This window comes from Citricoccus sp. CH26A, from assembly GCF_000224415.1.
Classification (GTDB): domain Bacteria; phylum Actinomycetota; class Actinomycetes; order Actinomycetales; family Micrococcaceae; genus Citricoccus.
Genome location: NZ_AFXQ01000009.1, coordinates 1 through 56,770, shown reverse-complemented (window position 1 = coordinate 56,770; position 56,770 = coordinate 1). Strand labels below are relative to the sequence as shown.

Below are 56,770 nucleotides of genomic sequence, written 5' to 3'. Positions count from 1 at the left end.
CAGATCTGGATCGGTGCGGGCGCTCACCGCAAGGGCGCAGAACGCGCGGCCCGGCTCGGTGACGCCTGGATCGTGCCTCCGCACGCCTCCCCTGAGAAGCTCGAGACAGTCCTGGGGCACTACCGGGCCGAGCGCGATCGTCTCGGCCTCGGTCCGGCCGCGGAGTTCGTGGTCCGCCGCGAGCTGGTCCTGGACCCCGATGCCGACCGTGCCCGGGAGATCGGCCTCGGTGCCCGCAACGCGCTGAGCCGGAAATACGCCCGCTACAACGCCCCGGACCAGACCGGCAACTACGCCCACCTGGCCTCCGACCAGGCAGCGACCCAGACCGCGGACGCCTCCTACCTGTTCGCCGACCCGGCGTCCGTCATCGCCTCGCTGAAGGAGCTGGAGGCCCAGGGCCTGACCTACATCGTGCTGCGCATGCAGTGGTACGAGCTGGGCCAGGAACAGGTGCTCCGCACCCTGGAACTGTTCAAGGACCAGGTCCTGCCGGCGTTCCGCTGAGCGGTGACCGTGGAATCGAGTGGCAATGACGACGCATCCCGTGCTCCAGGACAAGGTGGCCCTCGTGACGGGCGGCGGAGCGGGCCTGGGCGAGGCCACGGCACGGCTCTTCGCCGCGTCCGGCGCCAGCGTGGCCGTCGCCGACGTCGACGTGGGGTCGGGAGAGCGGGTCGTGGCCCACATCGAGGCCTCCGGAGGGACCGCCCTGTTCGTCCGGACGGACGTGTCCCGGCCGGAGGACGTCGAGTCGATGGTTGAGGCGGTCGTCGAGGGCTTCGGCCGGCTGGACATCGCCGTGAACAACGCCGCGGTGACCCCCGACCTGCGGCCGCTCGACGAGCTCGACGTGGACGACTGGGATCGCCTCATGGACGTCAATCTCCGAGGCGTTGCACTGTCCCTGAAGTACGAACTGAGGCAGCTGATACGCCAGGGCCAGGGAGGTTCCGTCGTCAATATCTCGTCCGTGCGAGGGTTCCGTGGCCGGCCACGTTCCGCCGCCTATGTGGCCGCCAAGCACGGGATCGTCGGGCTCACGAAGGTGGCAGCGATGGAGAACGGGGCCCGGGGCATCCGGGTGAACTGCGTGGCCCCGGGCGCCATGGACACCCCCATGCTGCGGGCGGCCCTCGCCCGCCGCGGCCAGGCGGAGGCCGACGTCGCCCCGGACCTGAGCCTGCTGCACCGGATCGGCACGGCCGAAGAGGTGGCCCAGGCGTCGCTCTGGCTCGCCTCCGACTGCTCCTCCTACGTCACCGGAAGCACCATCCACGCCGATGCCGGCTACACCGCCAGGTGACGCCCCCGTCTCGGCAGACCACGACCACCCATCCCTGGAGATGACATGACCAGCACCACCGCCAGCGCAGTCCACGTCCCCGCCCGTCAGGCCGACCGCCTGTACCACGACCTGCTGTCCAGCGACGAGACCATGGAGATCCGGAGCCGGGTCCGTCGTTTCGCCGACTCGGTCATCGCACCCGCCGCCCACCGGATCGCCACCGGCGACGAGGTCGAGGACGGGTTCCCCACGGACGTGTTCGAGGCGATGGCCCAGGAGGAGCTGTTCCGTATCGCCTTCCGGGCCGAGGCGGGAGGGCTGGGACTGCAGCGACCGGCGTCGGCCACCGTGGCCGCCATCGAAGAGATGGCCTATCACTCGAATTCCGTCGCCGCGATCTACGACGTCCACTGCGTCCTGGCCGGGACCGCACTCACGCAGGGCACATCCCGGCAGCAGGACGAATGGCTCCGGCCCTTGGTCCGCGGTGAACTCATCGGCGCCTTCGCCACCAGTGAACCGGGCTCCTCGAGCGACCTCAGTCCACAGTCCGTCCAGACCGTCGCCACTCGGACCTCCTCCGGCTGGCGACTCCAGGGCCGGAAGCGCTGGATCACCAACGCCCCGGTCGCGGACATCATCCTCGTGCTGGCCAGGACCGCGGACCGGCTGTCCATGTTCATCGTGCCGGCCACCACTACGGGGGTCACCGTGGGGCGTGCGGACCGCAAGATCGGCAACAAGGGCCAGCTCACGGCAGACGTGATCCTGGATGACGTCGACCTGCCGGACCACGCCCTGCTCGGCACTGAGGGTGGTGGCCTGAAGATCGCCCTGTCGATGCTGACGTACGGGCGCATCGCCATCTCCGCCGCCGGCGTCGGGATGGCGCAGGCAGCGTTCGATCACATGACCGAGCGCCTGAGCACCAGAGAGGCGTTCGGGGCCCCCCTCGGCCGGTTACAGCACTGGCAGTTCCTGATGGCCGAACGGGCCATCCAGCTGGAGTCCGCTCGATCCCTGTACATCAAGGCCGCCCTCCGGATGGACGAGGGCGTCACGGTCCCGGAACCGGAGGCGGCCATGGCCAAGGTGGCCGGCACGTCCCTGGCCGTCGACATCGCCCGTGAAGCCGTCCAGCTCTTCGGCGGGATGGGTTACACGCAGGAACTGGGAGCGGACGGAACGACCGGACCGGTCGAGGCCATATACCGGGACAGCAAGGTGACGGAGATCTACGAGGGTGCCAACGAGATCCAGAAGTGGATCATCGCCAGGCAGCTGCTGGGACGTGAGGTCGCCGGCTGACGGCTGGCCCGCCACCTACCCGGTGACGCAACCGAGGTTCGGACTGGAGAGAGAACGGAAACGAGAAATGATGCAGCACAAGAAGCAGGAGAAGATCGTCATCGTCGACGGCGCCCGGACCCCGGTGGGCCGGTTCGGCGGAAGCCTGAAGGCCGTACCGGCGCACGAATTGGGAGCCATCGCGACGACGGCGGCACTGTCACGCAGTGGCGTCCAGGCCGCGGATGTCGGCGAGGTCACGATGGGCTGCGTGGGCCAAGTGGGGGCGGACGCCTACAACGCACGACGCGTCGCACTGGCCGCCGGGATCCAGCCCGACAGCACCGCGATGACGGTGAACCGTCTCTGCGGCAGCGGGCTCCAGGCACTCTGGTCGGCTGCCCAGCAATTACAGTGGGGTGCCACCGACGTCGCCGTCGCTGGCGGTGATGAATCGATGTCCCGGATGCCGTTCCTGGACTACGAGGCACGCGCCAATGCGCGGCTGGGCAACCGCACGACACTCGACGGGACCCTGGCGATGCTGACCGACCCCTTCAGCAACAAGCACATGGGGGTCACCGCGGAGAACGTGGCCGACAAGTACGGCATCAGCCGCGCCGACCAGGATGACTTCGCGTTCGAGAGCCAGCGTCGAGCGGCAACCGCCGCCGCCCGACAGGCGTTCGCCGAGGAGATCGTCCCTGTGGAGGTCCCGGGCAAGCGGCCTGTGACGGTCACCGAGGACGAACACCCCCGCGCCGACACCACCCTCGAGAGCCTGCAGGCCCTTCGCCCGGCGTTCAGCAAGGACGGAACGGTCACCGCCGGCAATTCCTCCGGCATCAACGACGGCGCCGCGGCCATGGTGCTCATGCGAGAATCCACCCTCCGGGACCGCGGATTATCCGCCATGGCCACGCTCGAACACGTCACGGTGGCGGGACTGGACCCTGCGCTCATGGGGTACGCCCCGACCCTGGCCCTGCAGAAACTCTTCGCCGAGACCGGGTTGAAGCCCGCCGACGTCGGGATCGTCGAACTCAACGAGGCGTTCGCCGCCCAAGCCCTGGCCGTCATCCGCGACGCCGGGCTGGATCCCGACAGCACGAATCCGTATGGCGGAGCCATCGCCATGGGACATCCGATCGGCGCCACTGGCGCCATCCTTGCCCTGCGCGTCGCGAAGGACCTGCAACGCCGAGGGCTGGAGTACGGCATCGCGACCTTGTGTATCGGTGGAGGGCAGGCCATCGCCGCCCTCTTCCGGCGATGGGAGGCCTGAGGGGCTCGGACGGCCCCCAGCGCACCGGGCCCGAGAGCTGCGGGCTGGTCACCTCCATCATGCGACCAGCCCACGGACTCCCCAGGGACATTTCATCGACACGAGGTGCCAGGTGCCGCTGGCCGCGGGCACTCGAATCCCAAGCCCCTCTCCGGCGGGATCGTCGGAGATGTCCTTCGGGGTCGACGACACCGTGAAACGATGCATCCCTCGCAGTGCGCTCGGCAATAAGAAGCCGAGGTGGCCCATCCCTTGCCCGACGATTCAAACGCAATAGAATGCATTGTGATGTGGCCCACATTCGTGAAGGCCGATCAATCGTGAAACCCTCCCATTTCATTTCCCTCCCGCTAGGAGAATCCATGAAGGCTGCAGTCCTGGACAGAGTCGGCGGCAAGTACGAGATCCGCGACGTCAAGCTCGATGCCCCTAAGGGACAGGAGGTCCTGGTCGACATCAAGGCCAGCGGCCTCTGCCACTCCGACGAGCACATCCGCTCTCACGACTTCGGCTTTCCCATGCCGACCGTCCTCGGGCACGAGATCGCCGGAATCGTCCGCGAGGTCGGACCGGACGTCACTGGCCTGGCTGTGGGCGACCATGTGACCGGATCCCTGGTCAGCTTCTGCGGGAGCTGCGGCGAGTGCATGAAGGGCGCCCCGTTCCGTTGCCTCAACCAGAACACCTCCACCGCCCGCGACGCGGACGACACCCAGAGGATTGCCGCCGAGGACGGTAGTCCGATTACCCAGTTCATGGGTCTGGCAGGGTTCGCCGAACAGGCGCTTTCGCACGAGAACAACCTCGTCAAGATCAACAAGGAGATTCCCTTCGACCGAGCCTGCCTCCTCGGCTGCGGCGTGGTCACGGGCATCGGCACCGCCATCAATACCGCGGGTGTCCGCCCCGGCGACTACGTGGCGGTCTTCGGTTGCGGCGGCGTGGGCCTCAACGGCGTGCAGGGCGCCAAGATCGCCGGAGCCCGCCGGATCATCGCCATCGACCTACAGCCCGAAAAGCTCGAGCTGGCCCGGAAGTTCGGCGCAACCGACACCATCAACCCGAAGGACGATGACGTCATCGAGCGGGTCATGGAGATCACCGGTGGCTACGGGGTGCACCACGCCTTCGAGATGATCGGCGTGCTGGCGACCATGAGGCAGGCTTTCGAGATCCTCGGGATGGACGGCACCGCCTACGTGGTGGGCATGCAGCAGCCGGAAAGCACGCTCGACCTGGCGCTCTACCACGACGTCCTCATGAAGCGGAAGTCCGTCAAGGGCGTCTTCATGGGATCCACCAATCCGCAGATCGACATCCCGATGTACGCCGACCTCTACGTCCAGGGACGCCTGAACCTGGACGACCTCGTCTCGAAGCGCATCAGGCTCGAGGAGATCAACGAGGCGTACAAGGAGCTCGAGGGCGGCAAGGTGGCCCGAGCGGTCATCACCTTCGACTGACCTCCACGCTCGGCGAGGGGGACACCCCTGTGCGTGTCCCCCTCGCTCGACTGTCCCACGCTCTGGGCTCCGGTCTCCAAGGGCGCCGGGCTCCTGCTGGGGAGGAACCTCACGCTCAAGCTCTCGGATGACGCGACCCGGGTGAATGCGGGCGCCCGGCGACCGCGGAGCCCAGATGACGCGCGACCGCCTGGCGCAGCGGCCGTGAATGATTGCCATCATTCGCACGTATTTGTTACGTTCGTCGCATCAACTGGCACGGGGCAAGGGAGCGTTTCATGGACTATCAGCTTGATGGCGCGGTCATGATCATCACCGGAGGGGCAGGCGGCATCGGAGCGACCACGGCCAGGCTCGCCATCGAGGCAGGGTGCCGTGTCGTCATCGCAGATATCAACAGCACTGCTGCCGAGGCGACGGTCTCGGACTTGACGTCGGCGGGCGGTGAGGCGGTCTACGTGGAGTGCGACCTGACCGATCCCCTGGCCATCGAACGGCTCGTCGCCGAGACCGTCGAGGTCTTCGGAGGCATCGACGTCCTGTTCAACAACGCCGGCGTGGCCGATGCGATGCTGACCGACAAGCTGGCCATCGACGAGCTGCCGATCGAGGTTTGGGACCGCGTCTTCGACATTAATGTCAAGGCGATGTTCCTGCTGTGCCGTGCCGCCTACCCGCACCTCAAGAAGAGCGACCGTGCCGCCATCGTCAACGTCGGCTCGGTGGGATCCATCTCCGCCTTTCCGCACACCCTCGCCTACGGTGCCTCCAAGGGGGCGGTCGCCCTGCTGACGAAGAACCTCGCGCTCGAGCTGTCCGACGACGCGATCCGGGTGAATGCGATCTGCCCGGCAACCACGGAGACCCAGATGACGAAGGACTACCTGGAGGCGCAGGGCGACCCCGAGCTCGCTGCCCGCCACATGGCGGCCAGCCACCTGGCCGGTCGCTTGGGCCAGCCGCAGGACATCGCCAACGTCACGATGTTCCTTGCCAGTCCCCTGTCCTCATTCGTGACCGGTGCCGTCTGGCTGGCCGACGGCGGGCAGCTCGCGTGGCGCGGCCAGAAGGAAGTGGTGAGCGCCTAGACAATATGCAGTGAGGCCCCATGCGGGGGTGAGGACTGGAACCTCGCCTTCGAACAGGCTGCGTGGGTTGCCAGTCCGGGCGGGTCACCCCCGAGCGGATCGCCGCCGGCCGGGTCATCGCCGGGACGCGGCCCAGGTTTCGATGCCCTCCGGGTAATCCGCGGGAGCGGGCTCCAGGCCGGGCCACCGCATGCGGTCCGGACCGACCAGCCCGGGACCGTGTTCGTCGGCCGGGACGGCGTACATGAACTGCACCCGACGACGGGAGAACCGCCAGCGCCCGTCCTCACGGACGTAGGCGTCGTCGTAGCGATAGGCGGCGATGATGGTCGTCCGCCGCGTCACCAGCTCGGCGTGGCCACTCGCCCAGCCGACCGCCTCCTCCGGGCCCGTGAGCGTGACGACATGGGCCTCGGGGGTATGCAGCATCGCCTGGTAGGTATGCATGGCGGACAGGAAGGCTGCGCGGATCTCCTCGTGTCCGACCGCCTCGTCACCCCGCCGGTCGAAGACCCCGTCGGTGGTGAAGGTACCGACGACGGCATCGATGTCGTGATCGTCCACGGCCCGGGCGTAGAGCATCACCAGGTCGCGGATCGCCTCGCGATCCAGCAAGCCGCGGACCACCTCGCGCAGGGACTCCGTGTCGACGACATCGGGCACTCGACTCTGCCGGCCGATCAGCGCGGCCAAGGGGCTCTCTGCTTCCACCTCAGCCTCCCAGGTCGATGTCGAACGACGGGGCGGGCAGCAGATTGAGTGTCTCGCGCAACCGGCCCGGAAGGGGCGTCTTGGAGAAGTCCGTGGCGTCTCGGCAGGCGTAGCTCATCTGGCCGCGGGTGACCAGTTCTCCGTCCCGGATGAACTCGTACCCGACCCGATACGAGGACTCGCCCAGCCGGTCGAGCACCACTTGGCACGTGAGATGGTCGAAGACCTGCGCGGTGGACAGGTAACGGGCGCCTGAGCTGATGCCCACCGTGACCACACCGAGTTGCTCCTGCATCTCACCACTGCGGATGCCCTGGGCATAGAGCCATGAGGTGTAGGCACGTTCCATCCAGCGGTAGTAGATGGCGAAGTAGGCGATGCCCACGGCATCGCAGTCGCCGTAGGACAGTTGGAAGTCCAGCCGTGAGCTGGTATCCGTCATCGTCATCGTTCTCTCCCTGTCTGGTGGACCGCTTCTGGCGTCATGGTGTGGTCGCCCGGGCCCAGGGGCTCGACCAGGACACTGGCCGTCCCGGCCAGGACCGTGTCCCCGCCGATGACCTTCAGGACCACCTCGCAGTCGGCGATCCGGCCTGCACCCGTGACGCGCAGTCCCGTCACGGTGCCTTCGGCGCGGACCCGATCTCCGGCGAGAACGTTCCCGAGGAACCGCACCCGGAAGTCGAGGACCCGATCGCGGCCCCCGGCCCAGCGCGCCAGCATCGTCATGAGGTACCCCATGTTGAGCGGCCCCTGGTTCACCGGACGCTCGCCCAGGCCCAGTTCGGCGACGGCTCGGGTGTCCCAGTGGATCGGATTGGGATCACCGAGCAGTGCCGCCATGGTCTTCATGGGCCCGGGGTCCACGCGCACCTCGTGGACGGGCAGCGGACTCCCCACGGTGACGTTCATGTCGCGAGCCTCCTCGGCAGCACCAGCGAGTTCCAGCAGGTGGCCACGTGTTCCTGTCCGTCATGGAGATACAGCTCGTAGCCGACGATGTCAAAGGTGCCGGCCCGGCGGCCCGTCTTGCGGTCCACCGAGGTGACCTTCCCGCTCACGCGGTACGTCACCCCGGATCGCAGCGGCGCGTGCAGGGTGGTCTGGTGTTCACCGAGCATGGGCCCGTCGTCCGCCGTGGCATCGAACCAGGCGAACAACTCGTCCCACGTGATGCCCATGCCCCCGACGGCGGCCATCCACGCCATGACCGGGTGGGGCTGGGTGTCCCCCGTGTCATCCCCTAGCGCGTCCGTGAGCAGCCAGGCCCGCCACGGCTCGAGGGTGTACTGGCCTCCGGGGAACGCGCGTCCGACGAGCGCCAGGTGCGCGGGAGCCGTCTCAGACACGCCGTTCCAGCTCCTCCCAGTAGGGCGCCCGGAGATCCCGCTTCAGGATCTTGCCCGTGGGCGCCTTGGGCAACTGCGGCACGAACTCCACCGAACGGGGTTTCTGGTAGCTGGCCAGCTGGGTCTTGGCCTGGTCGATGATCTCCTGTTCGGTCGCCTGCTGCCCGGGCTTGAGCACGACGAACCCCTTGGCCGACTCGCCCCATTCCTCATCCGGAACGCCGATGACGGCGCACTCCAGGACAGCGGGATGGCTGGCGATCGCCTCCTCGACCTGGACGCTGAAGATGTTCTCGCCCCCGGAGATGATCATGTCCTTGGCGCGGTCGACGATGTAGACGTATCGGTCCTGGTCCCAGGTGGCCACGTCCCCGGTCCACATCCACCCATCGCGCAGGGTCTGGGCGGTCAGTTCGGGTTGGTTCAGGTAGCCGACCATGTTCGCCTGCGACCGGACGACGATCTCGCCCGGAGTCTTGCCGTCCCGTGGCACTTCGCGGCCCTGGTCGTCCACGATCCGGACAGAGGTCAGGAAGCCCTCGCGGCCACAGGAGCGCAGTCGCTCCGGATGTATCCCCGCGACGGCATTCGCGTGGTCCTCCTGCGAGAGGAAGCACATCGTGGTCCCCTCGGTCTGCCCGTATCCCTGGATCAGGGTGCAGGGGAACGAGTCCAGGGCCTGGCGGACGATCGACGACGGCATCGGCCCGCCACCGTACTGGATGTTGCGGAGGCTGCTGAGGTCGTACTGCCCGAATCCCTCCACAGCCATCATCCAGTTGAGCATCGTGGTGATCCCCAAGAACGCCGACACGTTCTCCGCCTCGATGATCTCCAGCGCCTGCTGCGCCTCGAAGTTCACCAGGACCAGGGGGCATCCGTGCTTCATGTAATTCATCGAGAGGATGATGGGGATGTGGTACATCTGCCCCGTGAGCATGTAGACATCACTCGGGACGATCCGCTCCGCCACGGTCTGGTTCAACATCCCGGCCGCCGCGCTGCGATGGGTATGCAGGGCGCCCTTGGACTTCCCCGTCGTACCCCCGGTGTAGAGGATGAAGAAGGGATCGTCCTCACCGACCCGGGAGGTGATCTCCGGCTCGTCGTCGGAGGAACCCTCGACCAGGCGTTCAAGGCTCCCGTCGCCCCCGGCTCCGAACTCGAACCAGTGCGAGATGTCAAGGGTTCGCTGCAGGTCACGGGACACGTCAAGGAACTCATCGGAGACAATGACTGCCTTCGGGGATGCGTCCTGCACGATCTCCGCGAGGGCAGCCGAGGCCAACCGCCAGTTCAGCGGCTGTGTCACCAGGCCGGCACGACCGGCCGCGAAGTACAGGGCCTGGTACTCGACGCTGTTCTTGGAGAGCATGGCCACCCGGTCCCCGGGCTGCAACCCCAACCCGAGTAGTCCATTCGCCAGCCGCCGCACCATCGAGTCCAGGTCGGCCCAGTTGATCCTGCGGTCATGGGGCACGTCATACACGGCCTGCGCGTCAGGCGTCAGCGCCGCCCACTTGGCCGGGATCAGTCCTTGGTTGGTCACTACGGTCTCCTCTCCTGGGATTCCGGCGTGGCTCAGTAGGCCTTGTCCAGGTCCAGGTGGAGCCTGCGGAGCCGCAGGGCTCCACCGTCCTCGACGATCTCGTTCCGGTACACCCCGGCACTGAGCAACCGGATCTGGTCACCCTCCGTGGCGACCAGCGTGAGGTAGCTCGTCGTGCGGACCACCCCGTCCTCCTCGGACACCAGGAGGTTGGAGTTGATGTGGCGACGCTGGTCGGTCTGCACCGCCATCGAGTCGGTCATCAGCTTCATGATGCTGTCCCGGCCCTCGAAGGACACGGGCTCCTGCCCAGCGATCCGCATGCTGAAGACGGCGTCGGCGGTGAAACAGGATTCCATCGTCTCCAGGTCCCGGCTGTCATAGGCCAGGGAGTAGGTATTGAGCAGCTTCTCGATCGCCAGACGGTCGGTCATGGTCGTCTCGTGGGTATCAGTCATGGTCGTCTCCCGAGGTGCGAGCATGCAGGTCTCCTGATCACCGCCTGCTGTACGACGCAGTGCGCTGAACGCGCTGAACTCAATGTTCGCTGTGCCGCCCCGGCGATCCCTATCCAGAAGAATGATGCGAATGAATATGTCGAACAGTAGGTCACGCATGCGACCATGTCCACACCTCCCCGCCTACGCGGCTTATCGGTGGAGATGGACGTTCCGGGCGGGCATGGCATGGGCGGAACCAAGGAACGATCCACCGTGCGCACCGGCATCCGTACAGGACAAGACGCGGAATGAGCGCCGGCCCTCTGTAGGGTGGTCACGCCCGTGCTGAGCACCGCTAGGGTTCAGACTGGAAGCCCGACGTATTTTCAGGAGGACATGATGAGCACTGATCCCGTCAACCCGGAGGTCCCGGACGAGGACCGCCTCGACGAGCCGCAGACCCAGTTCAGCGAGAACGAGAAGTCCTCGCGCGGCCCGGAGACCGAGGAGGAGCTGGACGAGCAGGTCGAGGACACCTTCCCGGCCTCCGATCCGCCGGCCAACTACTGAGCGGCACGCCGCCTCGACGAGCAGGGCCCCGGAGACCATTGCCTGGTCTCCGGGGCCCTGCGCCTGTGGTCAGTAATTGGCGGGGGGGTCGGAGGCGGGAAAGGACTCCTCCTCCCATTCGTCAGCCCGGGCGTCGTCGGCATCGTGGCGTCTCTTGGCCTCCTCGGCGGCCTCCCGGGCCTCCTCGGCAGCGGCACGCGCCTCCTCAGCGGCCTCCCGGGCCTCCTCGGCAGCTGCTCGGGTCTGCTCCGCGGACTCCTGGGACGGGGCTCCCGCCGGGGCCTCGTCCGGGTCACCAGGGGTGCGTGGTTCGGTACTCATGGGGGCCTCCTGCTCCGGCACGGTGGATGCTCGGAGAATACTCCCGACCTGCCCTGCAGGTCAGGAGCTCAGCGCCCGTCGATCGGATCGCCGTCCCCGTCCAGGGCATCGGCGATCAGGTCACGCGCCTCCCCGGTGACGGATCTGCGGGACATCAGCCAGGCGGCGATGGTGGCCAGCACGACCAGGACAGCGGCGCCCGCGGCGGTGAGGGCCAGCGACGCGGACTGCAACCCCGAGCCGTCTGAACGTCCGACGGCGATCCAGGCCAGCCCCCAGGCGGTCGCCAGTGCCGGGGCGAACCGGCCGCCATCGTACAGCGCCGTGGCCGTGGCGATCAGCGTGGCGACCACCACCAGGACGGTCGCCCAGACCACGGGCCCCAGCGGCGCGCCGGTCCAGCCGAGGGATGCCAGCCATGCCGCGATGTTGGCCAGGGTCGCCACCGTGACCCAGCCCAGGTACAGCCCCTGGACGCCATCGAGCAGGATCCTCTCGGTCCAGCGGGCGGCGACCCCCCGGGACGGGGCCGCAGGCGCTCCGGTGCCGGTCGCCGTCGCCGGCGGGGCGGGCTCGCGGTACCGTGCGGACTCCAGGATCACGAGGACCCGGCACAGGCACGCCAGCAGCAGGACGATCACCAGCACGCTGACGGCCAGCCAGTCGGCCTGGACGACCCAGATCCAGGCCGAGTTCAGGACGACCCCCGCGAGGATCCACGGCCGTGCGGCGTGGTGACGGGCGGCGTCCGCAGCCGGGAAGAACTGCCAGATCCCGTAGCCCACGAGACCGGTGTAGATGACCGACCAGATCGAGAAGGCGGGCCCGGCCGGGGCGATCCAGGTGCTGTCCGCGGTCAGCCAGCCGTCGGCGGCCTCCGTGATCGGGGTTCCCCCGACCGCGCCGGAACCGACGAAGGCGCTGAGGATGGCGATCACGATGACCACCGCCGTCGTGGTCTGGCCGGTCCGCGTGCCCAGGAAGCCAGCCGAGCCGGAGGCGGCGGTGGGGGCGGGAGTGGAACGGCCCGGGCGGCCGGGTCCGCCGCTGGGTGTTGCGGCAGTACTCACGATTCCGCTCCCGTCCCCGCGCCCGCACCGGAGGCCACCGTCGCGGACGGACGGGCCCGGGGCTCCTCGGTCCCGGCCCCGGCGTCCTCGGGCCACCGCCAGTCCTCGAGTCCGGCGCGCTCGGCATCGGTCAGTGGGCGGGAGGAACCGTCCGCGGAGACCACGACCACCACGGCATCCACGGTGAACACCGGGCGGCCGTCCTGGACCCCCTGGTGGCGCAGGGTGAAGGAGCTGGTGCCCACGCGGAGCACCCCCACGCGCATTTCGAGCAGCTGACCGTAGCGCACCGGCCGGTGGTAGTCGATGACCTGCCGGGCGACGACCCGGCCACCCACGCTCTCGGGCTCCGCCACGGCATCGAGCCGTTCCACCTGGATCTGAAAACGAATTCGCGCTTCCTCGGCCAGCGTCACGATCTTGGCGTTGTTAACGTGCCCCATCAGGTCCTGGTCGGACCACCGCAGTTCCAGGGGGATGGACAGGTATCTCTCGGTCATGGCGTCCTTTCGACGTCGGCGCCGGCCCCTTCAACTGGCGGGTGCCGCTACAGGTCTGTGGACAGCGTACCGAGGGCGGCCGCCCTGCGGTCCAGAACCCGGGAACCCCGGCCGTCGGCCCCGCCCGCGAGCGAGGCCGCGACATCCCGGACGGCCTGTGCCCCGCCGGCCACGAACACGTACTCCGTGTTGCGCAGGTGGGACACCGCGCCCACCTTCTTCCCCGCCGGGCTGTGGATGCCGATCTGGGCCCCCACGTACCGCTTCGAGTCGAAGGCGAAGACCTCGACCGCCTCGTGCCCGGCGTCCCGGAGCATGTCCGCCATCTGCCCGGCGGTGATCCAGGACTCGTCGTTGTAGGACAGGATCACCGTCTCCGCCCGGATCCGGGACAGCACGTCCGCGAGCGCGGCCGGCATGGTGCGCCGGGAGTTGAACACGCTGCGGGTCTCGTCCTCGCGCACGTCCACCCGCTTGCAGGCCACCCCGTAGTGGTCCGGGGCGTCCCAGCGGACCAGGGTCTCCCACACGTGGTAGTTCGCGAAGTAGCGATGCTGGTTGTAGGGCGGGTCCACGTAGCAGAGGTCCACCGCCGGCAGGGCGTCCACGGTCTGCATCACGTCCCCGGTGACCGACGCCCCGGGCCCGTCCAGCAGCACCGGCACCCTCAGCTCCAGGTCCCGGACCGATCGGGGGGCCCAGTCCTTCAGGTAGGCCATCTGGATCCCGGTGGTGGAGTCCACCCGGTCGGCGGCCTCCAGGAGCGAGGTCAGCAGGACGGGGTACAGCTCCGTGCCCGCGTGCTCGTCCTCGATCCGCTGCCGGATCGCGTCGATGCGCATCCCGTTCTTGGGCTGGAAGTACCTCGCCTGCTCGCAGAAGGTCTCGGTGACGTACCCGCGCGCCGGCGGCGTGGCCTGGAGGTCCGCGAGGACCGCGGCGAGGTGCTCGCGGTCCACGGTCCGCGCGTCGGTGGCGATGTAACAGTCGGCGAGCACACCGGTGTAGGTGGCCCGGTCCGCGGCCGTGGTGTGGATGCCGCGCCGCTTGAACTCCTGGGCCACCCGGGTGGTCCCGGAGAACAGGTCGACGGCGGTGCGCGCCCCGGCCGCTTCCGCCATGGCCCCCAGGACCGGCACCAGGACCCGCTTGGAGCCCAGGTACTTGATCATGACCTCGAACCTAGTCCACCGCGCCGCTGTGCCGGCGGAGGTCGAGCATCGCGGCGATCCCGGCCAGCAGGACCACGGCGACCCACAGGGCTCCCAGCCCCCAGGCGAGATAGGCGAAGGCACCGATGGCGGAACCGAGGGCGATCGCCGCCCACAGGGCCAGGAACCGCAGCCAGACGACCCGGTTGCCCCCGGTCAGGGCCAGCGCCAGGTGCTGCCCGGTCTTCACCAGGGTCCCCGTCATATAGGTCAGTCCCACCGTCACCTCGCCGCCCCGGGTGAAGGTTCCGTTGACGGCACCCATGCCGGCAGCCACCGCGGGAGGGACGGCCACCCGCAGCACCGGGACCAGGGACATCAGGGCCGCGAGCAGCAGGAACCCCATGGACACCCAGACGGCGGTCGACCGGGGCCCGGCGTGCTCCGGCCGGGCGCCTCTCGAGGAGCGCAGGTGCACGGCCAGGGAGGACACCACCACACCGGCCACGAAGAACGCGACGAGCCCCATGGCCTTCGCCCAGGCCAGCGGGTCCCCCTGGGCGATGTCGGCGCCTGCACGGGTCGAGTTCCCGGACATGAACGACACGAAGTACCCGCCGAGGTGGATGAAGGCCACGCCGTCCACGAAGCCGGCCGTGGCGGTCAGGATCCCCGCGAGCACCCCTTCCCGGGGCGTCAGTGATCCCGCCAACGGCCTGCTCCCTTCTGGTCGACGACTCGACTTTACCGGGGACGGGTGGGTTAGATGTGGAGGACCGATGGAACAACGAGAGGACGTACCGTGCCCATCAAGGACCCGATCGACGCGACACTGGAGGCTGCCGACGCCCCGGCGCCTGACAGCGACAAGAAGCCGGACAGTCCTCCGAAGCTGAACGGCGCGAGCCGGAAATACGCCCTCAAACGGGCCCTCAAGGAGTTCGGATCCGACGGCGGCACCGACCTGGCCGCCATGCTGACCTACTACACGGTCCTGTCACTGGCCCCGGCACTGCTGGCGATCTTCTCCATCATCACGCTCGTGCTGGCCAACAACGCGGAGACCGTCACTGCCCTGGTGGAAGACCTGGTCAAGCAGTACGTCCCCGCCGACTACCAGGGCCTGGTGGTCAACCTGGTGGAGACGATGACCAGTTCGGCCAGCGGAGGCGTGATCGCGCTGATCATCGGTATCGCCACCGCCCTGTGGTCGTCCTCGGCCTACGTGAAGGCCTTCTCGCGCTGCATGAACACCATCTACGGCGTCGAGGAGGGGCGCGGCTTCGTGAAGCAGGTCGTGTCCATGCTGCTGGTCACCCTGGTCCTGCTCGTCGGGGTGGTGCTCATCCTGGTCTCACTCGCGCTGAACCAGCCGCTGGTGTCCGGCGTGCTGGGCCCCATCGCCGAGCCACTGGGCCTCGGCGGGGCCCTGAACTTCCTCACCCAGACGTTCCTGCCCATCTGGGCCTGGGTGAAGTGGCCCGTCATCCTGGCCCTCGTGGTCGCCATGATCGCCGTCCTGTACTACTTCACGCCCATCGTGAAGCAGCCCAAGTTCACCTGGGTCAGCATCGGTGCGATCGTGGCGATCGTCGGGATCGGCCTCGCCGGCGTGGCGCTGTACATCTACTTCAGCTTCTTCGCCGGCTACAGCTCCTACGGTGCCATCGGCACCGTGATGGCCCTGCTGTTCGCACTCTGGATCTTCAACATCGTCCTGTTGCTCGGCGCCGAGATCGACGCCGAGATGGAACGTGCCCGCCAGCTCCAGGCCGGCATCCAGGCGGAGGAGATGATCCAGTTGCCGCCGCGCAGCACGGACAAGGTGGAGAAGGCACGGGAGGCTCGTGACCAGCTCGAGGCGGACGGCCGCGTCCTCCGGCTGACCTACGGCCGGGAGTCGGACGACACGAAGGCGTGATGCCCCGTCCTGAGGGGTAGGGTCCGGCAGGGCCCGGCATCACGCCGACGGCCCGGTACCGGTGCAGGACCGCTGCGCCGGTACCGGGCCGTCGCCTTCAGCCGGTCAGCCGCAGGGCCGCCAGACCTGGCCACCCGGCGCGTAGCAGCGCGGGCCCGTGTACCCCGGGAAGTCGGCGTCCGTACCGTAGCCCCCGCCCGGTGACTGCTGACGGGGCGCCGCGGGTTTCGGCTGCGGCGGTTGCGGTGGGCGCGGCTGCTGCCGCTGGCGATTCCTCTCGACCTCGGCCTGGCGCTTTTCCTCCGCTTGGCGCGCGACCTCGGCCTGACGTGCCTGCTCAGCCTGCCTGGCGTCCTCAGCCCGACGCGCTTCCGCCTGGCGTCTCTCCTCCGCCTGGCGCTTTTCCTCGGCCTTGCGCTGTTCCTCAGCCTGACGCTGCTCCTCAGCCTTGCGCTTCTCCTCAGCCTTACGCTTCTCCTCCGCCTTACGCTTCTCCTCCGCCTTACGCTTCTCCTCGGCCTTGCGCGCTTCCTCCGCCTGACGGATCTCCACCTGCTGGGCCTCGAGCCGGTCCCGGTACTTCTCGGCCGCCGGCAGGGCGGCGGTCAGCTCGCGGCGCAGGTCCGGGGCCGAGTCGGAGTAGGCGTTCGCCAGCACCACGTGCTTGCCTGACTCCACGAGGTCCAGGACTCCCTCCAGGGCCACGCCACCGGCGATCACCGGGGCCACGGCTGCCAGGGCTGCGGCCACGCCCGCGGCGTCGACCGGGACCTCGGCCGGCAGGTCCTCCAGCGGAGGCAGCGCGGCCGCGGCCAGGCCGGGCAGGGTGCAGCCGACCTCCGGATCGTGCAGGCCCTGGCCTGCCTCCCGCGCACGTTCCTGGGCGTCGAGCACCTCCTGGTAGAACCGGTCGTTCGGCTCGTAGAGCACGGCCACGCCCAGGCCCGCCTCGGCGATGTCCGCGTTCACGAGCGAGTCGTCCTTGAACACCCCGGCCAGGGTCCGGTCGTACCGGTCCGTCCGCTCGACGTCGTACTCCAACTCGATCCGGTCCCCCGGCGTCAGCAGCGACTCCAGGTACTCGGTGGCCTCCGGCCCCAGGCACTGGACCGGTTCCTGCGGGTGCTTGGTCTCCGGGGTATCCACGTTGAGCAACCGGATACGCTCCGTGCGCCCGCCCACCTCCGCGTCGATGGTGTCCCCGTCGATGACCCGCACCACGGTGGCCTGATCGCGGCCGTCCCCACCGGAGGCCTGCGCCACCGCGACGACGGTGCCCACCACGATGGTGGTGATCACCCCGCCGACGATGACCTTCGTGGCCATCGACCCTCCAGCTGCCGAGGCCCCTGATCCAGTACCTGACATGCGACTCCCTTGTCCCAGCCCCCACCGTGATGACGTGGTGAAGCGTAGGCCATCGCCCGGGCTCCCCAGCCCCCCGCACTCCGGTCCGTCATAGAGCCGGTGCACAATGGAGCCATGGCCGAGACGACGAACCAGCCCGCCATGCCCGCCAAGACGACGGCCCAGAAGCTCTTCATCAAGCCCGGAGACGTGTTGTACCTGGGCGGGGGCCACCAGGGCCTGCACGCCCTGCTCGACCCGCTGCCCGCGGACGTGCTCGTGACCCAGGAGATCGGCGAGGCCACCGCCGTCGTGCTGTTCGCCCAGGACCAGCGCTCGCTGGACGGCGTCCTGGACGACTGGCTCGCGCCGGCCCTCGGCGCACGGGTGCTGTGGATCGGCTACCCCAAGGGCGGGCGCTCGGACATCAATCGGGACTCCATCTGGAAGGACCTCCAGGGGCGCGGGCACACGCTCAACGCCAACGTCCCACTGTCCGGGGAGTGGTCCTCGGTGCGCGTCAAGACCACGCCGGCGCGGTAGCGGCGGTTCGCCCCACCGGGCGCAGCGGCCCGCAGCGGACGCCCCCTGGCCGACTCGTAGACTGGGGGCACGCTGGCCTGCACTCGCCGGTCCGCGCTCCGACGACTCAGGGAACTGCACCCATGCGCCGAATGTCCGATCCCGCCTACGTCACTGAAGCCCAGAACAACCTGCACGCGGAGAACATCGCCCCGATCACCCAGCTCTGCGAGTCGCTGAAGGACCCCGACAAGGGCCCCGTACCGTACGTCGACCCGGGATACGACGTGGACGAGGCCCGGATCCTCGTGCTCACGTCAGCCCCCGGGCCGGGCACCGCCTCCGGGTTCCTCTCCCACGAGAACGACGACGACACCTCCGAGCGCCTGCTCCGCGTCTTCCAGGGCGCCGGACTGGCACCACGCTATGCCGTCCCGTGGACCGTCCACCCCTGGACCCAGGACGACTTCGCGATCAACCTCACCAAGGACCAGATCGCCGCGGGCGTGAAGCCCTTCAACCGGTTCCTCAAGCTGGTTCCCCGGGTCGTGGCCATCATGGCCCATGGCGGGGAGGCCCAGAAGCTCATCAAGGCCTTTTCGGCCACGATCGGTGGGACCATCCTGGACAGCAAGGCGATCAAGGTCTTCCCCCTGCCGGCACTCCACGCCCAGTCCGCGACCAGGAAGCAGACACCGGAGGAGGCCGAGGAACAGATGGCCGAGGCCTACGCGCAGGCCATGCGGCTGTGCGGCATCCGCCCGCTCGTCTCGGGGAACTGACCCCACGACAAGGCCCCGCAGGCCACAGGCCTGCGGGGCCTCCCGTTCCCGGAACCGGGTTCCCGGCGTCACCTCACGGCGACGCCGGTCCTCCCGTTCCGCAGTATCAGACGCGCAGGTGCGCCGGGGTCTCGTCCGAGACGGGATCCAGGACGAAGTCGTAGTCGACCTGGACGCCGTCGCCGTCCGCGGCCGGCTTCGGGTCGAGCATCAGCTCAGGCTTCACCGCGGTGGCGATGTCGTCCTCGTTGTGCGGATCACCCGGGAAGTACAGCTGGGCGGTCAGCAGCTCGTGGCCGGGGGCCGAGACCTTCAGGTGCAGGTGCGCGGGCCGCCAGGCGTGCCAGCCGGCGGCGGCGATCAGCTGGCCGCAGGCGCCGTCGGTCGGGATCTGGTACGGGGCCGGCTGCAGGGACCGGATCGCGAAGTAGCCCTCCTCGTCGGCGATGAAGGTGCCGCGCAGGTTCCAGTCCGGGATGCCGGGTGCGAACTGGGCGTAGAAGCCGTCCTCGTCCGCGTGCCACAGCTCGATCTTGGCGTTCGGCAGGGGCTTGCCCTCGGTGCTGGTGACCTGGCCCTGGAAGAGCATCATGGTGCCCTTCTCGTCCGGGCGCATGTCGATGGTGGCGGGCTTGCCCTTGCCGGTCTCGTGGCGCGGGGCGTCCGGGATGTAGTACGGCCCCTCGATGGAGCCCTTGTTGCCCTCACGGTGCTCCGTGGCGACCTCCTCCACGGAGTGCTCCAGCCACACGTCCAGGAACAGCGGCCACTCGCCGTCCTCGCCCACCTTGATCAGCCAGGCCTTGAGGGCGTTGAACTCGGGGTAGGTGACCTTCTTCTCGAGGATGATGTCGTTGGCGGCCTGCACGAGGGCCGAGGCCAGTTCGTTGACACGGGCCTGATCGGCCTCGACCGCCGCGGTCTTCCCGGACTGGCGGAACCGGTCGGTGGCCGCGGCGCCGGAGGCGGCTGCGGTGGCTTGCTCCTGGGGGGTCATGGTTTCTCCTTCATGGTGGTGCATCGGTGGTGGGGATCAAGTCGTCCGCGCCGTGCTGCCGGTCACATTGTTGCGTCCAGCCTATGGATGGCGCGGATCAAGCGGAAAGTCTGTTTGCGTCGTTATTGAGACGCCAGGAGTCCGAATCCGGCTGACTAGCGGTCGGTGCGGTAGGTGCTGAGCTTCTCGTCGTCGATCTCGGCCCCGACACCGGGCAGGTCCCGCACCGCGATCCGGCCGTCCGTGATCGCGATCGGCTCGGCCAGCAGGTCGTCGCTCATGTCCAGGAAGTTGGACAGCTCACCGGCCCGGCGCGAGGTGGCCTCGTGGGCAGCACCGAAGGTGACGGTGGCCAGGGAGCCGACCTGCGTGTCGATCTGGTTGCCCATCGTCACGTCCACGCCCAGGCCGGTGCACAGCCCGAGGATCTCGGTGGCCTCGGTGAAACCGGATCGTGCCGTCTTGATGCAGATGGCGTTGCAGCCGCCGGAGAGCAGCTCGCGGGACGCGTCCCCGGCCGTCGGCACGGACTCGTCGCCCACCACGGGGATCGGGGACTTCTCCACGAGGCGGCGCCGGCTCATGGCCTCCTTCGCGTCACAGGGCTCCTCGAGCAGGGTCAGCCCGAGCCCGGCCGTCCCCTCGAGCACCTGCAAGGCCTCGTTGGCCGTCCAGCCGCGATTGGCGTCCAGGTAGATCTCGACGTCGCCCCCCAGTCCGTCCCGCAACACGTGGCAGGCCTCGATGTCGAGGGCCAGGGGGCGCCGGCCGACCTTGAGCTTGAACGTGGTGATGCCGTACTCCTCGCCGAACCGCTGGGCCTCCTCGAGCAGCTCCTGCGCCGGCCGGAAACCGAGCATGTGGCTGACGCGCATCGAGTCCGTCCAGCCCCCCAGCATCTTGTGCACCGGCATCCCCAGGGCCTTGCCGGCCAGGTCCCACAGGGCGATGTCCACGGTGCCCTTGGCCACCTGGTTGTTGACGGTCCGGCGCATGACGGCGTGGACCTTCTCCCGGTCGAAGGGGTCCAGCCCGATCACCTGGGGGGCGAAGATCTCCTCCACCACGTTCTTGATGGACACCTGGGTCTCGCCGTAGGTGTAGGGCCGCGGCGGGGCATCCGCCACGCCGACCAGGCCCTCGTCCGTGTGGATCCGCACCAGGACATGGTCCGCCGTCTCCACCGCCCCGGAGGCGAACTTCAGTGGATGGGTGTACGGGATGGCGTAGGGAATGGCCTCGATGCCGGTGATCTTCATGGTGCCTCCTCGGCGACTGGGTGGGATGACGGGGCGGTCTGCTGGTTCGCCGGGGACCGCCGGACCTGCTCCACGGCCCGATGGGCGAGGGCCCGGAAACCCGGGATGAGTAGCGACCGGCTCCCCCGCTTCCAGGCCAGGGCCAGGCCGACCTCGGGCCCCTCGGTGAGTTCGCGGTACACGACGGGCGAGGCGGAGGTGGCGCGGCGGGCGCCGTCGGGCACCAGGGCCAGCCCCATGCCCGCGCCCACGAAGGCCAGCAGGGTGGAGGTCTCGGTGGCCTCCTGCACGACGCGCGGCCGGAAACCGGCCTGCCGGCAGGCCTCGAAGGACACGGTGGCGACGGCGGAGGCCGGCGGGTATCCCACGAACTCCTCCCCGGCCAGCTCCGACAGCGTCAGGGGGCCACTGCCGGCGGCCAGCGGATGCGCGGGGGGCAGCGCGACGACCAGCGAGTCGCCCTCCAGCGGGTCCAGCACGATCTCGGCGGACTGGACCGGGGGCCGCAGCACCGCCACGTCGAGGCGGTTCTCCAGCAGGCCCTGCTCGATGTTCGGGGTCAGCATCTCCCCCATCACGTGCAGCCGCACGCCGGGCAGCTCCTGGCGGGCCAGCTGGACGACGGCCGGCATCACCCGGTAGGTGGCCGAGCCGACGAACCCGATGCGCAGCACGCCCGCGGCCCCGGCCCCCACCTCCTGGACGTCCTTCTTGAGGGATTCGACGTCCGCCAGGATCTGGCGGGCGCGCTCGAGCATGAGGCGGCCGGCCTCGGTCAGGTCGACCTTGCGGGTGGTGCGCTCGAGCAGCTGCGTCCCGAGACTGGCCTCGAGCTGCTTGATCTGCTGGGACAGCGGAGGCTGGGCCATGTGCAGGCGGTCGGCGGCGCGACCGAAGTGCCGTTCCTCGGCGACGGCCACGAAGTAGCGCATCTGGCGCAGGTCCACGGCGCCTCCTTTCATACTGGCCATCCCGGTGCATCTTCACGGGCGGACGAGTGCCCGTTCGCCCGGTGGTACCGATCCAGCGTAGGGATGGCCTCCATCACAGGGGAAAGACCGGTTCGACCCACTTTAGGACGACAAGCCTCTCAATGCCCGTTGAATGTGTACTTCACGGTCGTCATTCATCCCAGTACGGTGTGACGGTTCACCGATTCAGACGTGGCAGATCCCACTCCATACTCTCCACACGAGCACTCGAGGCATTGACCATGACGACTTCCCCCATCGACGCGCGGGACCTCCGCCCGTCCGAGGCGCCCGGTTCTCCGGGATCCGGCGAGACCACCGAGCAGCGCGACGCGCTCGACTCCGGCGCGAAACGCAACTGGTGGCTGCTCGCCCTGGGCCCGGTGGCCGGCCTGGTGCTGGCGCTGGTGCTGCCGGCGTCGTTGTCCTTCGAGGGACGGGCCGTAGCCGGTTGCGCCCTCTGGATGGCCATCTGGTGGATGACCGAGGCCGCGCCCATCCCGGTGACCTCCCTGCTGCCGCTGGTGCTGTTCCCGCTGTTCGGCATGGCGTCCATGAAGGAGGTGGCGGCGCCGTACGCGGACTCCGTGGTGTTCCTCGTCATGGGTGGTGTGATCCTCGGCCTGGCCACGGAGAAGTCCAACCTGCACCTGCGCGTGGCGCTGTTGACCATCCGTGCTGTCGGCACCAAGCCGGCGCAGATCGTCTTCGGGCTGATGGCCGCCTCCGCGTTCATCTCGGCATGGGTGTCCAACACCGCCACCGCGGTGATCATGGTGCCGATCGCGGTATCCATCCTCCAGCTGGTCCGCTCGGTCGACCGCGAGGCCGCCGGCACGAAGTTCGCCGCGTCCATGCTGCTCGGCGTCGCCTACGGCGTGACCATCGGCTCGACCGCCACCCTGATCGGCCAGCCCCCGATGGCCCTGATGAAGGCCTACCTCGGTGAGGCCCACGGTTTCGACCTGCAGTTCGGCCACTGGATGCTCGTGGGCGTCCCGTGGGCCCTGGTCATGCTGTTCATCGCCTGGCTGGTGCTGACCAAGATCGTGTTCCGCGCCGAGGTCCAGGAGATCCCCGGTGGCAAGGAGATGATCCGCCGGGAACTGGCCGCGCTGGGTACCATGACCACCCCGGAGCGCCGCGTCGGCATCATCTTCCTGCTGGCCATCTTCTTCTGGGTCGCCGTCCCGTTCATCGCCGACATCCCGGCCGTCGCCGGGACGCTGCCGTTCCTGGGCTCGATCTCGGACACCCAGGTCGCCATGGCCGCCGCGATCGCCTGCTTCCTGGTGCCGGCCCAGCGGCGCTCCGTGGACCCCGGCGGCACCGCCCTGCTGCGCTGGTCCGCGGCCAAGGAGATCCCGTGGGGCCTGCTGCTGCTGTTCGGCGGCGGCCTGTCCCTGTCCGCCATGTTCACCGCCACCGGGTTCAGTGACTGGCTGGGCAGCCAGGTCAGCGGGCTGACCGGTGTGCCGCCCTGGCTGGTGATGCTCGTGGTGATCATCGTCAGCCTGGCCCTGACCGAGCTGACCTCCAACACCGCCACCGCCGCGGCCTTCTTCCCGATCTTCGGCGCCGTGGCCGTGGGCCTGGGCATGGACCCGCTGTTCATGACCATCGCCGTCACCCTGGCCGTCTGCTCGGCTTACATGCTGCCCGTCGCCACCCCCTCGAACGCGGTGGCCTTCGGCTCCGGCGAGGTCTCCATCAAGCAGATGGTCCGCGCCGGGGTCTGGCTCAACGTGATCTCGCTGGCGCTGATCATGGTGGTCATGTCCACGCTGGTGCCGCTGGTGTTCCCGGACGGGATGTGACCGCAGGGCACCACGGCGGGGCCAGCACGCTGTGAAAGCATGACTGCATGACGACCTACCTGACCGCGGTGGTGCCCCGGGACCTGGAGCAGCGATTCCAGGCGTGGCTGTCCCCTCACGTCCCCGCCGACGTCAGCACCCCCGGTGCCGCGGACCCGGCCCCGGTCGACGGCACGGGAACCGCCACCGGTGCCTTCGCACCCGGTGCCGGTGAGCACCTCGCGATCGATCTCCCGGGCACCGGGGCCCGACTGCACCACGTGGGCCGCTCGGCCACCGCGGACCTGGTGCCCCCGCCGCCCGGGCGGGCCCCGGCCGGCGCCCTGTTCCGGGGGTACGCCCAGTCCCCCGCAGGGGACACCCTCGTGTTCGGCGGCGCCGGTGCCGAGGCCCTCGCCGCGAGGGATCCGGACGCCGTGTACGGCGCGGGATCCGGCCTCATCGGCGGCCGGCACGGTCGCGAATGGGACGGGACGCACCTGGCCGTGGCGTGGGACCCCGAGGGGTTGACAGCGCACACGGACTTCTTCCGGATGCTGCCGCTGCTCTACACCTCCGGCAACGGCCTGCTCGCCCTCTCGGACTCCTGGCAACTGCTGGTCCGATTGCGCACCGCCCTGGGCCTGCCCGTCAGCATCAACACCGCGACCGTCTGTGCCATGGCCACCGACCGGGCCATCACCGAGCACCCCCTGGACGCCAGCACCGCCTGCACCCAGGTCCGCATGGCGACCGTGGGCGCCCAGGTCGCGGTCCGCTGGACGGCCGAGGGCGCCGACGAGCCCCGCGTCCACCAGGCCCCGTTCCCCGAGATCTTCGCGGAGCCCTCGGGGGCGTGGGCGGAGACGGTCCGTCAGGGCGCGGCGTCCATGGCCTCCGTGCTGCGCGCCTGGAGGGACCTGCCCGGCGGCTCCCTCCGGTTGTCCATGTCCGGCGGCGCGGACTCGCGGGCGGTCCTGGCCGCGGCCCTGCGGGCGGACCCGGAGCAGCAGTCGACCACGCTGACGACAGCGGCACCCGCCGCGGCCACCTCGCGGGACTACGAGGTGGTCCAGGGCCTGGCCCAGGCCACCGGGCTGCGGCTGGGCAACAACCCCTCGGCTCCTGCGCCCCAATTGCACCGGTACCGCAATCGATTCCTGGTCTGGATGACCGGCTCCCTGGGCCTGCACGACCGGCTGCAATTGCCCAGCCCACGCGTGGGAAGTCCCGGGCACTACACGCTCACCGGCCACGGCGCAGGACTCTTCAAGGGCACCTACGGGTGGCGGCCCTTCATGGACGTCGCCGAGGGCCTGGAACGGTGGGACCCGGGCGTGGGCGCCGTCGCCGGCACGCTGGGCCGCGGGTACCTGCGATCCGTGGGGGTGGATCCCCGGTCCCCGGACTCGAGCGAATGGCACTACATCGGGTTGCGCAACGCCCTGCACGGCGGTCGCTTCACCCTGTCCACCTATTTCGGCAGCCCGCCGCTGATGCAGCGGGACCTGGGCCGGCTCGCCCACGTACCGGCGGACTCGTCCCGCTCGCTGCCCGCCGCCCTGCGCAAGCATCCGGATTCCAACGCGCCGCGGCTCAACACCTCCATCTCCACGGTGCTGACGGCCCTGCTGGACCCCGGACTGGCCGCCCTGCCCTACGACGACCCCCAGAAGGACGTGGACCGCGAGACCCTGGACACCATCCTGGGCGTCGTCGGCGGACCCCTGTCCGACGGCGAGCTCTGGCCCCTGGCCACGTACGGCGTCCCGGCCGACGTCGACCACGGCGCGGCGGAGACGTTCCAGTCCCTGTCCCGGACCTGGGGGCACACCGTGGACGCGGACCGCGCCTCCGTGGCGCCCCTGGTCGCCCGGGGCGGGGCGATCGCCGCCGACGCCGGACTGGCCGAGTGGTACGGACCGCTCGCGGAACGCGCCGCCACCCTGCTGCAGGAGAAGGTGCCGATGGGTCATCAGCGAGGCTCGTTCGGGAGGTTGATGACGTTCCTGCCCCTCGCGGACGCCTCCCTGGACAGCCCCGCGCCCCCGCGGGCCCCGGTCCGCCCCAGCCCGTCCGCTCCGGGTGCGGGCTCCCCCAGCGGGATCCTGCCGCCCGTCCTCGCCGGACCCGAACGGGCCGGCAGGCGGGTCGCGCGGTTCACCCGACGCGCGGCCGGGCGCCTCGTACGCGGCCTGCGGGGGCGCGACTGATGTCCACGTACCTGACCGCCGTGGTGCCCCGCGCCCTCGAGGAGCGGTTCACCGCCTGGCTGGGCCCCGTGGACGCGCACGACCACCTGGTGGTGGACTTCCCCGGCGGACAGGCCCGTCTCCACCACGTGGCCCGGGCGGCACGGCGGGACCTCGTGGCCTCGGCCCCCGCCGGTCCCGCCGGACCGGGCACCGGGGGGACGGTCCCGATGGGTCGCCACGGGGTGACCCTGTTCCGCGGTTATGCCCAGGACGCGGAGGGAACCGCCCTGGTCTTCGGCGCGAGTGGACTGGCCGACTGGCACCGCCGGTCGGCACCGGCCCGAGACACCATCGCCCCGAGGCCCGGCACGGACTGGGATGGCTGCCACCTGCTGGTGCAGGCGGGACCGGACGGCCTGACGGCCACCACGGACTTCTTCCGGCAGCTGCCCCTGCTCTACACCACCGGCGCGGGCCTGGCGGCGCTCTCGGACTCCTGGCCGCTGCTGGTGGACCTGCGCTCCGCCCTGGGCCTGCCGGTCACGGTGGACACCGCCGCGGCCCTGGCGTCCGCCTGGTCCAACACGATGGCCAACCACCCCCTCTCGACCACGACCCTGTGCCACGAGGTCCGGATGCTCCCGCCGGCCGCCTGCCTGGTGTTGCCCGTGAGCGCCGAGGGCGCCGGGTCCGCCCGCACCGAGCAGTCCCCGTGGCCCGAGGTGTTCGCCCCGGTGAGTGGCTCGTGGGGTGACCAGGTCCGCCGGGCCGCCGTCCGGACCGCCTCACTGGCGCAGGCCTGGGCCGCGTTCCCGGGGACCTCCGTCCGGGTGGCGCTGTCCGGCGGCGTGGACTCGCGGCTGGTGCTGGCCGCGACCCTCATGGCCGATCCCTCCTCGGACGTGACGGTGTACAACACCACCAACCTCGGTCGCGCCAACCGTGCGGACGCGGACACCGTGCAGGCCCTCTCCGAGCGTTTCGGCTTCCCGGTGGGCGCCGGGGGACGGCCTGCGCCACGTCCCGTCCTGGAGAAGTTCGCCTCGCCGCTGTCCGTCTGGCTGCTGGACTCCCTGGGACTGAACCATCAGCTGGCACTGCCCTCGTTCCGGGTGGGCGGTGCCGGGTTCTTCACGGTCAGCGGCCACGGGGCCGGCGTGCACAAGGGCGCCTACGGCTGGCGGTCCATCCCCGCCCTGCGCGCCGAGATCGCCGCCTCCGACCCACAACTGGCCGCGGCCGTGGCAGCCTCCGTCTCCGAGGTGTTGCACGAGGTCGGGATCGCCCCGGAGGACGGGCCGCACGCGACGGAGTGGCACTACCTGGGCGTGCGCAATTCCATCCACGGTGGCCGGTTCGCGATCCAGAACATGCTCGGGCCCCGCCCGCTCATGCAACGCCAACTGGTGTCCCTGGCCCACGCCCCGGAGGGGTCCGCGGTCGCCCCGCCGCCGCAGGTCGGTCCCGCCTGGTCCCGGGGTCCCGGCAACCGCTCACTCACCGCCGCCGTGCTGTCCGTCCTGGACCCCCGCCTGGCCGCGGCCCCCTACGACCACCCGGCCAAGGCCATCGCCCCGGAGACCATCGAGGCAGTCCTGGCCACCGCGGGCGGGCCGCTGGACTCAGCCGAGCGCCATGCGGTCCACGCGTTCGGCGCCCCGGCCGACGTCGTCAACGGTCCTGCCCAGGTCTTCGAACGGTGGGCGCAGAGCCGGTTCGACCACTACCTGGCGTACGCCCCGGAGCAGGTGCCGGAGGGCGCCGGCATCCACGCCCAGGTGGGAGCCCTCGTGGACGGTGGGCTCCAGGTGGCCGGTGACGCCGGTCTCGCCGAGTGGTTCGAACCCACGGCCGGGCGCGCCCGCACGTCCCTGGCCGCGGGCGGACCGTTGTCCCACGCACGCGGTGACGCCGGCACGCTCATGGCGTTCCTGCCCCTGGCCGGTGCCGGCACCACCGGCCCCGTTCCCGTCCGCCGGGTACCCGGCACCGCGACAGCGGCCGTTCCCGGTCCCGCGCCCCGGGAACACACGCCTCCGACCGACGCGGCCTCGCACCTGCGGCGCCTGGCCCGCCGTGCCCTGCGCTCGGCGCGGAACCTCCGCGGCGGACGGTGACGGGACTGGCCACCGGCGCGGCGCGGTTCCCTCCGCGCGCCGTCGTTCAGTCGCGGACGGCCCCCGCAGCCTCGGTCTCGAGCCGCTGGCAGTCCAGGGGCCCCGGCCTCGGGTCGACGACCGCGGCGGGCACGAGCCCCGTGTACTTCGTGCCCATGATGATGTCCACGGTGTCCTCCTGGCGGTCGTCGGGCCGGTAGACGGAACCCTCGATGTTCCGCTGTAGGGCGAGGGCGGTCTCCCGGCCGTCCGGGCCGGAAAGGATGACGGCCACCATGTTGGACGTGGAGAAGCGCTTGTTGCCGACACCGTCGATGATGAACCGGCGCCGCTCGAGAGCGTTGGCCACGTCCCCGGCCAGGCCGCCGATGGTGGTGCCGTTGTAGACCGTGACGGGGGACTCCTTGGCGTAGTCGAACGTCCCGGCCGGGCACAGCAGCGGTTCTCCCGGAGGCGCCGACTCCCAGCCGGGGATGGCCCACTCACCCCGCAACACCTGCACGGCGATGACGGTCAGTCCGGCCACCAGCAGTGCCAGGAGCCCCAGCACGAGGCCGTGACGCCGGTGCCGTCGGCGGCGGTCGCGCGCCAGCAGGCTGGGGTCGACCGCACGGAAGTACCCGTCCAGGTCGTCCTCCGTGAAGATCCGCCGGCCGTCCTCCTCGACCCGCGGGTCATCCCGGGACGGCTCCTGCGGTCGCGAGCCCCCTGGATGCCACTCGCCGGCTCCCCCCACGCTGCCCATGCGCCCCCCTCAGCGATCGCGGACCGTGACGACCATTACACCCCAGACGAGGGGCCGGATCCGAACGCGGCCACCGCGGTCCGCGGGGGGCCGGACGAGGCCGGTTCGCGCGGACCAGGCCCCGGGTGGACCTAGGCTGGGGCCATGCGCACCCTCCCCTCCGCCGGATTCCTGCTCGACGTGGACGGGCCGATCGCCTCCCCGAAGACCCGACGGGTCCCGGAGGCGATCCTGACCGCCCTGGTGGCCCTGGCACGCCGCGGCGATCCGGTCGTGTTCAACACGGGCCGCTCGGCCGAGTTCGTGGCCCGGCAGTTGGCGGAACCCCTGCGCCGGGCGGGCCTGCCGGCGGATGCGAGGTTCCACGCGGTCTGCGAGAAGGGCGCCGTGCGATTCTCCTTCGCCGACCTCCCCGACGGTGACCTGCCGGACATCGGTGGCCGCGCCGGGGTGCCGGACTGGCTGGTGGTCGACGACGGCATGCGGCTGCCGGAGGAGCTCGAGTCCCGCCTGGCCCGGCTGGTGAAGGACGAGTTCGGTGCGACGATGTTCTACGACGACACGAAACTGGCGATGTTCTCCGCGGAGATGAACGTGGGCGAGTCCCTGGAGCGATACCACCGGGACCAGGCCCGGTTCGACGACCGGGTCCGCCGGTTGCTGGACGCGGAGGCAGCAGGCGACGGGTTCCAGCTCGACCCGACCATCATCTCCTCGGACGTCGAGCACCGCAGCAGCGGCAAGGACCTCGGGGCCTCCCGTTCCTGGGACCTCGTCTCGGCCGACGGCGAACTGCCCGTGCGCTGGTTCACCTGTGGTGATTCCCGGACCGACTACGCGATGGCCGACTGGCTGCACGGCCACGGGGCGGACGTCGTCCACGTGGACGCCCGGCCCGCGGACGGCATCCCGGAGACCCCGTACCCCGTGCTGACCAGCAGGGACCTGTCCGCATCGGGGTTCGGCCCGGCCGACGGTGTCCACGAGGCGACCGGCCAGGCGCTGCTGGAGTGGGCATTGAACACCATCGGCACTCCCGGGTCCAGTTCGTGACGGGATGACGTCACCCGGGGTAGCGGAAGGCAACGTGCTCCGCACCAGGGGATCCGGCGTCGTTCACTAGTGGTATGACACCTGCTCTCCCCGACTCCGCGGCCGGACAGGCCGCGCTGGACATCCCCGTCCTGGACCTGTCCACCATGCGTTCGGCCGACGGGGACTTCGCCCCCGAGTTCCTGGACCGCTTGCGGTACGCGGCCCACAACGTCGGGTTCTTCCAGATCGTCAACTACGGTGCGGCCGAGGGACAGGTCGACGAGCTGTTCCGCGTGACCGCCGAGTTCTTCGCCCGCCCGGACGAGGAGAAGCTGGCCCTGCACAACCAGAACTCCCCGCACTACCGGGGCTACTCGTCCGTCGGTGCCGAGCGCACCCAGGGCCGCCCGGACTCGCGCGAGCAGATCGACTTCTCTCCCCACCGTGAACCGGTGCCGGCCGAGAAGATCAGGCCCGGCGAGGAGTACTGGTACCTGCAGGGCCCCAACCAGTGGCCCGCCGACATGCCGGAGCTGGAGCAGACCGCCATGGCGTGGACCGCCCTGATGGACCGGGTCGGAGAGGATCTGCTGAAGGCCCTGTGCGTGTCCATCGGGCTGGACGAGGACCACTTCGCCGAGCCGTTCTCCGGCGACCGCGCCTGGATGGCCAAGCTGGCCCACTACGTCGGCGGTGTCAAGGAGGCGGGGACCCAGGGCGTGGGGCTGCACGCCGACTACGGCTTCATCACCCTGCTGTTGCAGGACATGGTGGGCGGGCTCGAGGTGCGTCCCTACGGCCAGGACGAGTGGCTGCCGGTCGAGCCGATCCACGGCGCCCTGGTGGTCAACCTCGGCGAGATGCTGGAGGTCGCGACCAACGGCTACCTGATGGCCACCATCCACCGCGCCCAGGCCCCGGACGAGGGCGTGGACCGGTACTCCGTGCCGTTCTTCTACTCCCCCCGCCTCGACGCCGTCATCGACCCCGTGGAGCTGCCGGCAGAGCTGGCTGCCCAGGCCCGTGGGGTCTCCGATGACCCCGACAACCCGATGCTGGCCTCCTTCGGCTCGAACATGCTCAAGGGCTTCGTCCGGGCGCACCCGAAGGTGACGGAGAAGTTCCACCCGGAGCTCGCCGGGCGGTGACCCACCGGCGTACGGGCCGAGTGCCCGTCACGCCCCCACGACGTGAAGGACCCGCCGTTCCCGATCCGGATGATCAGGAACGGCGGGTCCTCCGTCATTCAGGCAGGGTAGGACGTGGTCAGAGCTTCGACTTGCGGTAACCGGCGGCCCGGGCGGCGGACTCCGTCTTGAAACACTCCTCCGGGGTCGTTCGGCTGTAGTAGGACCCCGTGGGCACATGGTAGATGCCGGAGTCGGCGTTGCCCTTGATCGGGTGTGTCGACGGGCAGTTCTTCCCGCGCGGCGCCGTGCGCGTGGACACCGGCTTGGGCTTGGCCACCGGCTTGGACGCGGCCTGGACCCGCACGCCGGCGGAGACCTTGGTCAGCGTGGTGTAACCGGCCTTGGACCCGGTCACCTTCACGGTGATGGTTCGGCCCGCGTCCGCGGACTTCAGCGTGTAGGCGGTCCCGGTGGCCCCGGAGATGGCGGCCCCGTTGCGGTACCACCGCTGGGTCAGCTTCGTCCCGGTGGTCCAGCTGCCACGGCTGACCGTGAGCTTCATCCCGGCCTTGGCGGTGCCGGAGACCTTCGGCACCGCCGTCTTCAACGTTCCGGCGGCCACGGCCCTCGACTTCGCCGACGTCACGGACTTGGTGGCGTAGCCCGTCCTGGACCCGGTGACCTTGACCGTCAGCGCCTTGCCGCGGTCGGACGCCGTGGCGGTGTAGCTCTTGGCCGTGGCGCCCTTGATGCCTGAGCCGTTGCGGTACCACTGGTACTTCAGGACCGTGCCGGCCGTCCAGTTCCCCACGCTGGCCGTGAGCCTCTGGCCCACCTTCGGTGCGGCGGGGACCTTCGGCACCGGAGCGGTCAGCACACCGGCCGCGAGGGGGCCGAAGGCAGCGGAGGAGACCGTCTTGGTGGTGTACCCGGCCTGGGAACCGGTGACCGCGACGGTCAGCGTCTTGCCCCTGTCGTGCACCGTGGCGGTGTAGGTCTTGGCCGTGGCACCGGTGATGCGCTGGCCGGCGCGGTACCACTGGTACGTGGTCTTGGTACCGGGCGTCCAGTAGCCCACGATCGCGGTCAGCTTCTCGCCGACGCGCGGAGCGCCGGTGATCCGGGGGGTGGCAGCGACCAGCTCCCCCGGTGCGTCGGTCACGCTCGCCGTCGTGATTCCGGGCGCGGTGACGGCCTGGTGGGTGAGGGCGGCCGGGACGGCTGATGACGAGGCCCCTGGGGAGGGCACGGCCCCGAGGGCCGGAACAGCACTGGTGAGCAGGAGGGTGCAGGCCAGTGCGGCGCCGCCCAGCACGCGCTGGGCCTTCCATGAGATACGAGACATGAGGACATCCTGACGTAGGCCCGCTCGGGACCCGCGCAAGACACACACCTGTCCTCCACGTGTTCTGCCCCCATCCGCCGAGGTCAGACGGGGAAGTGAGGCGTGAGGGCCGGACCGACAGGCCCAGCAGCTCAGAACTCGATGACCTGCCGCACCGCCAGCCCGTCGGCCAGCCGGTCCATGCCCTCGTTGACCTCTTCCAGTCGGATCGTGCCGGAGATGAGTTCCTCCAGGGGCAGCTTCCCCTCGCGCCAGAGCTGTTCGAACCGGGGGATGTCCCGCGCGGGCACCGCGGAACCCAGGTAGGACCCCACGATCGTGCGGGCCTCCGCCGTCAGTGCCAGCGGATTGATCTCGGCCACCGCGTCCGGCGCGGGCAGCCCCACCGTGACCGTGGTCCCGCCCGGGGCCGTCAGCCGCACCGCGGTCTCGAACGCGCGCGGGTGGCCGGCGGCCTCGACGACGGCCCCCGCCCGGACGCCGGCCTCCTCGGCCTGCCGCGGCGTCAGGGCCCGGTCCGCCCCGAGGCGACGGGCCAGGTCCAGTTTCGACTCCTGCTGGTCCACGGCCGTGACCGTCCCGGACGTCAGCGCGCGGGCAACCAGCAGTGCCGCCATGCCCACGCCGCCGAGGCCCACGATGACGACATCGTCCTCCGGCCCCGGCCGCGCCGCATTGACCACGGCACCACCCCCGGTGAGCACGGCGCAGCCCAGCACGGCGGCGACGCCGGCCGGCACGTCCGCCCCGATCGGCACCACCGAGCGGCGGTCCACCACGGCGTGGGTGGCGAACCCGGAGACGCCCAGGTGGTGATGGACGTCCTCCCGCGCGGACGTGCCCGCGGCCTGGTCCCCTGCGGCCCGGTGCAACCGCCGTCCACCGCCCAGCAGCTCACCGGCGTTGTTGGCCGCCGATCCGCGCGCACACGGCAGCCGCCCCTCCGTGCGGCACTCGGCGCACTCGCCGCAGCGAGGCAGGAAGACCATGACGACGCGGTCCCCGGGCACGAGGTCGTCCACCTGGGATCCGACCGCCTCGACGGTCCCGGCGGACTCGTGGCCCAGCAGCATCGGCACCGGGCGGACACGGTTGCCGTCCACGACAGACAGGTCCGAATGGCACAGCCCGGCCGCCTCGATGCGCACCAGCAGCTCACCCGGACCGGGCGGGTCCAGCGCCAGCTCCTGCACCCGCAACGGCGCCGACCGCGCATAGGGGCGCTCCGCCCCGATACGCTCCAGTACGGCTCCGCGGATGGTGATCGGCCCGGGCCGGGGAGCGGAGGACGCCGCGTTCACCGCCCGCCGGCCTCGGACGCGCCCGGGGTGAAGCCGTCCAGGACGCCGTCCGGCGTGGACAGCAGGGCCACCAGGGAGCAGTCCCGGTCGGCGTACCCCTCGTCGATCAGCTCCTGCAGCTGTGAGGCGATGAGCTGGGCCGCGGGCAGCCGGACACCCGTCTGCGCCCCCGCGGCCAGGGCGAGGCCGACGTCCTTCGCGGCCAGGTCGACGCGGAAGGTGGCCTCGAAGTTGTTGTTGGCAGCCGCCGTCGGGATGATGTCCGGCACCGGGTACCAGGTCTGCTGGGACCAGCTGCGGCCCGAGGAGACGGAGACGATCTCCCAGAACACCTTCGGGTCCAGGCCGAGCCGGGCTGCGAGCTGGCTGCCCTCCGAATTCGCCATCAGGGTGATGAACAGCATCATGTTGTTGCAGATCTTCGCAGCGGTCCCCGCGGTCGGCCCGCCGGCGGCGATGACCTTGCCGGACATGGGCCCCACGAGTTCGGCAGCCCGCTCCACGGCGGCGGGTTCGCCACCGATCATGAAGCACAGCGTGGCGTCCGCGGCCCCGGAGATGCCGCCGGAGACCGGGGTGTCGGCGAAGGCGAAGCCCCGGGCCTCCGACTGCTCGTGGCACCACCGGCTGGTCTCGATGTCCACGGTGGAGGAGTCGCAGAGCAGCGCGTCCTTCGGGGCATGGGCCCAGATGCCGTCCGGTCCGTCGAACACCGCACGGACGTGTTCACCCTTGGGCAGCATGGTGAACACCGCCTCGGCGTCCCGGACAGCCTCCGCGATGGATCCGACGACCTCCACTCCCGAGTCCGCGGCCGCGGCGGCCGCCCGCTCGTTCAGGTCCACCCCGCGGACCTGATGGCCTGCGGCGACCAGGTTGGCGGCCATCGGCCCGCCCATGTTGCCCAGCCCGATCCATGCATAGCGCGTCATCGCTGCTCCTGCCTCGTGTGTTGTGGGTCATGGACAGCATGGCCGGTCCGGGCCCCTGACGGAAGGGGGCCCGGACCGGCCACGCTCCCGCACGGGTCAGTCCCCGGCGGCGAGCCGCTGCCGGTCCACGTCGTCCAGCTCGTGCAGGGAGGACCCGACGGTCTCCCGGGCGACCGCCACGGCGATCAGGGTGACGACCGCGGCGATGGCGATGTAGATGGACACCGGGACCCAGCTGCCGAAGTCACGCAGCAGCGTGGTGGCGATGATCGGGGCCAGCGAACCGGCCACGATCGAGGTCACCTGATAGCCGAGCGAGACCCCGGAGTACCGCATGCGGGTGGGGAACATCTCGGACATGATGGCCGGCTGGCCGGCGTACATCAGGGCGTGCACCATCAGGCCCAGGATGATCGTGACCAGGATGATCCACTCGTTCTTCGTGTTGAACATCGGGAAGGCCAGGAAGCCCCAGGCGATCATCAGGGTGGCCCCGATCGCGTATGGCAGGCGCCGGCCCACCTTGTCGGTCATGCGTCCGACGAGCGGCACCACGATGAAGTGGATGACGTGGGCGACCAGCAGCAACCGCAGGATGGTCCCGGTCTCCATGTCCAGCTGGGTGCTGAGGTAGGTGATGGAGAAGGTCACCACCATGTAGTAGAGGATGTTCTCCCCGAAGCGCAGGCCCATGGCCGTGAACACACCGCGGGGGTAGCGCTTGAGGACCTCGATGACGCCGTAGCCGGCCTTCGCGTTCTGCTCCAGCTCGGCCTTGGCCTCCTGGAAGATCGGGGCGTCGGTGACCTTGGTGCGGATGTAGTACCCGACGGCCACGATCACCACGGACAGCCAGAACGCGATCCGCCAGCCCCAGGCCAGGAAATCCTCCTCGGAGAGCACGCCGTTCAGGATGAGCAGCACCACGGTGGCCAGCAGGTTGCCCATCGGCACCGCGGCCTGGGGCCAGGACGCCCAGAAGCCGCGCTCCTTGTCCGGTGAGTGCTCGGAGACCAGCAGGACGGCGCCGCCCCACTCCCCACCGACGGCGAATCCCTGGAAGAACCTCAGGATGACCAGCATGATCGGGGCCGCGTACCCGACGGCGTCGAAGGTGGGCAGGCAGCCCATCAGGAAGGTGGTGACGCCGACCAGGATGATGGCCAGCTGCAGCAGGCCCTTGCGGCCGTACTTGTCCCCGAAGTGCCCGAAGACGATGCCGCCGATCGGCCGGGCGACGAAGCCGACCGCGTAGGTGAGGAACGCGTTGATGATCGCGTCCAGTTCACTGCCGCCGGCCGGGAAGAAGATCTTGTTGAAGACGATGGTCGCCGCAGTGGCGTAGAGGAAGAACTCGTACCATTCCACGACCGTGCCGGCCATGGATGCGGTCACCACCCGGCGCAGGTTCTTCCTGTCCAGGTGGTGTGCTGAACTCGGTTCGGCCACGGCGCTCATGCCGGTACTCCTTCGTCAGGGTGGCCCCACGGCCACGACCGATGCGATGTGATTGTCGCCACTGCACACGTGATGACCGTCACAGAGTATGGCAAAGCCTGGTCAGTTGACAGGTTGTTCAGGTGTCCCCGGGCGCATCCGGGCACAAAAAAGCGGCCCCGACCGGATCATGTCCGGTCGGGGCCGCCGCCACTGGCGGAGGATGGGGGATTTGAACCCCCGAGGGCGTTAACCCAACACGCGTTCCAGGCGTGCGCCATAGGCCGCTAGGCGAATCCTCCTCAGTCGCTCCGGCCGGCCGCGCGAGGGCAGACGACGCAAGAGCAGGATTCATCGTACCTGACATCCGGGCCCCGGGACCAATCGAGGCCGGCCGGGCGGTCTGACGGCCTCGGCGTCGGCCCGTCGCCCGGACGCTGGTATGCTGGATGCCGGCCCCTCACGTGGTGTCATCTCGCTGAACTCCCCCAGGACCGGAAGGTAGCAAGGGTAGGTGGGCTCTGGCAGGTGCGTGGGGGGTCTTTAACGTCCTCCCCACCAGGAGTCCCGACGGAGGTGCCATGCCCGCTGGCCGTTACGCCCCGAGCCCTTCCGGCACCCTGCACCTGGGCAATCTTCGCACCGCGATCCTGGCCTGGCTGTTCGCCCGCCACTCGGGACGGGACTTCCTCATGCGGATCGAGGACCTGGACCGCGTCCGGTCCGGCGCCGAGCAGTCCCAGCTGGCCGACCTGCGCGCCATCGGCCTGGACTGGGACGGCGAACCGGTCCGCCAGTCCGAGCGGACGGAACACTACGAACGCGCCGTGGGGTCCCTCGCCGCGGACGGGCTCGTGTACGAGTGCTTCTGCACCCGCAGGGACATCGCCGAGGCCACCAGCGCGCCCCACCCGGCACCGGTTCCGCAGCGCCCTCCCGGGGACTCCCCCGCCGGCTCTCCCGTCAGCCCGTCAGGGGCAGCCCCCCTGGACGTCCTCCCCCCGGGGTCCTATCCGGGCACGTGCCGCCGCCTCTCCGCGGCCGAGCGCGAGCGCCGGCGTCGGGAACGGCCTGCCGCCCTGCGGATCGACGCGGCCGCGGCCGCGGGGCAGCCCGGGGGCCCGGCCCCCGTCCACACCGCGACGGACCGGTTGCACGGTCCGGTCACGGCCGCCGTGGACGACTTCGTGGTGCGCCGCAACGACGGGGCGTTCGCCTACAACCTCGCCGTCGTGGTGGACGACGTCGCGCAGGGCATCGACCAGGTGGTCCGCGGGGACGACCTGCTCTCCTCGACGCCCCGGCAGGACTGGCTCGCCCGGCTGCTGGCACTGCGGACGGGGTCACCGGCACCGGAGACCGAGTACGTCCACGTGCCCCTGGTGCTCAACGAGGCGGGCCAGCGCCTGGCCAAGCGGGACGGCGCCGTCACCCTCGAGGACCTCGCCGCACTGCCCGAGGGCGCCCCCGGCGTTCCCGACGGAGGCTGGTCACCCGGGCGGGTCAGGGACCTGCTGCTGGGCTCGCTCGGGCTGCCGGCCGGTGACCTGCAGCACGCCCTGGCGCGCTTCGATCCGGAGGGCGTGCCGCGCGTGCCGTGGACTCCTCCACACGCCCTGGCCCGCCCTGCGGAGCAGGCCCCGGAGAAGCTAAGGTTCCAAGGGTGACCACCGCCCTGTACCGCCGCTATCGTCCCGACTCCTTCGAGGACGTCATTGGCCAGGAACACGTCACCGTGCCCCTGATGACCGCGCTGTCCAAGGACCGGGTCAACCACGCCTACCTGTTCTCCGGGCCCCGCGGCTGCGGCAAGACCACGTCCGCGCGAGTGCTCGCGCGCTGCCTGAACTGTGCCGAGGGGCCCACCCCGAACCCCTGCGGCACCTGCGACTCCTGCCGGGAACTGGCCACCGGCGGTCCGGGCGCCCTGGACGTCATCGAGATCGACGCGGCCAGCCACGGTGGCGTGGACGACGCCCGGGACCTGCGCGAGCGCGCGACCTTCGCCCCGGTGCGGGACCGCTACAAGATCTTCATCATCGACGAGGCGCACATGGTCACCTCGGCCGGGTTCAACGCCCTGCTGAAGATCGTGGAGGAGCCGCCTCCGCACATCAAGTTCATCTTCGCCACCACGGAGCCGGACAAGGTGATCGGGACCATCCGTTCCCGCACGCACCACTACCCCTTCCGCCTGGTGCCGCCCGAGCCGCTGATGGAGTACCTCGAGCGGTTGTGCGTGCAGGAGGGCGTGGACGTGGAGCCGGGGGTGCTGTCCCTGGTGATCCGCTCGGGCGGGGGATCCGTCCGTGACACCCTGTCCGTGCTGGACCAGCTCATGGCCGGCGCGGCCGAGGGACGCATCGGCTACGACCTGGCCGTGAACCTGCTCGGCTACACCCCCGGCGCCCTGCTGGACGACGTGGTGGACGCCGTCGCCGCCGCCGACTCGCAGACCGTCTTCCGCGTGGTGGACCGGGTGGTCCAGTCCGGCCAGGACCCGCGGCGCTTCGTGGAGGACCTGCTGGAGCGCTTCCGGGACCTGGTGATCGTCAAGGCCATGCCGGACGCTGCCTCCTCCGTGCTGCACGGCATGCCCGACGACCAGTTGCGCCGCCTCGAGGCCCAGGCCGCGCAGCTCGGCGCCGGGGAGATCTCCCGGGCGGCGGACATCACCAATCAGGCGCTGACGGAGATGGTCGGGGCGACCAGCCCACGCCTGCACCTCGAACTGCTCATGGCCCGGCTCATGCTGCCGTCCTCGGACGCCACCGAACGGGGACTGGCCGCCCGGCTGGACCGGATCGAACGTCGCCTCGCCTACGGGGGCACCCCCGAGGCTCCCGACGCCGGCGCGACCGTGCGCGCCCCGGGCCCGGCCACCGGCGCCCCGGACACCGGTCGTCCCGCCCCGGGCTCCTTCGCCGCCCCGACGCAGGGCGAGGCGCCCTCCGGTGCTCCGAGCGGCCTGAGTGGGGCCGCCCTGGCCCGTGCCGCGATGAAGCGTGCCGAGGACCGGTCCACGCCCGCCTCGGCGCACTCGCCGGCCTCCGCCCCGTCGCCGGCTCCCGCGCCCGAGGCTCCCCGTCCGCAGGTCACCCCGTCCGCGGACTGGGGTGGTGGCTGGGGTGTCATGCCGGAACCCCAGCCCCAGCAGGCCGACCAGCCCCAGCGTCCCGCGGCCGACCGGCCGGTTCCGTCCTCCGCAGAGCAACCGGCACCGGTGAGCACCGGGCCCACGGCGGGGCGCCCCGCGCCGGGGACCGAGCCCGCCGAGCCTGCACCGGTCCAGCACGAGCAGGCGCCCGCCCAGGGAGGCCCGGCCGCGCCTCCCGCGGAGCAGGTCCCGGCCGGGACGCCCCGGCCGGAGACGTCCCGGCCCGCTCCTGCCGCCGCCGGGGACACCCGCCCGGAGAAGCACATGCCCTCCAGGGCGGGAGAGGAACAGGCTCAGCACGACCCGTCGTCACGGGAGGCACCGGCCCCGGACCGGTCGGCACCGTCGACCCAGGGCCAGCCGGGGGCCTCCGCCTCGCAGGTCGAGATGATCCGCCGGGCCTGGCCGGAGGTGCTCGCCTACCTGGAGGAACACTCCCGGCTGGTCTGGATGCTCGTCTCGCAGAACGCCTCGGTCGCGGGCTTCGACGGCCAGTTGCTGACCATCGGGTTCTCCGGGGACGGCCCCCGGGACACGGTCCAGCGCCGCGGTGGCGACCAGGTGATCGCCCAGGCGGTGCACGCGGTCCTGGGCATCCAGCCGCGCCTGGACCTCATCACCGGAGGGTCCGCCCCGGCGGGTGGTCCCGGCCCAAAAGCTGAGGGCCGCCCCGCCCCGGCGGCCCCCCGACCGGATGCAGTAGAGGAGCCCGCGGCGCCGGACCGGGCCGCGCGCGACGCCGCCCCGGCAGCGGCCCCACCCTCGCCCGGACCGGCGGCCCCCGCGCACCCGGATCCCGCCTCCCCGGTGGCACCGCGCCCGGCGCCCGAGGCGGCCACTCCCCAGCCGACCGCGCCCCAGCCGACCGCGTCGGAGCCCACCACGCCGGACCACATGACACCGGCGCCCACGGCCGCTGCGTGGCCGCATCGCGCCGGCATGTCCGACGGAATGCCCGACGACAGTCCCGATGACGAGGACCTGGAGACCGGGTCCGAGCCCGTCGAGGAGGGCGCCACGGGTCCGGGCACCCCGGCGCCGCCGGAGGACCTGGAGGCCGATTCCATCCCCGTGTCCGACTGGTACGGGGAGGAGCCGCACGACGACGCGTTCCCGCCGCCCCCCGAGCCGGACGAGGAGGACCGGGATGACGTCTTCCCGGACACGCGTCCGTCCTGGGGTGAGCGGCCGGAGCCCGGCCTCGGAGGGATGCCCCTCCCGGAACCCGGCCAGGGGTCGATCCCGCGGCCGGTGTCCGACGCCGGCGCGGTCGCCCGGCCCGAACCCGGCCGTGGCGGGATTCCGTCCTTCGCCCGTCCCGAGGCGGAGTTGCAGGCCGAGTTCGAGGCACGCATGTCCCGCCGCGGTTCCGGGGCCTCGGCCAGCAGCGCACCCGAGGCCGGCCCCTCGACGCCGGCGGCCGGGACCGGGGCGGACGGCACTCCGCACCACCGCCGGGCCAGTCGCTTCCAGCAGATGATGGAGCAGTACCAGCGCACCCAGGACGGCGCTCCCCCGCCCACGCCCGGCCTGCCCGCCGGGCCGGCCGGGAATCCCGGACCGGGGGTGGGGGGCAACGTCCCGGGACCGGGTTCGCCGGCGCCCGGGACCGGCCCGGCCGCGACGGGACCGGCGGCGGACGGCCACGCACCCGGCGGTGCTGCCCGCCCCGGCCCGGGACGGTCCGTAGACTGGGACGACGTTCCCAGCGACGACGACGTCACCATCGAGGAGTCCGGCATGGCCGGACGCAAGGTGGTCGAACGCCTGCTCGGCGGACGCCTCGTGGAGGAACGGATGCTGGACGGAAGCCCCCTGTCCTGATCTGAGAGCCGCCCGGACGACGTCCTTTCGTCCGGGCCCGGGGGCAGTGATCCAACGCGGAAAGTGGTCGGTAACGTGTACGAAGGTGCGGTCCAGGACCTGATCGACGAACTCGGGCGGCTGCCCGGCATCGGCCCCAAGTCCGCCCAGCGCATCGCCTTCCACATCCTGGAGGCCGACCCCGAGGACATGCTGCGGCTCGCGGACGCCATCCGGACCGTGAAGGACAAGGTCAAGCTCTGCACGATCTGCTTCAACGTCTCCGAGCAGGAGACGTGCTCGATCTGCCGGGACGAGCGCCGGGACCCCTCCCAGGTGTGCGTCGTGGAGGAGTCCAAGGACGTCATGGCGATCGAGCGCACCCGGACCTTCCGCGGCAGGTACCACGTGCTCGGCGGGGCGATCAACCCGATCGCCGGCATCGGGCCGGACCAGTTGCACATCCGGGAGTTGCTCACCCGTCTCCAGGATGCGGCGATCGAGGAGGTCATCCTCGCCACCGACCCGAACCTGGAGGGCGAGGCCACGGCCACCTACCTGTCGCGCATGCTCGGGGCCACCGGCCTGAAGGTCACGCGGCTGGCCTCCGGACTGCCCGTCGGCGGCGACCTGGAGTACGCGGACGAGGTGACCCTGGGACGCGCCTTCGAGGGCCGCCGCAGCGTCACCGGGTGATCCGTCGCACCAGGACTATGCCAGCGGGTTGAACGTGTAGCCCGAACCGTCAGGTCTTCCGGCGACCGTGCTGAACGGTTCCGTGAGGTCACCCCGGAGCCGGTCCACGGTCTGGCGGAAGTGCTCGTCCAGCGTGCGGCAGGCCCCCTCGGCGTCGCCCTCGGTGACCTGGCGCAACAGGCTGCGGTGCACGTCCAGGATGTCGGTCCGCACCACGTAGCCCTCCGGGTGGGACAGCGCGGCGATGCGGGTCTGCACGATGAGCGTGGACGCGTAGGCGGTGAGCCGGTGGTTCCCCGTGGATTCGACGAGGCCGTAGTGCAGGTCCAGGTCGGCGTCCCCGATCCGCCGGGCGTCCGTGCCCGCCTCCACGGCTGATTCGAGCGCGGCCAGCAGGACTCGCACCGTGCCCGCCCTCTCGGCCCGCTGCGCCTCGTCCAGACCGGACAGGACGCGTACGGCGTGACCCTCGATCGCCAGTCGCGCCTGGTAGAGGTCCTCCACCTCGTCCCGGTCGATCATGGCCACCCGCAGGCCCGCTCCGGGCCGGGTCACGAGAAGCCCCTCCTGGACCAGCCGCTGGGCCGACTCGCGCAGGGGACCGCGGCTCACGCCCAGCTGGGCGGCGATCTCCGCCTCGCGCACCGAGGACCCCGGCCGCAGCGTTCCGCCGTAGATGGCGGCCCGCAGTTCCACGGTGATGAGGTCCACCGTGGACGGGCGCCGGACCGCCTTGACCAGCGGGCGAGCCACCAGGCCGTCGCGCCGGGACGGTTCCGGTGCCGCGGGCGTGTTCATGCGCGTCTTCCTTTCCACGCATCGGTGCGTCCGGCACGGGACACGGCCGCTCGGTGCGCACCCGGCCCGGGACGGTCCGACGGAGCCCGAGGGCGCTTGTGGGCCAGATCCTGCCATGGGGATCGTTATATTGTCGACATTCCTCCGGTCGACGATCCCATGGTGTGCTGGATCACATTCTGCTAGCGTCGGCAATCAGTTGCCTCACTAGCGGTGATTCCGGCCGCCGGGCAGGCCATCCTCGGCCTGGCACCGCACCGGAGCCCGCGTCGCACACCGTTCGCACCGTCATCATTCGCACGACCGGCCCCACGCTGGCAGCCCGGGGGCCGGGAGGTTGAGGAGCAGACCATGACCGTCCCCACCCCCACCGACCAGTCCACGGCGGACTCCCGCAATCCCGGTTCCCCCCGAAGGCGCCTGCTGGGGCTGGGCCTGCTGTCCGCCTCGGCCCTGTTGCTCACGGCGTGCGGGGGCGGAGGAGGCGAAGGCGAGGGTGGCACCGCTGCCGCGGGCAACACCCTGGAGCGCCTTCAGCAGGAGGGCACCATCACCGTCGGCATCGCCGGTGAGGTCCCCTACTCCTATCTGGAGGGCGGGGAACCGGCGGGGGCCACCGTGGCCATGCACGAGAAGATCTTCGCGGACATGGGCATCGAGAACGTCGAGGCCGAACTGGTGGAGTGGAACTCGCTGATCCCCGGCCTGAACGCCGGTCGCTTCGACGCGGTCTCCGCCGGCATGTCCATCCTTCCGGACCGCTGCGCCCAGGCCGCCTTCTCCGATCCGGAGATCATGTACACCACCACCCTGATGGTGGCCGAGGGCAATCCGAAGAACCTCACGGACCTCGATTCCGTCAAGCAGAAGATCGACTCGGGCGAGAACGTCAACCTGGCGGTCCTGGCCGGCGGCATCGAGGCAGGCTACGCCGAGTCGCTCGGCCTCAAGGTCCAGTCCGTCCCGGACGCCCAGACCGGCATGGACACCGTGGCCAACGGCCGCGCCGACGCCTTCGCCATGACCGCGATCTCGCTGAACGTCATGGCCGAGGAGAACCCGGACGCCGGGGTGGAGACCACCGAGGCCTTCGTGCAGGTGATCGACGGCGTCGAGCAGGTCGGCGCCGGCGCCACCGTCTTCCGCCAGGAGGACACGGAGCTGGTGGAGGCCTACAACGAGTCCCTGGCCTCCGTCACCGAGTCCGAGGAGTCCTACCTGGAAGTGGTGGGGGACTACGGCTTCACCGCCGAGAACCTGCCGCCGAAGGACCTGACCACCGAGCAGCTCTGCTCCGGCGACCTGGGCTGACGCACGGTGCTGGAGAACATCCAGGCCACCGTCGAGGCCTGGCCGTTCCTGGCCCGGGGGCTGTGGGTGACCATCCAGCTCACGGTCCTCGGTTCGGCCCTGGCCCTCGTCCTGGCGATCATCCTCGGGCTGATGGCCGGAGCCCCCGCTAGGGCCCTGTCCGTGCCCGGACGGATCATCATCGAGTTCTTCCGGGGGACCTCACTGGTGGTCCAGCTGTTCTTCATCTTCTTCGTCCTGCCACAGTTCGGGATCGACCTGCCCGGCATGGTCGTGGGTGTCCTGGCCCTGGGGCTGAACTACGGGGCGTATGCCGCCGAGGTGGTGCGGGGGTCCATCGCCTCCGTGCCGCGGGGCCAGTGGGAGGCCACCACGGCACTGTCCATGTCACCGGTCCACCGCATGCGCCGGGTGATCTTCCCGCAGGCCTGGGCGCTGATGATCCCCTCCCTGGCCAGCCTGATGGTCCACCTGCTCAAGGGCACCGCGATCGTCAGCGTGATCCTGCTGCAGGACTTCACCTTCCATCTGGACCAGTTGCGCCGGGTCACGGACACGACCTGGGCGTACGCCGTCGTCGGACTGGTGGGGTACTTCGTGCTGGCCCTGGCGCTCACGCTCGTCATGAACGCCCTCGAGGCCCGCGCCAAGCACCGGCTCGGCCGGGGCCCGTCCCTGCGTGAGATCCTCTCACCGACGCCGACCGCCAAGGACAGCCTGTCCACCGCGGGGAGGGGGTTCTGATGCAGGACCAACGCGACCTCTGGGACTGGGAGATGTTCTTCCGCGCCCTCCCCCCCGTGCTCGAGGGATTCCTCACGGTCACCCTCCTGGTGACGGTGCTGGGCACGGCCATCGCCGCGGTACTGGGACTGGTGTGGGCCATGCTGATCCGGCTGGCCCCGCAACCGGTCTCGGGGATCGTCAAGTGGTTCGTGGCCTTCATCCGCATGACCCCGATCGTCGTGCAGCTGCTGTTCGCCTACTACGCGTTCCTGATGGTCGATGCCATGACCATCGGCATCGTGGTGTTCGGCATCCACTACTCCACCTACATGTCCGAGGTGTACCGCGCGGGGATCGACGCGGTGCCGAAGGGCCAGTGGGAGGCAACCACGGCCCTGTCCATGTCCACGCGCCGCACCTGGGCCGCCGTCGTCATCCCGCAGGCCCTGCGGGCCACGGTGCCGGCACTGGGCAACTACGCGATCTCCATGTTCAAGGACACACCGTTCCTGCTGGTGATCGGCGTGGTCGAGATGGTCAACGCGGCCCAGATCTTCGGCGGCAACAACTTCCGCTACGTGGAGGCCATCACCCTGGCCGGCATCATCTTCCTCCTGGCCAGTTACCCGACCTCCGTCCTCATCCGCCGAATGGAGAAGCGCCTTGCCTACGCCAACTGACCCCGCCGCCACCCCGATCATCGAGTTCCGGGACGTGGAGAAGCGCTTCGGGGACAACGTGGTGCTCAAGAACCTCGACTTCCACGTGAACCGGGGTGAGCGCGTGACCCTGATCGGTCCGTCCGGTTCGGGCAAGACCACCATCCTGCGGCTGGTCATGACCCTGGAGGAGGCCACGGACGGGTTGATCCTCATCGACGGGGACCCCCTGACCCACCGGATCGTGGACGGCAGGCGCGTGCGGTTGTCGAATCGCGAGATCAAGAGGACCCGTACCCGGATCGGGATGGTCTTCCAGCAGTTCAACCTGTTCCCGAACATGACCGTGATCCAGAACATCACCGAGTCCCCCATCCACGTGCTCGGCCAGTCCAAGGCCGAGGCCACGCGCAGGGCGAGGGACCTGTTGCACCAGGTGGGCCTGGACGACAAGGCCGACGCCCACCCCTCCTCCCTGTCCGGCGGCCAGCAGCAGCGCGTGGCCATCGCCCGCGCCCTGGCCATGGACCCGGAGATCCTGCTGCTGGACGAGGTGACCTCGGCGCTGGACCCGGAGATCGTGGGAGAGGTCCTGGGCATCCTGCGGCGCATCGCCGAGACCACGGACATCACCATGCTGATCGTCACCCACGAGATGCAGTTCGCCCGGGACGTCTCCGACCGCGTGCTGATGTTCGACGGCGGATCGATCGTCGAGGATGCCGACCCGGACACGATGTTCACGGCCCCCGCCCACGAGCGCACCCGGAAGTTCCTGAAGGCCGTGCTCGGCGAGGGACAGATCGGCACCCGCTAGGGACCGGTGTCGGCCCTCGGTCAGGCCACCCGGTGGCCCCGCGGCAGACGGACCGCGGGGGTGGTCAGGCGGAAGCGGCCCCACGCGAGCAGCCCGCCGGCCACCACCCACTGCAGGCCCAGGCCCAGGGGCCAGACGGGCGTGCCACGCCAGGCCTCCTCGTCCCCCGGTTCTGCCGGCTCACCGTAGGCGCACAGCACGTTCGTCTCGGGCGGCCGCTGCAGGTACCGCACCCCGAACGAGATGGTGGTCATCACCCCGTCCGGCGCCCAGGTGTCCGGATCGTCGGGATCGTAGGGGACGCTGGCCGGCGTCGGCACGGCGTCGGAGACCACCACGAACGGGTTGGCGGCGAGCATCCAGTACGTCGCCCGGGTGTCGTAGGCGGTCTGCGGGACCAGCGGCCCGAAGCAGGCCTCGGACCCCTCCGGGACGTCCTCACCCTCGGCCACGGCCCACCGCGGGGTGTTCGCCGGGATCGTCGTCTGGGTCAGGGGCATGGTGAGCGCGAAGGCCACCAGCGTGCCGAAGGTGAACAGGGCCACCAGCAGGTAGGTGACCACCACCGCGAACAGGGTACGGTCCGCCACCGCGGACGCCGCGGTGCCGACCGCGCAGACGACGCCCAGCTCGACCGCCACCATCACCACGAAGACCACCAGGCCGGAGACGTCCAGACCGCCCATGGACATGGCCACCACGATGTACGGCAGCGCCGTGGCCAGGAAGGCCAGCGCTGCGATCCAGGACGCCAGCCACTTGCCCAGCAGCAACTGGCCCGGCGTCAGCAGGGTCACCTGCATCACCGCGAGCGTCCCCCCGGACCGGCTTCCGCTGATCGTGCTGGCGGACACCGCCGGGGCCACGAGCAGTCCGAAGAACAGCACGAAGCCGACGACGGCCTCGAACACGAAGCGGCCCGCGCCCGGTCCGACCGGTTCCTCGGCGGAGAGCACGTTGAAGCTGGCGAACGCGCCCCAGGTCACCAGCCCGATGACCACGAACCAGACCGCCAGCATGATGTACCAGGTGCGCGAGCGCAGCCGCTGCTGCACGTCCATGCGCACCACCGTGGCCAGTGCCCGCCCCCAGCCCAGCCTGGCACTGCCCTCCTGCACGAACTCGTCGACCCGGGACATCACCGGTCCTCCCCCCTGCCGGCGCGCCACGACGCGCGGTTCGCACCACCGGGCGCACCGGTGTCCGTCCCGACGGCGTCCGGCCCGGGCGCACCCGGCCGCGCATCGTCGTCCACGCCGGCACCGGGCGCGGGCGGTGCGACGGAGCGCATCCGGTCCAGTTCCAGGTACGCCGTCTCCAGCCGGGAGGCCTCCGGCGTGAACGCGACGACGCGGACACACTCCCCGACCAGGGTGGACAGCAGGTCCGCGGTCTCCTCGGCGGAACTCACCTCCACGCTGACCGAGTCCTCACGCCTGCCCGGTTGCCGCCGGTACGCCACCGAGTAGCGTTCCAGCACGGTCAGCAGGTGACAGACGTCCAGGGCGGTGATGAGGTACCGGCCCCCGGTGGCACCGTCACCGCCCAGGTCCTCGACCCGGACGGTGCGGCCGTCCTGCATGAACACGGCCACGTCCGCCATCTCGTCCAGCTCGGAGAGCACGTGGGAGGAGACGAGGATCGTCTTGCCGGCCGCCGCCATCTGCCGCAGGTCGTCCCGCAGCCGGACCCGGGATCCCGGGTCCAGCCCGGAGGCCGGTTCGTCCAGCAGCAGGACCTGGGGCTCGTGGATGACGGCCCGCGCCAGGGACAGTCGCTGCTGCTGGCCCCTGGAGAGCACCCGCGCCGGCTCGTCGGCCAGGGTGCTCAGCTCCTGCCACTCCAGCAGCTGTCCCGCCCGGGAACGCACGACGTCCCGGTCGAGCCCGTAGAGCCGACCCATCATCTCGAGGATCTCCCGGGCGGTCAGCGCATCCCACACCCCCAGGGTGTCCGGCATCCAGCCCGTGCGGCGGCGGACCCCGGCCGGGTCCTGGGCGGGGTCCGCTCCCGCGATCCGGACGGAGCCGGCGTCGGGCCGCAGCAGGGAGGCCAGCACGAGCATCAGCGTGGTCTTGCCCGATCCGTTGGGCCCCACCAGGGCCGTGATCGCCCCGGGCGGGGCCATCAGGTCCACCCCCTGCAGGGCCCGGACCGACCTGAACCGGCGCGTCACGCCGGTGGCGGTGATGCCCGACGGCGGCGCGTCCGGCGGCAGCCCCGTCGCCGCCGGCGGTCCGGACTCGTCGGTGCCGCCGGGAGTCGTCATGGCACCATCGTGCGGTACGGGGGGTCGGGCGGCAAGGACAGGGCCGGGACCGCACCCTGGCGTGCACTACGCGGCCCGGTACGCGATCGACGTGGGTCCGGCACGTGGTCGGTGCGGGTCCGGCACGTGGTCGGCGCGGGCCGGCAGGTGACCGGTGCTGGTGTGGCACGTGGTCGGGCGGGCCCCTCGGCCGCGTGGTGCTCTACCGCCTCGTTCATGGTCGGAACCGGGTCCGTGACCCCCCGTAGACTAGGGCGCAGCCGACCGACAGCCCGCGCCCTGCGGGCCCGACCCCTACCCAAGGAACCGCATGAGCCTGATCGTCCAGAAGTACGGAGGATCCTCCGTCGCCGACGCCGATGGAATCCTGCGCGTGGCCAGACGCGTGGTCGAGACCCAGCAGGCCGGCCACCAGGTCGTCGTCGTGGTCTCGGCCATGGGTGACACCACGGACGAGTTGCTGGACCTGTCCGAGAAGATCAACATCGACCCGCCGGCCCGCGAGATGGACATCCTGCTCTCCGCGGGCGAGCGCATCTCGATGTCCCTGCTGGCCATGGGCATCCACTCGCTCGGGTCCACCGCACGCTCCTTCACCGGTTCCCAGGCGGGGATGTTCACCGATTCCCTGCACGGCCAGGCACGCATCATCGACGTCTCCCCGAACCGCGTGAAGGACGCCGTGGACGAGGGCAACATCGCCATCGTGGCCGGATTCCAGGGGATGAGCCGGGAGTCCCGGGACATCACCACCATGGGCCGCGGTGGCTCGGACACCACGGCCGTGGCCCTCGCCGCAGCCCTGGGTGCCGACGTCTGCGAGATCTACACGGACGTCGACGGCGTCTACACCGCCGACCCACGCGTGGTCCCGTCCGCACGGAAGATCGACGAGATCAGTTCCGAGGACATGCTGGAGATGGCCGCCTCCGGGTCCAAGATCCTGCACCTGCGCTGCGTGGAGTACGCCCGCCGATTCGGCGTGCCGCTGCACGTGCGCTCGTCGTTCAGCCACAACGAGGGCACCTGGGTGCGTCCCAACCCTGAAGACACCATCACCATCGAGGAAGGCGAACCCATGGAACAGCCGATCGTCTCCGGCGTCGCCCACGACCGGTCCGAGGGCAAGATCACCGTCTACGGCGTCCCGGACGTCCCGGGCAAGGCGGCGGAGGTCTTCAACGTGATCGCCTCCGCCAACGTGAACATCGACATGATCGTCCAGAACGTCCCGCGGGTGGAGACCGGCCGTTCGGACATCTCCTTCACGTTGCCGATCACCGAGGGCAAGCAGGCCACCGAGGCCCTGCGCGCGGCCCAGGACGAGATCGGCTTCGAGGACATCCTGCTGAACCCGCACATCGGCAAGCTCTCCCTCGTGGGCGGTGGCATGCGGTCGAACCCCGGCGTCTCCGCCCGGTTCTTCGACGCCCTGCACCAGGCCGGGGTGAACATCGACATGATCTCCACCTCGGAGATCCGCATCTCGATCATCACCCGTGAGGACATGCTGGACACCGCCGTGCGGGCCGTGCACCAGGCCTTCAACCTCGACGCGGACGAAGAGGCCACGGTCTACGGCGGCACCGGCCGCTGAACACGACTGACACGGCAAGGCCCCGGACCGATCGGTCCGGGGCCTTGCCCGTCTTCACCGGTTCAGGAGCGGGTCACCGCTCCTTCACGAGGTCGGTCAGCGGTGCCTGCTCGACGTCCTCCGGGGTCAGCACGGTACCGGCCGAGTCCGTCACCGCGGCCTTGCCGTCCGGGCCCACGGTCACCGAGACGGCGGTGGCGGTCCCCGGGACCCAGGAGATGAGCCCGTGCCAGGTGCCTTCCGTCAAACCGTCCCAGGAGGCGGTCACCGAGGTGTCCTCGCCCTGGGTCAGGGCCACCTGGTCCTCGGAGAGGCTCAGGTTGCCGGCGTCCCCCTGGGTCTTCACCGTGCTCAGCGTGGCCGGGGTAGACGTCCCGGTCGGGGACGAGTACAGGTTCGAGACCACGTAGTAGGTGCCCGGGGCCGGGTCGCTCAGCGTCAGCTGCTCCGAGGCGGAGGCGGTGGCGACCTGCAGGGTCCGGTTGTCCGGGGTGATCACGAACATGTCCCAGTCGGCGGCCTCGTCACCGGACTGCAGGTGCCAGCTGACGGTGGTGGTGCCCGGTTCGACCGAGGTCGCGGACAGGTGGTTCGAGTCGTCGGTGGTCCCCTTCAGTGGACCCGGCACCTTGGCGAAGACCTCGTCGGCGGACTTGTCCAGGCCCAGGACGGTCGGCTCCACGGTGGCGGTGATGCCACCGGTCAGTGTGACCTCAGCCGATCCCTCGGACCCGGTGCCCTCGATCGCCCGATCGGCGGCCACGTCCACGGCCCGCAGCGTCACCGGGGAGGTGACGTCCGGGGAGCGCCTCTTGCCGCCGGACCACGTCAGGGAACCGTGCTGCCAGGTGTTCGCCGGTGCACCGTCCCGGGTGAAGGTGACCTTGACCGTGGCCGACCTGCCCTTCTTCAGGTTCAGCGTCGCCGGGGAGGCGGTCACCGTGAACCCGGGGACGTCCGCGGAGAAGGACCAACGGCCGCTCTCCGTGGCCGTCAGGGTCCGGGTCACGGTGGCCGAGCCGGCCACGTCGGAGACGGCGTAGGACGGGACGTTGACGTCCCGGGCGGCGATCTTGCCGTTCAGGAACCTGTTCCAGTGCCGGTAGTTCGAGTCGTAGACCAGGCCCGGGGCGGCCATCGCCTGGGGGTCCGCGGAGCCGGCACCGGTGGCGAAGTTGTCCAGGTTGGCGGAACCGTCGGCGTTGTACACGTCCTGGGTGGAGGTCATCATGGCCGACTTGACGGCCATCGGCGACCACCTCGGGTACTTCCCGTACATCAGCGCGGCCATGCCGGCCAGGTTGGGGGCCGCCATGGAGGTGCCGGACATCAGGCCGTACTCGTTGCCGTTGTAGTTCGGGTCCAGCGGGGAGACACCGGCGATGACGTTGACGCCCGGTGCGGCGATGTCCGGCTTCAGCAGGTCGGAGTTGACCGCGTTGGACGGACCGCGCGAGGAGAATCCGGCGATCTGCGGAACCGGCTGGGCCTCCAGCCCGGTGGTGTCACCGGGGACGAGGGTGGCCTTGAGGTCCGTCGTGGCCACGAGCTGGCGGACGGACTCATCGGAGGTGTGCACCGTGGGGACGGAGTGCAGGTCGGCATCCTCGGAGCCGCCGCCGACGTTCACGAGGATCATGCCCACGCCACCGGCCTCGGCCACGGCCTTGGACTTGTCCACGCGAGCCGTCACGCCACGGTCGCACAGCACGATCTTGCCGGCGGCCGCCTCGGGGTCCAGGGCGCCCACGGCGCAGAGCCGCGCGTCCTCGGCCGCGGCACCGGCCTTGGCGACCTCGCTCGAGAGCACGACGTCGGCCGGGCCGGCCCCCTCGACCATGGACGAGACGCCGCGGACCTTGGTGCCGTCCTCGAACTCCACGGTGCCCGTCAGCTCGTTGGAGAAGGTCTCGGCGGCCACGGAGGTCAGCCACGGGGCGGAGTGGTTGACCGTGTTGGCGGCGGGTCCGGAGTTGCCGGCGGAGGCGGAGACGAAGATGCCCGCCGCCGCCGCGGACTTGAAGGCCAGGGACACGGGGTCCACCACCGAGGTGTTGTTGCCGGAGATGGAGTAGTTCAGCACGTCCACGTTGTCCACGATGGCCTGCTCGATCGCCTGCACGGAGGCGGAGGAGTAGCAGCCACCGGTGTCCGGGTCGGTGTCCTCCCAGCAGATCTTGTAGACGGCCACCTTGGCCTCCGGCGCCACGCCGGAGCCCTCACCGTAGTCACCGCCGTTCATGACCTGGTCCACGCCGTCGTTGCCCGCCGCGGTGGTGGCGGTGTGGGTGCCGTGGGAGCTGATGTCGATCGGGGACAGCCGCTCGTTGGGGTCGCGCTTGTCGATGGGGACGAATCGCTCGAAGTCCTCCGAGTAGTACCGCGCCGAGAGCACCTTGGAGTTGCACTCCTGTCCGGTGAAGTCCTGACCGGGCTCGCACTCGCCCCGGAAGGTGGTGCCGTCGGACTTGAGCATGGCGATCCCGCCGTCGGCGGTCAGGTACGGCTCCCCCACCCTCGGCTTCTTCCGGCCCGGCAGCGCCTTGACCGGATCGCCCGCGAGCATGTCCTGGTCCGGGAAGTAACCGGTGTCGATCACGCCGACCACCACGCCCTTGCCCGCGTTCCTGACGCCCCTGTAGGTGTCCTTCCAGGTGCCCTTCCGGCCCGGCAGGTCGAGGAACTCCACGGAGGAGTAATCCGGGGCCGCCTGCGTGTTCTCGGCCACGCCGAGCACGTCCGGGTGACGCGAGATCTCCAGGGCCTGCTCGGCGGTGAGGTCCGCCGTGAAGGCGTTCAGCGCCACGGAGAAGGACTGGTCCACCTCGACGTCCTCCGCCGCCGCGACCTTCTCCTGCTTGCCCTCCAGGAACTGCTCGTACTTGCGCACGTGGGCCGAGTTCGGATTGAACGTGCCCTTCGGGGCGGCCGTCGGCGCGAGGTCGTCCTCACCGCCCGTGTAGGTCAGGGCGGGGTCGTCCTTGAGGACGACGAAGTACTTGCCGTCCTTGTACTCCTGCACCGCCGACTGCAGCACGGAGTCCACCGAACCGGCGTCGAGGACGCCGGCATCGGGCGCGGCCTGGGCGCCGGGGAGCAGGAACGAACCGGCCACGAGGGGCAGTCCGGCCGCGAAGGCCGTGAGCGAGCGGCGCCGGCCTCTGGATTTCTCTGACATGTAGCTTGGCCTTCCTCACCAAGGTGCGAACCGGGCACGATCATGCCCGGCTGATCCTGTCGCCGGGGGAATGCGCCTGTTCCGCGAGACGGGCACGGGGCCCCGGGACGCACGTGGAGACGGTGGAAGTGATGCCGACCACAGGATGGGGATGACCGAAGATTACCTGAGTCTGGGGGCCCGACGGAAGGCTTGAAACACATCTTTTACAGGGAACGATGCGTCATGGCCGCTTGTCGGGCCCGCCTTCCGTCCCGTCCGGGAACGCGGGCGCACCCGTCCAGAGACTACTCTGGACGGGTGCTCCCTCCCCGCCTCGATGGCCTGTCCGTGCTGTCCCCGCAGCAGTGGCGGAGCCGCGCGGAGTCCCACCGGCAGCGCATCAGCGCCTACACCGCACCCCTGAGGGACCTGCACGCGGCGGGGGTCCGGCACCCGGTGCACGACTTCCTCTTCTCCTACTACTCGCTCACCCCCGGTGCCCTCGAACGCTGGCACCCGGGGGCCGGCGTCGTGCTGGCCGCAGACCCCGGGGCCGGGAGCCCGGGAGAGATCGCCCGGCCCGACGCCGGCCCCGCCCCGGGCCTGCAGCCGCACCCCGGCCCCGGGGAGACCTCCGACGTGGTCCCCGCCGGTGCCACCGGCGGCTGGCGCTTCTACCGGTGGGTCGATCCACGCCCCGGACTGCCGGCGGGTGGCTGGACGGTCGACGTGGGGGCATTCCTCGACCGGCGCGGGTCGATGGTCGAGTTCGCCCACCGGATCCTGGGGGCCACCGTGCAGCGGCCGGCCCGGCTCGCGTGCTTCGGCCTGCACGAGTGGGCCATGGCCTACCGGTCGGAGGTCCACGGAGTGCGGCACTCCACCGTCCCCCTGCGGCTGGGCGCCGAGGGGACCAACGAGGTGGTCGAACGGAACCGGATCTCCTGCACGCACTTCGACGCCTTCCGCTTCTACGCCCCCGAGGCCGCGCCGTTGAACGAGCTGCAGCCCACCCGGGCCACCCAGGTCGACCTGGAGCAGCCCGGCTGCCTGCACGCGAACATGGACCTCTACAAGTGGAGCTACAAGCTGCTGCCGGTGCTCAGCTCGGACCTCGTGGCCGACTGCTTCGAGCTGGCCTGGCGGATCCGGACCATGGACATGCGTGCGTCCCCCTACGACCTGGCCGACTGGGGCCTGGAGCCGATCCGGATCGAGACGCCGGCAGGCCGCGCGGAATACGTGCGGCACCAGCGCGGCTTCGCCGAGGAGTCCACCGTCCTCCGCCGCCGGCTCCTGGAGGCCTTGTCCGCCCTGGAGGACGTCCGGGCCCCGGGCGATCGCCCGTGAGGCCCGTTCAGCCCCGGGCGCTCGGGTCCAGGGGGCCGTAGCGGTGCTCTGGCCGGCCCCGGGCACCGTAGCGTAGCCCCAGGTTGACCTGGCCGGCCTGTGCCAGGTGGGAGAGGTACCGCTGGGCCGTGGCGCGGGAGATCCCGACGGCCTCCGCCACCTCCATCACGGTCAGGTCCTCGACGGCGCCGTTGACGGTCTCCAGCACCGACTGCTCCGTGGTGGCGGCCGCCGACGGCGGGGCCTGTTCGGCCTCGGCCAGCAGGACTCGGCGCGCACGGTCGATCGCCACCTGGTCGTGGGTACCGGCGGCCAGCAGCCGCCGGTACCGGGCGTAGGCTCGCAGCCGGTCTGCGAGCGCCTTCTCCTCGAACGGCTTGACCAGGTAGGAGAGCGCACCGCGGCGCAGGGCCGTCCGGACGGACTCCCCCTCTCCGGAGGCGCTGAGGACGAAGGCGTCCACGTCCAGCGCCGTGAGCAGGTCCAGCCCGGAGACGTGGGGCAGGTAGAGGTCCAGCAGCACCAGGTCCGGCGTGGTGTCCGCGACCGTCCGGACCACCATCCGGGCGTCGTTCACCGGCGGCAGGGCCCTGAAGCCGGGCACCGCGTCCACATAGCTCGCGTGCAGGGAGGCGACCCGGAAGTCGTCGTCCACCACCAGCACCCGGAAATCGCCTCCGCGGTCCTGCAGTGCCGTCATCGCTGGGCCTCCTTCGGCGTCGCCCGTCCCGGTGACGGTTCCGAGACCGCCAGCACCCCCGGGAGCCGGGCGCAGAACAGGGCCCCGGCGCCGTCCGTGGTGCCGGGTTCAGCCAACCACACATCCCCTCCGCGCTGGCGTGCCAGCCTGCGCGCCAGGGACAGTCCCATCCCGTGGCCGTGGGCCTCGTGCTCCCCGGCCTCCCGGGTGGTGGTCCCGGCGGTGAAGATGTCCAGCCCCGCAGGCACCCCGCTGCCGGAGTCCGCGACGGCCAGGTGCAGGGTGTCGCCGTCGCCCAGCAGGTCGACCTCGACCCAGGGGCGCCCGGAGGCCTCCACTGCTTGCCCGGCGGCCGGGTCCCCGCCCGGGGCCTGGCGTTCCAGCGCGGCGCGGACGGCATTGTCCAGGAGGTTGCCGAGCACCGCCGTGGCGTCCTGCGGATCGACCACGGTCTGCCAGAACGAGGTCTCATCCCCGACCCGGATCTCCACCCCGAGTTCGTGGGCCTGCACGCCCTTGGCCCCGAGGAAGGCCCGCAGGAAGGTGTCCTGCACCGCCTCGATCCCGGGCACGGGGTCACGGACCGGGCCGGAGTCGATGACCTGCTGCAGGAACTCCCGCGTCTCCTCGAGATGGCCGGCGGACAGCAGGCCGGAGAGGGCGTGCAGACGGTTGGCGAACTCGTGCCGCTGCGCCCGCAGGGCGGAGGCCATGGTCTCGACGGCGTCGAGCCGGCTGCCGAGGGCCTCCACCGCCGTCGTGTCCCGCAGCATCACGACCGCCCCAAGGTCGACATCGCCTCGCCGCACCGGGACCACGGAGGCGATCATGGAGGACTCCCCCACCGACAGGCGCAACCCGGTGGACGGGGTGGCGGGGTCCAGGGCGGTGGCGACGGCTCCCGTCAACGTCGGCGGCAGTCCGGCCTCGTCGTAGCGCCGGCCCACCACGTCGTCCCGGTCGGTGCGGTGCGGCAGGCCCAGGAGGAGCCGTGCGGCCTTGTTGCGGACGGTGATGACGCCCTCGGGGCTGACGCCGATCACCCCGTCCTGCACCCCGTAGAGGACGGCTGCCTGGTCCCGTGCCGAGGCGGCGATCTCCTCGGGCTCCAGCCCCAGGGTGAGCCGGCGCAGGCGACGCTGCAGGGAGACGGAGGACACCGCCGCCAGCACCAGGCCGCCCAGCCCGACGACGGCCACGGACGCGGCGGCCTGGCGGACGTCACCCGCCACGGCGGCCACGGACACCCCGACGCTGATCTCTCCCGTCACGCGGGAGCCGTCCGGGGACCAGACGGGGACCTTGGCGCGCAGGGACTCGCCGAGGGTGCCGCGCTCGGTGGACGTGTCCTCCACCCCGGACAGCGCCACCGGGTCCGTGCTGACCCGCTGGCCGATCAGGTCCGGGTTGGGATGGGCCAGGCGCAACCCCCGGTCCTCGGTGGCGATCACGAACAGGGCCCCGGTGCGCTGGCGGATCTCCTCGAGGGAGGACTGCAGCGGGCCGGCGGCGAGCGCGCGGGCGTCCAGGGCGTCCTCGTCCGCCTGCTCGGCCACGAGGTCGCGCACCTCCGGGATGGAGGCCACCGTGCGGGCGATCCCCAGGGCCTCCTGCTGCGCCTGGTCGTGGATGCGCCGGGTCGTGAGCCAGCCGATGGCCAGCAGGCAGATGACCAGCGTCCCGGCCACGGCGGCGAACAGGAGCGCCGTCATCCGCCCGGAGAAGGATCCGCGGGGACGGCGGGACTCGCGCGTGGTGCTCACGCCCCCACTGTAGGACCCGGCGGCAGCGCCGGGACCGGCACCTGCCCGCCGTCCCCGGCA

The 56,770-nt window shown here is 70.6% G+C and carries 50 protein-coding genes, 1 tRNA gene and 1 other RNA gene (1 of these 52 cut by a window edge); 25 read left to right on the top strand and 27 right to left on the bottom strand.

The features are described 5' to 3' along the window. The 6 genes from CITRI_RS0107420 to CITRI_RS0107395 form a co-directional block, all read left to right on the top strand. Positions 1 to 507 carry the end of an LLM class flavin-dependent oxidoreductase gene (locus CITRI_RS0107420; protein ID WP_010144072.1) on the top strand. 507 nt of this gene lie to the left of the window's left edge, so 507 of the gene's 1,014 nt are visible here — the last part of the coding sequence; the start codon falls outside the window, past its left edge; the stop codon is at positions 505 to 507. Positions 508 to 532: 25 nt separating this feature from the next. Then, positions 533 to 1,306, top strand: coding sequence for an SDR family NAD(P)-dependent oxidoreductase (locus tag CITRI_RS0107415; protein ID WP_010144071.1), 774 nt, complete (start codon positions 533 to 535; stop codon positions 1,304 to 1,306). 45 nt (positions 1,307 to 1,351) lie between these two features. Beyond that, positions 1,352 to 2,596 carry an acyl-CoA dehydrogenase family protein gene (locus CITRI_RS0107410; RefSeq protein ID WP_010144070.1) on the top strand — a complete coding sequence of 415 codons (1,245 nt, stop codon included), beginning with the start codon at positions 1,352 to 1,354 and terminating at the stop codon, positions 2,594 to 2,596. A gap of 67 nt (positions 2,597 to 2,663) precedes the next feature. Then, positions 2,664 to 3,860 (top strand): thiolase family protein, encoded by a 1,197-nt coding sequence (locus tag CITRI_RS0107405; RefSeq protein WP_010144069.1) that lies wholly within the window; start codon positions 2,664 to 2,666, stop codon positions 3,858 to 3,860. 362 nt (positions 3,861 to 4,222) lie between these two features. Continuing rightward, positions 4,223 to 5,323 carry a zinc-binding dehydrogenase gene (locus CITRI_RS0107400; protein WP_010144068.1) on the top strand — a complete coding sequence of 367 codons (1,101 nt, stop codon included), beginning with the start codon at positions 4,223 to 4,225 and terminating at the stop codon, positions 5,321 to 5,323. A 278-nt stretch (positions 5,324 to 5,601) separates the two neighbouring features. Next, the gene (locus CITRI_RS0107395) at positions 5,602 to 6,411 is read left to right on the top strand and encodes an SDR family NAD(P)-dependent oxidoreductase (protein WP_010144067.1); all 810 of its coding nucleotides are present in this window, start codon (positions 5,602 to 5,604) and stop codon (positions 6,409 to 6,411) included. A gap of 114 nt (positions 6,412 to 6,525) precedes the next feature. On the opposite strand, the gene CITRI_RS0107390 is transcribed toward CITRI_RS0107395, so the two are convergent. From CITRI_RS0107390 to CITRI_RS0107365, 6 genes are read right to left on the bottom strand one after another with little or no spacing between them, the layout of a single operon-like run. Further along, positions 6,526 to 7,122 carry a nuclear transport factor 2 family protein gene (locus CITRI_RS0107390; protein WP_141566008.1) on the bottom strand — a complete coding sequence of 199 codons (597 nt, stop codon included), beginning with the start codon at positions 7,120 to 7,122 and terminating at the stop codon, positions 6,526 to 6,528. 1 nt (position 7,123) lies between these two features. Beyond that, a complete protein-coding gene (locus CITRI_RS0107385) occupies positions 7,124 to 7,564 on the bottom strand; it encodes a thioesterase family protein (protein ID WP_237709020.1) in 441 nt (146 codons plus the stop codon). 2 nt (positions 7,565 to 7,566) lie between these two features. Beyond that, entirely contained in the window at positions 7,567 to 8,034 is a 468-nt protein-coding gene (locus tag CITRI_RS0107380; protein WP_010144064.1) for a MaoC family dehydratase, read from the bottom strand. Continuing rightward, positions 8,031 to 8,471, bottom strand: a complete 441-nt coding sequence (locus tag CITRI_RS0107375; protein WP_010144063.1) for a hypothetical protein — start codon at positions 8,469 to 8,471, stop codon at positions 8,031 to 8,033. The genes CITRI_RS0107380 and CITRI_RS0107375 overlap by 4 nt, the downstream gene beginning before the upstream one ends. After that, positions 8,464 to 10,020: an AMP-binding protein gene (locus tag CITRI_RS0107370; RefSeq protein WP_010144062.1), complete on the bottom strand. Its 1,557-nt coding sequence runs from the start codon at positions 10,018 to 10,020 to the stop codon at positions 8,464 to 8,466. Before CITRI_RS0107370 ends, CITRI_RS0107375 begins: the two co-directional genes overlap by 8 nt. 32 nt (positions 10,021 to 10,052) lie before the next feature. Next, entirely contained in the window at positions 10,053 to 10,478 is a 426-nt protein-coding gene (locus CITRI_RS0107365; RefSeq protein WP_202798434.1) for a nuclear transport factor 2 family protein, read from the bottom strand. A gap of 381 nt (positions 10,479 to 10,859) precedes the next feature. Between CITRI_RS0107365 and CITRI_RS19785 the strand changes: the two genes are divergently transcribed. Further along, positions 10,860 to 11,030 carry a hypothetical protein gene (locus CITRI_RS19785; RefSeq protein ID WP_192807894.1) on the top strand — a complete coding sequence of 57 codons (171 nt, stop codon included), beginning with the start codon at positions 10,860 to 10,862 and terminating at the stop codon, positions 11,028 to 11,030. 69 nt (positions 11,031 to 11,099) lie between these two features. On the opposite strand, the gene CITRI_RS16820 is transcribed toward CITRI_RS19785, so the two are convergent. The 5 genes from CITRI_RS16820 to CITRI_RS16810 all read right to left on the bottom strand — a co-directional run bounded on the left by CITRI_RS16820 (position 11,100) and on the right by CITRI_RS16810 (position 14,784). Continuing rightward, on the bottom strand, positions 11,100 to 11,351 hold the full coding sequence (locus CITRI_RS16820; RefSeq protein ID WP_010144060.1) for a hypothetical protein: 252 nt from the start codon (positions 11,349 to 11,351) through the stop codon (positions 11,100 to 11,102). A gap of 68 nt (positions 11,352 to 11,419) precedes the next feature. Then, on the bottom strand, positions 11,420 to 12,421 hold the full coding sequence (locus tag CITRI_RS0107350) for a tryptophan-rich sensory protein (protein ID WP_192807893.1): 1,002 nt from the start codon (positions 12,419 to 12,421) through the stop codon (positions 11,420 to 11,422). Continuing rightward, positions 12,418 to 12,921, bottom strand: a complete 504-nt coding sequence (locus tag CITRI_RS16815; RefSeq protein WP_010144057.1) for a thioesterase family protein — start codon at positions 12,919 to 12,921, stop codon at positions 12,418 to 12,420. Before CITRI_RS16815 ends, CITRI_RS0107350 begins: the two co-directional genes overlap by 4 nt. Positions 12,922 to 12,968: 47 nt before the next feature. Further along, the gene (locus tag CITRI_RS0107340) at positions 12,969 to 14,093 is read right to left on the bottom strand and encodes a DNA adenine methylase (RefSeq protein WP_010144056.1); all 1,125 of its coding nucleotides are present in this window, start codon (positions 14,091 to 14,093) and stop codon (positions 12,969 to 12,971) included. Positions 14,094 to 14,103: 10 nt separating this feature from the next. Further along, a complete protein-coding gene (locus CITRI_RS16810; protein WP_202798433.1) occupies positions 14,104 to 14,784 on the bottom strand; it encodes a YoaK family protein in 681 nt (226 codons plus the stop codon). A gap of 90 nt (positions 14,785 to 14,874) precedes the next feature. Between CITRI_RS16810 and CITRI_RS0107330 the strand changes: the two genes are divergently transcribed. Beyond that, a complete protein-coding gene (locus tag CITRI_RS0107330) occupies positions 14,875 to 15,993 on the top strand; it encodes a YihY/virulence factor BrkB family protein (protein WP_010144054.1) in 1,119 nt (372 codons plus the stop codon). 105 nt (positions 15,994 to 16,098) lie between these two features. Here the strand turns inward: CITRI_RS0107330 and CITRI_RS18395 are convergent, their stop codons facing one another. Continuing rightward, complete coding sequence (locus tag CITRI_RS18395) at positions 16,099 to 17,319, bottom strand: thermonuclease family protein (RefSeq protein WP_010144053.1); 1,221 nt, start codon at positions 17,317 to 17,319, stop codon at positions 16,099 to 16,101. 156 nt (positions 17,320 to 17,475) lie between these two features. On the opposite strand from CITRI_RS18395, the gene CITRI_RS0107320 reads away from it, so the two are divergent. Both CITRI_RS0107320 and CITRI_RS16795 read left to right on the top strand, forming a co-directional pair. Continuing rightward, a complete protein-coding gene (locus tag CITRI_RS0107320; protein ID WP_010144052.1) occupies positions 17,476 to 17,883 on the top strand; it encodes a hypothetical protein in 408 nt (135 codons plus the stop codon). A gap of 131 nt (positions 17,884 to 18,014) precedes the next feature. Then, a complete protein-coding gene (locus CITRI_RS16795) occupies positions 18,015 to 18,644 on the top strand; it encodes a uracil-DNA glycosylase (protein ID WP_010144051.1) in 630 nt (209 codons plus the stop codon). A 106-nt stretch (positions 18,645 to 18,750) separates the two neighbouring features. Here CITRI_RS16795 and catA read toward each other — a convergent pair whose 3' ends face one another. The 3 genes from catA to CITRI_RS0107300 all read right to left on the bottom strand — a co-directional run bounded on the left by catA (position 18,751) and on the right by CITRI_RS0107300 (position 21,847). Continuing rightward, complete coding sequence (gene catA / locus CITRI_RS16790; protein WP_010144050.1) at positions 18,751 to 19,641, bottom strand: catechol 1,2-dioxygenase; 891 nt, start codon at positions 19,639 to 19,641, stop codon at positions 18,751 to 18,753. Positions 19,642 to 19,796: 155 nt separating this feature from the next. After that, positions 19,797 to 20,900: a mandelate racemase/muconate lactonizing enzyme family protein gene (locus CITRI_RS0107305; protein WP_010144049.1), complete on the bottom strand. Its 1,104-nt coding sequence runs from the start codon at positions 20,898 to 20,900 to the stop codon at positions 19,797 to 19,799. Then, positions 20,897 to 21,847: a LysR substrate-binding domain-containing protein gene (locus CITRI_RS0107300; RefSeq protein ID WP_010144048.1), complete on the bottom strand. Its 951-nt coding sequence runs from the start codon at positions 21,845 to 21,847 to the stop codon at positions 20,897 to 20,899. The genes CITRI_RS0107305 and CITRI_RS0107300 overlap by 4 nt, the downstream gene beginning before the upstream one ends. 266 nt (positions 21,848 to 22,113) lie before the next feature. Between CITRI_RS0107300 and CITRI_RS0107295 the strand changes: the two genes are divergently transcribed. The 3 genes from CITRI_RS0107295 to CITRI_RS19610 are packed head-to-tail and all read left to right on the top strand — an operon-like array spanning position 22,114 to position 27,979. Then, positions 22,114 to 23,688 carry a DASS family sodium-coupled anion symporter gene (locus CITRI_RS0107295; protein WP_010144047.1) on the top strand — a complete coding sequence of 525 codons (1,575 nt, stop codon included), beginning with the start codon at positions 22,114 to 22,116 and terminating at the stop codon, positions 23,686 to 23,688. Between the two features lie 47 nt (positions 23,689 to 23,735). Beyond that, positions 23,736 to 25,880, top strand: coding sequence for a hypothetical protein (locus CITRI_RS0107290; RefSeq protein WP_010144046.1), 2,145 nt, complete (start codon positions 23,736 to 23,738; stop codon positions 25,878 to 25,880). After that, complete coding sequence (locus tag CITRI_RS19610; RefSeq protein ID WP_010144044.1) at positions 25,880 to 27,979, top strand: hypothetical protein; 2,100 nt, start codon at positions 25,880 to 25,882, stop codon at positions 27,977 to 27,979. Before CITRI_RS0107290 ends, CITRI_RS19610 begins: the two co-directional genes overlap by 1 nt. Before the next feature lie 46 nt (positions 27,980 to 28,025). On the opposite strand, the gene CITRI_RS16785 is transcribed toward CITRI_RS19610, so the two are convergent. After that, positions 28,026 to 28,724, bottom strand: a complete 699-nt coding sequence (locus tag CITRI_RS16785; RefSeq protein ID WP_010144043.1) for a LytR C-terminal domain-containing protein — start codon at positions 28,722 to 28,724, stop codon at positions 28,026 to 28,028. Between the two features lie 144 nt (positions 28,725 to 28,868). On the opposite strand from CITRI_RS16785, the gene CITRI_RS16780 reads away from it, so the two are divergent. Both CITRI_RS16780 and CITRI_RS0107270 read left to right on the top strand, forming a co-directional pair. Further along, on the top strand, positions 28,869 to 29,777 hold the full coding sequence (locus CITRI_RS16780; RefSeq protein ID WP_010144042.1) for a hypothetical protein: 909 nt from the start codon (positions 28,869 to 28,871) through the stop codon (positions 29,775 to 29,777). 74 nt (positions 29,778 to 29,851) lie between these two features. Continuing rightward, positions 29,852 to 30,907: an isopenicillin N synthase family oxygenase gene (locus tag CITRI_RS0107270; RefSeq protein WP_010144041.1), complete on the top strand. Its 1,056-nt coding sequence runs from the start codon at positions 29,852 to 29,854 to the stop codon at positions 30,905 to 30,907. Between the two features lie 118 nt (positions 30,908 to 31,025). Here the strand turns inward: CITRI_RS0107270 and CITRI_RS18390 are convergent, their stop codons facing one another. The 5 genes from CITRI_RS18390 to CITRI_RS0107245 all read right to left on the bottom strand — a co-directional run bounded on the left by CITRI_RS18390 (position 31,026) and on the right by CITRI_RS0107245 (position 36,206). Then, on the bottom strand, positions 31,026 to 32,234 hold the full coding sequence (locus CITRI_RS18390) for a hypothetical protein (RefSeq protein ID WP_141566006.1): 1,209 nt from the start codon (positions 32,232 to 32,234) through the stop codon (positions 31,026 to 31,028). 131 nt (positions 32,235 to 32,365) lie between these two features. Further along, positions 32,366 to 33,499 (bottom strand): alcohol dehydrogenase catalytic domain-containing protein, encoded by a 1,134-nt coding sequence (locus tag CITRI_RS0107260; protein WP_029139121.1) that lies wholly within the window; start codon positions 33,497 to 33,499, stop codon positions 32,366 to 32,368. A 32-nt stretch (positions 33,500 to 33,531) separates the two neighbouring features. After that, a complete protein-coding gene (locus CITRI_RS0107255) occupies positions 33,532 to 34,467 on the bottom strand; it encodes an NAD(P)-dependent oxidoreductase (protein WP_010144039.1) in 936 nt (311 codons plus the stop codon). Positions 34,468 to 34,563: 96 nt separating this feature from the next. Continuing rightward, entirely contained in the window at positions 34,564 to 35,925 is a 1,362-nt protein-coding gene (locus tag CITRI_RS0107250) for an MFS transporter (RefSeq protein WP_010144038.1), read from the bottom strand. A gap of 193 nt (positions 35,926 to 36,118) precedes the next feature. Then, a tRNA-Ser gene (locus CITRI_RS0107245) sits at positions 36,119 to 36,206 on the bottom strand. 149 nt (positions 36,207 to 36,355) lie between these two features. Between CITRI_RS0107245 and ffs the strand changes: the two genes are divergently transcribed. The 4 genes from ffs to recR all read left to right on the top strand — a co-directional run bounded on the left by ffs (position 36,356) and on the right by recR (position 41,560). Further along, positions 36,356 to 36,452: signal recognition particle sRNA small type (gene ffs, locus CITRI_RS18875), an RNA gene on the top strand. Positions 36,453 to 36,485: 33 nt separating this feature from the next. After that, the gene (gluQRS, locus tag CITRI_RS0107240) at positions 36,486 to 37,571 is read left to right on the top strand and encodes a tRNA glutamyl-Q(34) synthetase GluQRS (RefSeq protein WP_010144037.1); all 1,086 of its coding nucleotides are present in this window, start codon (positions 36,486 to 36,488) and stop codon (positions 37,569 to 37,571) included. Further along, positions 37,568 to 40,885 carry a DNA polymerase III subunit gamma and tau gene (locus tag CITRI_RS0107235; RefSeq protein ID WP_010144035.1) on the top strand — a complete coding sequence of 1,106 codons (3,318 nt, stop codon included), beginning with the start codon at positions 37,568 to 37,570 and terminating at the stop codon, positions 40,883 to 40,885. Before gluQRS ends, CITRI_RS0107235 begins: the two co-directional genes overlap by 4 nt. A gap of 75 nt (positions 40,886 to 40,960) precedes the next feature. Then, a complete protein-coding gene (recR, locus tag CITRI_RS0107230; RefSeq protein ID WP_010144034.1) occupies positions 40,961 to 41,560 on the top strand; it encodes a recombination mediator RecR in 600 nt (199 codons plus the stop codon). A gap of 15 nt (positions 41,561 to 41,575) precedes the next feature. On the opposite strand, the gene CITRI_RS16770 is transcribed toward recR, so the two are convergent. After that, a complete protein-coding gene (locus CITRI_RS16770) occupies positions 41,576 to 42,358 on the bottom strand; it encodes a GntR family transcriptional regulator (RefSeq protein WP_010144033.1) in 783 nt (260 codons plus the stop codon). A gap of 351 nt (positions 42,359 to 42,709) precedes the next feature. Between CITRI_RS16770 and ehuB the strand changes: the two genes are divergently transcribed. Genes ehuB through ehuA form a run of 4 tightly spaced genes read left to right on the top strand, consistent with a single transcriptional unit; the run spans position 42,710 to position 45,871 of the window. Then, the gene (gene ehuB / locus CITRI_RS0107220) at positions 42,710 to 43,669 is read left to right on the top strand and encodes an ectoine/hydroxyectoine ABC transporter substrate-binding protein EhuB (RefSeq protein WP_010144032.1); all 960 of its coding nucleotides are present in this window, start codon (positions 42,710 to 42,712) and stop codon (positions 43,667 to 43,669) included. Between the two features lie 6 nt (positions 43,670 to 43,675). Further along, entirely contained in the window at positions 43,676 to 44,413 is a 738-nt protein-coding gene (gene ehuC / locus CITRI_RS0107215) for an ectoine/hydroxyectoine ABC transporter permease subunit EhuC (RefSeq protein ID WP_010144031.1), read from the top strand. Then, positions 44,413 to 45,075, top strand: coding sequence for an ectoine/hydroxyectoine ABC transporter permease subunit EhuD (gene ehuD / locus CITRI_RS0107210; protein WP_010144030.1), 663 nt, complete (start codon positions 44,413 to 44,415; stop codon positions 45,073 to 45,075). The genes ehuC and ehuD overlap by 1 nt, the downstream gene beginning before the upstream one ends. Next, positions 45,059 to 45,871, top strand: coding sequence for an ectoine/hydroxyectoine ABC transporter ATP-binding protein EhuA (gene ehuA, locus CITRI_RS0107205; RefSeq protein WP_010144029.1), 813 nt, complete (start codon positions 45,059 to 45,061; stop codon positions 45,869 to 45,871). Before ehuD ends, ehuA begins: the two co-directional genes overlap by 17 nt. A gap of 20 nt (positions 45,872 to 45,891) precedes the next feature. Here ehuA and CITRI_RS0107200 read toward each other — a convergent pair whose 3' ends face one another. Together CITRI_RS0107200 and CITRI_RS0107195 are read right to left on the bottom strand one after the other, a co-directional pair. Then, positions 45,892 to 47,010 (bottom strand): ABC transporter permease, encoded by a 1,119-nt coding sequence (locus CITRI_RS0107200; protein ID WP_010144028.1) that lies wholly within the window; start codon positions 47,008 to 47,010, stop codon positions 45,892 to 45,894. After that, positions 47,010 to 48,140, bottom strand: coding sequence for an ABC transporter ATP-binding protein (locus CITRI_RS0107195; RefSeq protein ID WP_010144027.1), 1,131 nt, complete (start codon positions 48,138 to 48,140; stop codon positions 47,010 to 47,012). Before CITRI_RS0107195 ends, CITRI_RS0107200 begins: the two co-directional genes overlap by 1 nt. A 310-nt stretch (positions 48,141 to 48,450) precedes the next feature. On the opposite strand from CITRI_RS0107195, the gene CITRI_RS0107190 reads away from it, so the two are divergent. Beyond that, the gene (locus CITRI_RS0107190) at positions 48,451 to 49,737 is read left to right on the top strand and encodes an aspartate kinase (RefSeq protein ID WP_010144025.1); all 1,287 of its coding nucleotides are present in this window, start codon (positions 48,451 to 48,453) and stop codon (positions 49,735 to 49,737) included. A 73-nt stretch (positions 49,738 to 49,810) separates the two neighbouring features. On the opposite strand, the gene CITRI_RS0107185 is transcribed toward CITRI_RS0107190, so the two are convergent. Beyond that, positions 49,811 to 52,915 (bottom strand): S8 family serine peptidase, encoded by a 3,105-nt coding sequence (locus tag CITRI_RS0107185; RefSeq protein WP_010144022.1) that lies wholly within the window; start codon positions 52,913 to 52,915, stop codon positions 49,811 to 49,813. Between the two features lie 300 nt (positions 52,916 to 53,215). On the opposite strand from CITRI_RS0107185, the gene CITRI_RS16765 reads away from it, so the two are divergent. Further along, complete coding sequence (locus CITRI_RS16765) at positions 53,216 to 54,247, top strand: hypothetical protein (RefSeq protein WP_010144021.1); 1,032 nt, start codon at positions 53,216 to 53,218, stop codon at positions 54,245 to 54,247. Positions 54,248 to 54,254: 7 nt separating this feature from the next. On the opposite strand, the gene CITRI_RS0107175 is transcribed toward CITRI_RS16765, so the two are convergent. Continuing rightward, positions 54,255 to 54,947: a response regulator gene (locus tag CITRI_RS0107175; protein ID WP_010144020.1), complete on the bottom strand. Its 693-nt coding sequence runs from the start codon at positions 54,945 to 54,947 to the stop codon at positions 54,255 to 54,257. Further along, positions 54,944 to 56,710 (bottom strand): sensor histidine kinase, encoded by a 1,767-nt coding sequence (locus CITRI_RS16760; protein ID WP_040385989.1) that lies wholly within the window; start codon positions 56,708 to 56,710, stop codon positions 54,944 to 54,946. Before CITRI_RS16760 ends, CITRI_RS0107175 begins: the two co-directional genes overlap by 4 nt. Between the last annotated feature and the right edge of the window lie 60 nt (positions 56,711 to 56,770).

Bases quoted from the DNA above. Each gene is read 5' to 3' on its own strand.
- CITRI_RS0107415 (WP_010144071.1), top strand. From the start codon at position 533: ATGACGACGCATCCCGTGCTCCAGGACAAGGTGGCCCTCGTGACGGGC.
- CITRI_RS0107410 (WP_010144070.1), top strand. From the start codon at position 1,352: ATGACCAGCACCACCGCCAGCGCAGTCCACGTCCCCGCCCGTCAGGCC.
- CITRI_RS0107405 (WP_010144069.1), top strand. From the start codon at position 2,664: ATGATGCAGCACAAGAAGCAGGAGAAGATCGTCATCGTCGACGGCGCC.
- CITRI_RS0107400 (WP_010144068.1), top strand. From the start codon at position 4,223: ATGAAGGCTGCAGTCCTGGACAGAGTCGGCGGCAAGTACGAGATCCGC.
- CITRI_RS0107395 (WP_010144067.1), top strand. From the start codon at position 5,602: ATGGACTATCAGCTTGATGGCGCGGTCATGATCATCACCGGAGGGGCA.
- CITRI_RS0107385 (WP_237709020.1), bottom strand. From the start codon at position 7,564: ATGACGGATACCAGCTCACGGCTGGACTTCCAACTGTCCTACGGCGAC.
- CITRI_RS0107380 (WP_010144064.1), bottom strand. From the start codon at position 8,034: ATGAACGTCACCGTGGGGAGTCCGCTGCCCGTCCACGAGGTGCGCGTG.
- CITRI_RS0107365 (WP_202798434.1), bottom strand. From the start codon at position 10,478: ATGACTGATACCCACGAGACGACCATGACCGACCGTCTGGCGATCGAG.
- CITRI_RS19785 (WP_192807894.1), top strand. From the start codon at position 10,860: ATGAGCACTGATCCCGTCAACCCGGAGGTCCCGGACGAGGACCGCCTC.
- CITRI_RS16820 (WP_010144060.1), bottom strand. From the start codon at position 11,351: ATGAGTACCGAACCACGCACCCCTGGTGACCCGGACGAGGCCCCGGCG.
- CITRI_RS16815 (WP_010144057.1), bottom strand. From the start codon at position 12,921: ATGACCGAGAGATACCTGTCCATCCCCCTGGAACTGCGGTGGTCCGAC.
- CITRI_RS0107340 (WP_010144056.1), bottom strand. From the start codon at position 14,093: ATGATCAAGTACCTGGGCTCCAAGCGGGTCCTGGTGCCGGTCCTGGGG.
- CITRI_RS18395 (WP_010144053.1), bottom strand. From the start codon at position 17,319: ATGGCCACGAAGGTCATCGTCGGCGGGGTGATCACCACCATCGTGGTG.
- CITRI_RS0107320 (WP_010144052.1), top strand. From the start codon at position 17,476: ATGGCCGAGACGACGAACCAGCCCGCCATGCCCGCCAAGACGACGGCC.
- CITRI_RS16795 (WP_010144051.1), top strand. From the start codon at position 18,015: ATGTCCGATCCCGCCTACGTCACTGAAGCCCAGAACAACCTGCACGCG.
- catA (WP_010144050.1), bottom strand. From the start codon at position 19,641: ATGACCCCCCAGGAGCAAGCCACCGCAGCCGCCTCCGGCGCCGCGGCC.
- CITRI_RS0107305 (WP_010144049.1), bottom strand. From the start codon at position 20,900: ATGAAGATCACCGGCATCGAGGCCATTCCCTACGCCATCCCGTACACC.
- CITRI_RS0107295 (WP_010144047.1), top strand. From the start codon at position 22,114: ATGACGACTTCCCCCATCGACGCGCGGGACCTCCGCCCGTCCGAGGCG.
- CITRI_RS0107290 (WP_010144046.1), top strand. From the start codon at position 23,736: ATGACGACCTACCTGACCGCGGTGGTGCCCCGGGACCTGGAGCAGCGA.
- CITRI_RS19610 (WP_010144044.1), top strand. From the start codon at position 25,880: ATGTCCACGTACCTGACCGCCGTGGTGCCCCGCGCCCTCGAGGAGCGG.
- CITRI_RS16785 (WP_010144043.1), bottom strand. From the start codon at position 28,724: ATGGGCAGCGTGGGGGGAGCCGGCGAGTGGCATCCAGGGGGCTCGCGA.
- CITRI_RS16780 (WP_010144042.1), top strand. From the start codon at position 28,869: ATGCGCACCCTCCCCTCCGCCGGATTCCTGCTCGACGTGGACGGGCCG.
- CITRI_RS0107270 (WP_010144041.1), top strand. From the start codon at position 29,852: ATGACACCTGCTCTCCCCGACTCCGCGGCCGGACAGGCCGCGCTGGAC.
- CITRI_RS18390 (WP_141566006.1), bottom strand. From the start codon at position 32,234: ATGTCTCGTATCTCATGGAAGGCCCAGCGCGTGCTGGGCGGCGCCGCA.
- CITRI_RS0107255 (WP_010144039.1), bottom strand. From the start codon at position 34,467: ATGACGCGCTATGCATGGATCGGGCTGGGCAACATGGGCGGGCCGATG.
- CITRI_RS0107250 (WP_010144038.1), bottom strand. From the start codon at position 35,925: ATGAGCGCCGTGGCCGAACCGAGTTCAGCACACCACCTGGACAGGAAG.
- gluQRS (WP_010144037.1), top strand. From the start codon at position 36,486: ATGCCCGCTGGCCGTTACGCCCCGAGCCCTTCCGGCACCCTGCACCTG.
- CITRI_RS16770 (WP_010144033.1), bottom strand. From the start codon at position 42,358: ATGAACACGCCCGCGGCACCGGAACCGTCCCGGCGCGACGGCCTGGTG.
- ehuB (WP_010144032.1), top strand. From the start codon at position 42,710: ATGACCGTCCCCACCCCCACCGACCAGTCCACGGCGGACTCCCGCAAT.
- ehuD (WP_010144030.1), top strand. From the start codon at position 44,413: ATGCAGGACCAACGCGACCTCTGGGACTGGGAGATGTTCTTCCGCGCC.
- CITRI_RS0107200 (WP_010144028.1), bottom strand. From the start codon at position 47,010: ATGTCCCGGGTCGACGAGTTCGTGCAGGAGGGCAGTGCCAGGCTGGGC.
- CITRI_RS0107195 (WP_010144027.1), bottom strand. From the start codon at position 48,140: ATGACGACTCCCGGCGGCACCGACGAGTCCGGACCGCCGGCGGCGACG.
- CITRI_RS0107190 (WP_010144025.1), top strand. From the start codon at position 48,451: ATGAGCCTGATCGTCCAGAAGTACGGAGGATCCTCCGTCGCCGACGCC.
- CITRI_RS0107185 (WP_010144022.1), bottom strand. From the start codon at position 52,915: ATGTCAGAGAAATCCAGAGGCCGGCGCCGCTCGCTCACGGCCTTCGCG.
- CITRI_RS0107175 (WP_010144020.1), bottom strand. From the start codon at position 54,947: ATGACGGCACTGCAGGACCGCGGAGGCGATTTCCGGGTGCTGGTGGTG.